General features: G+C 73.8%; 49 protein-coding genes and 1 tRNA gene (1 of these 50 cut by a window edge). 18 read left to right on the top strand and 32 right to left on the bottom strand.

The features are described from left to right. Both MNY62_RS12670 and MNY62_RS12665 read left to right on the top strand, forming a co-directional pair. Window positions 1–1393 carry the 3' portion of a lactate utilization protein B gene (locus MNY62_RS12670; RefSeq protein WP_242344561.1) on the top strand. 14 nt of this gene lie to the left of the window's left edge, so the window shows 1393 of its 1407 coding nt (coding positions 15–1407); its start codon lies off the left edge, out of view; it ends in the stop codon at window positions 1391–1393. Beyond that, complete coding sequence (locus tag MNY62_RS12665; protein ID WP_242344560.1) at window positions 1386–1976, top strand: LutC/YkgG family protein; 591 nt, start codon at window positions 1386–1388, stop codon at window positions 1974–1976. The genes MNY62_RS12670 and MNY62_RS12665 overlap by 8 nt, the downstream gene beginning before the upstream one ends. Before the next feature lie 15 nt (window positions 1977–1991). Here the strand turns inward: MNY62_RS12665 and MNY62_RS12660 are convergent, their stop codons facing one another. From MNY62_RS12660 to MNY62_RS12645, 4 genes are all read right to left on the bottom strand, one after another. Beyond that, window positions 1992–2570 (bottom strand): RNA polymerase sigma factor, encoded by a 579-nt coding sequence (locus tag MNY62_RS12660; protein ID WP_242344559.1) that lies wholly within the window; start codon window positions 2568–2570, stop codon window positions 1992–1994. A gap of 79 nt (window positions 2571–2649) precedes the next feature. Then, entirely contained in the window at window positions 2650–3924 is a 1275-nt protein-coding gene (locus tag MNY62_RS12655; RefSeq protein WP_242344558.1) for an ATP-grasp domain-containing protein, read from the bottom strand. A 540-nt stretch (window positions 3925–4464) separates the two neighbouring features. Then, window positions 4465–4830, bottom strand: coding sequence for a hypothetical protein (locus MNY62_RS12650; protein WP_242344557.1), 366 nt, complete (start codon window positions 4828–4830; stop codon window positions 4465–4467). A 210-nt stretch (window positions 4831–5040) separates the two neighbouring features. Next, on the bottom strand, window positions 5041–6453 hold the full coding sequence (locus MNY62_RS12645) for a pyridoxal phosphate-dependent decarboxylase family protein (protein ID WP_242344556.1): 1413 nt from the start codon (window positions 6451–6453) through the stop codon (window positions 5041–5043). 119 nt (window positions 6454–6572) lie between these two features. Here MNY62_RS12645 and MNY62_RS12640 point away from each other — a divergent pair, with 119 nt between their 5' ends. Continuing rightward, a complete protein-coding gene (locus MNY62_RS12640; protein WP_242344555.1) occupies window positions 6573–7574 on the top strand; it encodes an NAD-dependent epimerase/dehydratase family protein in 1002 nt (333 codons plus the stop codon). A 29-nt stretch (window positions 7575–7603) separates the two neighbouring features. Here MNY62_RS12640 and MNY62_RS12635 read toward each other — a convergent pair whose 3' ends face one another. Beyond that, the gene (locus tag MNY62_RS12635) at window positions 7604–8848 is read right to left on the bottom strand and encodes a glycosyltransferase (RefSeq protein WP_279426517.1); all 1245 of its coding nucleotides are present in this window, start codon (window positions 8846–8848) and stop codon (window positions 7604–7606) included. A gap of 130 nt (window positions 8849–8978) precedes the next feature. On the opposite strand from MNY62_RS12635, the gene MNY62_RS12630 reads away from it, so the two are divergent. The 4 genes from MNY62_RS12630 to MNY62_RS12615 all read left to right on the top strand — a co-directional run bounded on the left by MNY62_RS12630 (window position 8979) and on the right by MNY62_RS12615 (window position 13772). Then, a complete protein-coding gene (locus MNY62_RS12630) occupies window positions 8979–10202 on the top strand; it encodes a glycosyltransferase family 4 protein (protein ID WP_242344554.1) in 1224 nt (407 codons plus the stop codon). A gap of 8 nt (window positions 10203–10210) precedes the next feature. Then, entirely contained in the window at window positions 10211–11578 is a 1368-nt protein-coding gene (locus MNY62_RS12625; RefSeq protein WP_242344553.1) for a glycosyltransferase family 4 protein, read from the top strand. Window positions 11579–11729: 151 nt separating this feature from the next. Beyond that, entirely contained in the window at window positions 11730–12974 is a 1245-nt protein-coding gene (locus MNY62_RS12620) for a trans-sulfuration enzyme family protein (protein ID WP_242344552.1), read from the top strand. Between the two features lie 30 nt (window positions 12975–13004). Next, the gene (locus MNY62_RS12615; protein WP_242344551.1) at window positions 13005–13772 is read left to right on the top strand and encodes a class I SAM-dependent methyltransferase; all 768 of its coding nucleotides are present in this window, start codon (window positions 13005–13007) and stop codon (window positions 13770–13772) included. 107 nt (window positions 13773–13879) lie between these two features. Here MNY62_RS12615 and MNY62_RS12610 read toward each other — a convergent pair. Both MNY62_RS12610 and MNY62_RS12605 read right to left on the bottom strand, forming a co-directional pair. Further along, window positions 13880–13955: transfer RNA gene (locus MNY62_RS12610), tRNA-Ala, on the bottom strand. 5 nt (window positions 13956–13960) lie between these two features. Next, window positions 13961–14239, bottom strand: a complete 279-nt coding sequence (locus MNY62_RS12605; protein WP_242344550.1) for a hypothetical protein — start codon at window positions 14237–14239, stop codon at window positions 13961–13963. Window positions 14240–14799: 560 nt separating this feature from the next. On the opposite strand from MNY62_RS12605, the gene MNY62_RS12600 reads away from it, so the two are divergent. Next, window positions 14800–15576 (top strand): hypothetical protein, encoded by a 777-nt coding sequence (locus MNY62_RS12600; RefSeq protein WP_242344549.1) that lies wholly within the window; start codon window positions 14800–14802, stop codon window positions 15574–15576. 139 nt (window positions 15577–15715) lie between these two features. Here MNY62_RS12600 and MNY62_RS12595 read toward each other — a convergent pair whose 3' ends face one another. The 9 genes from MNY62_RS12595 to MNY62_RS12555 form a co-directional block, all read right to left on the bottom strand. Continuing rightward, entirely contained in the window at window positions 15716–15823 is a 108-nt protein-coding gene (locus tag MNY62_RS12595; RefSeq protein ID WP_242344548.1) for an aminopeptidase, read from the bottom strand. 97 nt (window positions 15824–15920) lie between these two features. Continuing rightward, a complete protein-coding gene (locus MNY62_RS12590; RefSeq protein WP_242344547.1) occupies window positions 15921–17312 on the bottom strand; it encodes a DmpA family aminopeptidase in 1392 nt (463 codons plus the stop codon). Between the two features lie 9 nt (window positions 17313–17321). Then, window positions 17322–19523, bottom strand: a complete 2202-nt coding sequence (locus MNY62_RS12585; RefSeq protein WP_242344546.1) for a D-alanine--D-alanine ligase family protein — start codon at window positions 19521–19523, stop codon at window positions 17322–17324. A 28-nt stretch (window positions 19524–19551) separates the two neighbouring features. Continuing rightward, window positions 19552–20091 carry an RDD family protein gene (locus tag MNY62_RS12580; protein ID WP_242344545.1) on the bottom strand — a complete coding sequence of 180 codons (540 nt, stop codon included), beginning with the start codon at window positions 20089–20091 and terminating at the stop codon, window positions 19552–19554. Window positions 20092–20095: 4 nt separating this feature from the next. Then, a complete protein-coding gene (locus tag MNY62_RS12575; RefSeq protein ID WP_242344544.1) occupies window positions 20096–20308 on the bottom strand; it encodes a DUF4177 domain-containing protein in 213 nt (70 codons plus the stop codon). Next, entirely contained in the window at window positions 20305–21330 is a 1026-nt protein-coding gene (gene hemB / locus MNY62_RS12570) for a porphobilinogen synthase (RefSeq protein ID WP_242344543.1), read from the bottom strand. The genes MNY62_RS12575 and hemB overlap by 4 nt, the downstream gene beginning before the upstream one ends. A gap of 55 nt (window positions 21331–21385) precedes the next feature. After that, window positions 21386–22729, bottom strand: a complete 1344-nt coding sequence (locus tag MNY62_RS12565; RefSeq protein WP_242344542.1) for a DUF1015 domain-containing protein — start codon at window positions 22727–22729, stop codon at window positions 21386–21388. 79 nt (window positions 22730–22808) lie between these two features. Further along, complete coding sequence (locus tag MNY62_RS12560; RefSeq protein ID WP_242344541.1) at window positions 22809–23429, bottom strand: L-threonylcarbamoyladenylate synthase; 621 nt, start codon at window positions 23427–23429, stop codon at window positions 22809–22811. Window positions 23430–23460: 31 nt separating this feature from the next. Further along, complete coding sequence (locus tag MNY62_RS12555) at window positions 23461–24849, bottom strand: sugar transferase (RefSeq protein ID WP_242344540.1); 1389 nt, start codon at window positions 24847–24849, stop codon at window positions 23461–23463. A gap of 149 nt (window positions 24850–24998) precedes the next feature. Here MNY62_RS12555 and MNY62_RS12550 point away from each other — a divergent pair, with 149 nt between their 5' ends. Continuing rightward, window positions 24999–25946, top strand: coding sequence for a glycosyltransferase family 2 protein (locus MNY62_RS12550; RefSeq protein ID WP_242344539.1), 948 nt, complete (start codon window positions 24999–25001; stop codon window positions 25944–25946). A 13-nt stretch (window positions 25947–25959) separates the two neighbouring features. Here the strand turns inward: MNY62_RS12550 and MNY62_RS12545 are convergent, their stop codons facing one another. Further along, on the bottom strand, window positions 25960–26730 hold the full coding sequence (locus MNY62_RS12545) for an ABC transporter ATP-binding protein (RefSeq protein ID WP_242344538.1): 771 nt from the start codon (window positions 26728–26730) through the stop codon (window positions 25960–25962). 2 nt (window positions 26731–26732) lie between these two features. Beyond that, the gene (locus MNY62_RS12540; RefSeq protein ID WP_242344537.1) at window positions 26733–27530 is read right to left on the bottom strand and encodes an ABC transporter permease; all 798 of its coding nucleotides are present in this window, start codon (window positions 27528–27530) and stop codon (window positions 26733–26735) included. A 505-nt stretch (window positions 27531–28035) separates the two neighbouring features. Between MNY62_RS12540 and MNY62_RS12535 the strand changes: the two genes are divergently transcribed. Further along, window positions 28036–30414, top strand: coding sequence for a methyltransferase domain-containing protein (locus tag MNY62_RS12535; protein ID WP_242344536.1), 2379 nt, complete (start codon window positions 28036–28038; stop codon window positions 30412–30414). Beyond that, on the top strand, window positions 30407–32458 hold the full coding sequence (locus MNY62_RS12530) for a glycosyltransferase family 2 protein (protein WP_279426511.1): 2052 nt from the start codon (window positions 30407–30409) through the stop codon (window positions 32456–32458). The genes MNY62_RS12535 and MNY62_RS12530 overlap by 8 nt, the downstream gene beginning before the upstream one ends. Here MNY62_RS12530 and MNY62_RS12525 read toward each other — a convergent pair. After that, window positions 32455–34176 carry a glycosyltransferase gene (locus MNY62_RS12525; RefSeq protein ID WP_242344534.1) on the bottom strand — a complete coding sequence of 574 codons (1722 nt, stop codon included), beginning with the start codon at window positions 34174–34176 and terminating at the stop codon, window positions 32455–32457. The two genes, MNY62_RS12530 and MNY62_RS12525, sit on opposite strands and share 4 nt — an antisense overlap. Window positions 34177–34275: 99 nt before the next feature. Here MNY62_RS12525 and MNY62_RS12520 point away from each other — a divergent pair, with 99 nt between their 5' ends. Beyond that, complete coding sequence (locus MNY62_RS12520) at window positions 34276–35343, top strand: glycosyltransferase family 4 protein (protein ID WP_242344533.1); 1068 nt, start codon at window positions 34276–34278, stop codon at window positions 35341–35343. 25 nt (window positions 35344–35368) lie between these two features. On the opposite strand, the gene MNY62_RS12515 is transcribed toward MNY62_RS12520, so the two are convergent. The 8 genes from MNY62_RS12515 to MNY62_RS12480 all read right to left on the bottom strand — a co-directional run bounded on the left by MNY62_RS12515 (window position 35369) and on the right by MNY62_RS12480 (window position 43812). Further along, window positions 35369–36679, bottom strand: a complete 1311-nt coding sequence (locus MNY62_RS12515) for an O-antigen ligase family protein (protein WP_242344532.1) — start codon at window positions 36677–36679, stop codon at window positions 35369–35371. A gap of 39 nt (window positions 36680–36718) precedes the next feature. Next, a complete protein-coding gene (locus tag MNY62_RS12510) occupies window positions 36719–37801 on the bottom strand; it encodes an LptF/LptG family permease (RefSeq protein WP_242344531.1) in 1083 nt (360 codons plus the stop codon). Beyond that, the gene (locus MNY62_RS12505; protein WP_242344530.1) at window positions 37798–38910 is read right to left on the bottom strand and encodes an LptF/LptG family permease; all 1113 of its coding nucleotides are present in this window, start codon (window positions 38908–38910) and stop codon (window positions 37798–37800) included. Before MNY62_RS12505 ends, MNY62_RS12510 begins: the two co-directional genes overlap by 4 nt. 4 nt (window positions 38911–38914) lie before the next feature. Further along, window positions 38915–39430, bottom strand: coding sequence for a 5-(carboxyamino)imidazole ribonucleotide mutase (purE, locus tag MNY62_RS12500; RefSeq protein ID WP_279426509.1), 516 nt, complete (start codon window positions 39428–39430; stop codon window positions 38915–38917). Further along, window positions 39427–40689, bottom strand: a complete 1263-nt coding sequence (purD, locus tag MNY62_RS12495) for a phosphoribosylamine--glycine ligase (protein WP_242344528.1) — start codon at window positions 40687–40689, stop codon at window positions 39427–39429. The genes purE and purD overlap by 4 nt, the downstream gene beginning before the upstream one ends. Window positions 40690–40916: 227 nt before the next feature. Next, window positions 40917–42491 (bottom strand): bifunctional phosphoribosylaminoimidazolecarboxamide formyltransferase/IMP cyclohydrolase, encoded by a 1575-nt coding sequence (gene purH / locus MNY62_RS12490; protein ID WP_242344527.1) that lies wholly within the window; start codon window positions 42489–42491, stop codon window positions 40917–40919. 137 nt (window positions 42492–42628) lie between these two features. After that, window positions 42629–43222 (bottom strand): sigma factor-like helix-turn-helix DNA-binding protein, encoded by a 594-nt coding sequence (locus tag MNY62_RS12485; RefSeq protein WP_242344526.1) that lies wholly within the window; start codon window positions 43220–43222, stop codon window positions 42629–42631. Window positions 43223–43302: 80 nt separating this feature from the next. Then, entirely contained in the window at window positions 43303–43812 is a 510-nt protein-coding gene (locus MNY62_RS12480; protein ID WP_242344525.1) for a MerR family transcriptional regulator, read from the bottom strand. 169 nt (window positions 43813–43981) lie between these two features. On the opposite strand from MNY62_RS12480, the gene MNY62_RS12475 reads away from it, so the two are divergent. After that, on the top strand, window positions 43982–44239 hold the full coding sequence (locus MNY62_RS12475; RefSeq protein WP_242344524.1) for a hypothetical protein: 258 nt from the start codon (window positions 43982–43984) through the stop codon (window positions 44237–44239). On the opposite strand, the gene MNY62_RS12470 is transcribed toward MNY62_RS12475, so the two are convergent. The 3 genes from MNY62_RS12470 to MNY62_RS12460 all read right to left on the bottom strand — a co-directional run bounded on the left by MNY62_RS12470 (window position 44190) and on the right by MNY62_RS12460 (window position 48843). Then, window positions 44190–45959 carry a protein kinase domain-containing protein gene (locus MNY62_RS12470; RefSeq protein ID WP_242344523.1) on the bottom strand — a complete coding sequence of 590 codons (1770 nt, stop codon included), beginning with the start codon at window positions 45957–45959 and terminating at the stop codon, window positions 44190–44192. The two genes, MNY62_RS12475 and MNY62_RS12470, sit on opposite strands and share 50 nt — an antisense overlap. A 99-nt stretch (window positions 45960–46058) precedes the next feature. Then, a complete protein-coding gene (locus MNY62_RS12465) occupies window positions 46059–47864 on the bottom strand; it encodes a DUF4091 domain-containing protein (protein WP_242344522.1) in 1806 nt (601 codons plus the stop codon). Window positions 47865–48303: 439 nt separating this feature from the next. After that, entirely contained in the window at window positions 48304–48843 is a 540-nt protein-coding gene (locus MNY62_RS12460) for a hypothetical protein (protein ID WP_242344521.1), read from the bottom strand. A gap of 379 nt (window positions 48844–49222) precedes the next feature. Between MNY62_RS12460 and MNY62_RS12455 the strand changes: the two genes are divergently transcribed. Further along, on the top strand, window positions 49223–50974 hold the full coding sequence (locus MNY62_RS12455) for a TldD/PmbA family protein (protein WP_242344520.1): 1752 nt from the start codon (window positions 49223–49225) through the stop codon (window positions 50972–50974). Further along, window positions 50971–51447, top strand: coding sequence for a hypothetical protein (locus MNY62_RS12450; RefSeq protein ID WP_242344519.1), 477 nt, complete (start codon window positions 50971–50973; stop codon window positions 51445–51447). The genes MNY62_RS12455 and MNY62_RS12450 overlap by 4 nt, the downstream gene beginning before the upstream one ends. Before the next feature lie 8 nt (window positions 51448–51455). Here MNY62_RS12450 and MNY62_RS12445 read toward each other — a convergent pair whose 3' ends face one another. Together MNY62_RS12445 and MNY62_RS12440 are read right to left on the bottom strand one after the other, a co-directional pair. Then, entirely contained in the window at window positions 51456–52310 is an 855-nt protein-coding gene (locus tag MNY62_RS12445) for a hypothetical protein (protein WP_242344518.1), read from the bottom strand. A gap of 15 nt (window positions 52311–52325) precedes the next feature. After that, window positions 52326–53270: an alkaline phosphatase family protein gene (locus MNY62_RS12440; protein WP_242344517.1), complete on the bottom strand. Its 945-nt coding sequence runs from the start codon at window positions 53268–53270 to the stop codon at window positions 52326–52328. A 115-nt stretch (window positions 53271–53385) separates the two neighbouring features. Here MNY62_RS12440 and MNY62_RS12435 point away from each other — a divergent pair, with 115 nt between their 5' ends. From MNY62_RS12435 to proC, 3 genes are read left to right on the top strand one after another with little or no spacing between them, the layout of a single operon-like run. Then, window positions 53386–54678: a 2Fe-2S iron-sulfur cluster-binding protein gene (locus tag MNY62_RS12435; protein WP_242344516.1), complete on the top strand. Its 1293-nt coding sequence runs from the start codon at window positions 53386–53388 to the stop codon at window positions 54676–54678. After that, a complete protein-coding gene (locus MNY62_RS12430) occupies window positions 54675–56153 on the top strand; it encodes an FAD-dependent oxidoreductase (RefSeq protein WP_242344515.1) in 1479 nt (492 codons plus the stop codon). The genes MNY62_RS12435 and MNY62_RS12430 overlap by 4 nt, the downstream gene beginning before the upstream one ends. Window positions 56154–56168: 15 nt before the next feature. Beyond that, entirely contained in the window at window positions 56169–56999 is an 831-nt protein-coding gene (proC, locus tag MNY62_RS12425) for a pyrroline-5-carboxylate reductase (protein ID WP_242344514.1), read from the top strand. Window positions 57000–57112: the final 113 nt, after the last annotated feature.

Genomic DNA, 57112 nt, shown 5'->3' with positions numbered 1-57112 from the left:
CCCGGTGCTCCGCTCCGACGGGCGCGGCCACGCGGACCGCGCGGCCGCGTTCCTGCGGGACGAGCCGCACGCCCACTGGCACGACCAGGCGGTCTGGTTCGTGCGGGCGAAGCGCGATCGCGCCGCCTCGGCCGTGCCGGAGTGGGAGCGGCTCCGCGAGGTGGCCTCGCGGATCAAGGCGCACACCCAGGCGCGGCTCGCCGACTACCTGGAGGAGTTCGAGCGGAAGGCCACGGCGGCGGGCGCGACCGTGCACTGGGCGCGCGACGCCGACGAGCACAACGCGATCGTCCACCGCATCCTCTCCGAGCGCGGGGTGACCCGGCTCGTGAAGTCGAAGTCGATGCTCACCGAGGAGTGCCACCTGAACCCGTACCTCGAGGCGCGCGGGATCGAGGTGACGGACACGGATCTCGGCGAGCGCATCGTGCAGCTCGCGAAGGAGCCGCCGTCGCACATCGTGATGCCGGCGATCCACAAGAAGAAGGAGGAGATCGGCGACCTCTTCCACGAGAAGCTCGGCACGCCCGAGGGGCTCTCCGATCCGACCCGGCTCACCGAGGCCGCGCGCGCGCACCTGCGCGAGCGGTTCATGGCGGCGCAGGCGGGGCTCACCGGCGTGAACTTCGCGGTCGCGGAGACCGGCGGGTTCGTCGTCTGCACGAACGAGGGCAACGCGGACATGGGCACCTCGCTCCCGCCCATCCACGTCGCGTGCATGGGCGTCGAGAAGATCATCCCCCGGCTCGAGGACCTGGCCGTGTTCCTGCGGCTCCTCGCGCGGTCCGCCACCGGCCAGCCGTGCACGAGCTACACGACCCACTTCCTCGGCCCGATGCGCGGCGGCGAGCTGCACATCGTGGTCGTCGACAACGGGCGCAGCGCGCTCCTCGCCAGGGAGCAGTACCGCCGCGCCCTCCACTGCATCCGCTGCGCGGCGTGCATGAACACCTGCCCGGTGTACCGGCGGAGCGGCGGCTACAGCTACACGTACACGATCCCGGGGCCCATCGGGATCGTCCTCGCGACCGCGCGCGGCGTCGACGGCCACGCGTCGCTGCCTTTCGCCTCGAGCCTGTGCGGCTCGTGCGACGACGTCTGCCCGGTGAAGATCCCGCTCCACGAGGAGATCCTGACCGGTCGCCGCGACCTCGCGGAGCGCGGCCTGCAGCCCATGTCGAAGCGCCTGGGCATGCGGCTCGCCGCGCTCGTGCTGCGCGTGAAGCTCCTCTACCTCGCCGCCGGCGCGACGGCGCGCTTCCTCGGGCGTAACCTGCCGCGCGGCGTCCTCTACGCGCGCTGGAACCCGTGGGGGCGCCAGCGCGAGCTGCCGCCCATGCCGAGGGAGACCTTCCGGCAGCTCTACCGGAAGGAGCGGAGGCCGCGTGTCTAGCCGGGACGAGATCCTGCGGCGCCTTCGGGCCGCGGCACCGCCGCCGGAGGCGCTCCCCGAGACGCGCGGTCTCGCCGCGCCCTACGCGGATCGCGTGGCGCAGTTCGAGACCGCGGTCGCTGCCGTGGCCGGGACCGCGGTGCGCGTCGCGGACGGCCCGGCGCTCGCGGACGGGGTGGCGGCGCTCGCGGCGCGGCTCGGCGCGAAGCGGATCGCCTCCGCCGTGCCGGACGCCGGCCCGGGGAACGTGGCGCTCGAGGCGCTCCGCGATCCGCACGAGCTCGAGGGCGTCGACCTCGCCGTGCTGCCGGGCGTCTTCGGCGTGGCCGAGAACGGCGCGGTGTGGGTGGCCGGGGCGTCGCTCCACGACCGCGCCGTGTTCGTCGTCACGCAGCACCTCGCGCTCGTCCTGCCGGCCGGCGAGCTCGTGAACGACATGCACGAGGCCTGCGCGCGGGTGGCGGCGCTGCCGCGCGGCTACGGCCTCTTCATCGCCGGCCCGTCGAAGACCGCCGACATCGAGCAGGCGCTCGTCATCGGCGCGCACGGCGCCCGGTCGTGCGCCGTGTTCCTCGTCGGGTGAGGCCGGCGCCGCCGCTCAGTCGATGAGGCCGCGCGCCCGCGCGAGCCGCCCAAGCCGGTCCTTGAGGCGCTCGAACTTCTTGCGCAGCGTCGCGACCGTCCTCGGATCCGCGGCGCCCGCCTGGATGAGCGACACCTCCTCCCACGGGAGCTGCTGGTCCACCCGGAGCACGAGGAGCGACTGCTCCTCCGGCGAGAGCGCGTCGCGCAGCGCGTCGAGCGACTGGCGCTGCCCCTCGAGGCGCGGCGCCGTCGTGTGGAGCTCGTCGGCGAGGGCGGCGGCCTCGCCGGTCTCGAGCCTCCGGCCGTGCCGGCGGAAGGTGTCGTTCCGGATGCCGAGGGCGGCGCGCCAGGCGACGCGGAACGCCCAGCTGCGCAGGGGGGCCTCCCAGCGGAAGGCGGGGAGCCCGCGCCAGAGGTCCTCCGCGAAGGCGGAGAACGCCTCGGCCGCGTCCGACTCGCTCCGCAGCACCGAGCGCAGGTACCTGAGGACGTGCGGCCCCAGCTCGCGCAGGACCACCGTGGCGGCCCCGCGCTCGTCGCCGGCGGCGAGGAGCGCGCGCGTCCTCTCCTCGAGCGGTCCCCCGGGTTCCACGCGGGGGCGAAGATAAGCCGGCCGTCCGCGGATTCCGACGACCGGCCCCCTCCGAGCCCGCGGGCGGACCGTCGAGCGGTCAGACGGTCGGCAGCGGCGCGCGGATGTCGAGCTCCAGCCGCCGGTGCGCCTCGCGCAGCGCGGTCTCCACCTCCGCCGGCGACTCCGCCTTGGCGAAGAGGAACCCGAGGTACGCCTCGCCCTCCGGCAGCGGCAGCACCTCGCGGCCCACCTCGGCCGTCACCACGAGGTCGACGACGCCCGGCACCGCCCGCGCGGCCTCGACGCCGCGCACTCCGTGGAGGATCCCCCGCCGCGGGATGGGGATCATCATGACCCCCGACGCGCGCTGCTCGCGCCGGAGCGACTCGAGCGGCATCCCCATCGCGTGCGCGACGAGCACCTCCTCGAGCGTGAGCCCCGCGCCGAAGCGGAGCGTGCGCGAGCAGAGCCCGCCGATCGAGCGCGCCGCGATCTCGAGGACCACCGGGCCGGCCGGAGAGAGCCTGAGCTCCGCGTGGACCGGCCCCTCGCGCAGCCCGAGCGCCCTCGCGCCCTCCGCCACCACGCGCTCGACCTCGCGCTGGAGCGCCGCCGGGTGGCGCGAGGGCGTGACGTAGAGCGTCTCCTCGAAGTACGGGCCGTCGAGCGGATCCGGCTTGTCGAAGAGCGCGAGCACCTCCAGCGTGCCGCCGCGCAGGAGCCCCTCGAGCGCGACCTCCGCGCCGGGCACGAACGCCTCGACGAGCACCTCGTGCCCCTCCTCCTCGCCGCGCGGACGCCGCTCCGCCTTCGTCTCCCGCAGGAGCCGCGCGATGCGCCTCCAGGCGGCGACGAACCCCGCCGGATCGTCCGCGCGGATGACGCCGCGGCTCGCCGAGAAGATGAGCGGCTTCAGGACGCACGGATACGGGCTCGCCCGCGCCGCCGCCTCGGCGTCGCCGTCGAGGTCGTGCAGCGCGAAGTCCGGCACGGGCACGCCCGCCGCCCGGAGCGCCGCTCGCATGGCGTGCTTGTTCGCCGCCCGCCTCGCCGCCGCCGGCGGGTTGTGGGGCAGCCCCAGCCGCTCCGCCGCGAGCGCGGCGATGACGGCGGTGGGATCGCTCGCCGGGACGATCCCGCGGATCGGCCGCTGCGCCGCCGCCTCCACGATCTGCTCGGCGGCCCGCTCCGGCCGGCGGTAGTCGAGCGGGAGGAGGTCCGGCCGGGCGCCGAAGGCGACCTCGATCCGGTGGCACAGGTCGCTCCCGACCACGAGCGGCACCCCGAGCCGCCGCGCGGCGGCCTGGAAGTCGTCGAGCCGGTAGCTCGTGGTGGGGACCAGGAGGAGGAGCTCGCCAGCGGGGTTCGTCATCGCGCGGAGTTATGCGACGGAGCGGGGCTCGCGGCAACCGGCCTGGGGGGCGGGGCGAGTCAGTCGGGCTTGGGGGGGCGAAGGTCGAGGTCGGGGTCGAGGTCGGGTTCGAGGTCGGGGTCGAGGTCGGGGTCGGGCGGAGCGAGTGGCTCTGGGATCGCGGCGCGTGAGGTCACCGTGGCGCGCCGCCTGGACGGGACCTCACGTCCTCGGCGGGCCACGATGGACGGGGACAAGGTACGGGGGCCGGTGCCGTCCGCCAGACCCCGCTGGCAACGCGGGGCTGCGGGCGGGGGCTGCGCACGGGCGAGGTCGCCTTGGCCAACCGCGTTGCATTGCGGTCCGCAGGTCGATCGGTACCTACCGCGTCCAGTGGCCCGCCTGCGGGCGCGAGGTCCCGCCACGTGGGGCGGCGCGCTGCGGGCGGTGCGGGTCAGGGCTCGCGCTGGCGCGAGGTCCCGCCACGTAGGGCGGCGCGCTGCGGGCGGGGTAGGGTCAGGGGTCGGAGTTGCGCCCCGGCTATCCAGGCGTTTGCCGCCGTCAGCCGTCGATGCGCTCGGTCCGGAGCGATACGCCGACCTGGAGGTCGTCCAGCTGGAAGGGCGGATTCTCGCCGAGAGTCAGATCGCGAGGCACGCCGCCTCCGGCAGTTCTGATCGTGAGGCGCCACGCCTTCTTCCCCGTGGGCTGGATCTGCAGCATCCACTCGAGCTTTCGGCGGCCATCGGCGCAGATCACTTCCTGAAACGCATTGCCCTCACCTCCGCCGAGCGGAAAAGGCACTTGCATTCGCATGGGCGGGCATCCCGCACGTTCGGCGCCGATGGCGACCACCAGCACCTCGTCTCCGCCGGCCGAATCGGCCGTCGGCTGTCCTGCGGCCCGAGGTCCGGCGGCGCAGGCCATCCATGCAACCGAACTCGGGAGGACCATCCACGCGAGCCTTCGTGTGTTCAAGCGTAGACCTCCTTCTCCTTCTTCTTGGCGAGGTTCGGGCATCATGCCTGCGAGGCGGTCGCATTGTCCACTCGCAGTCCATAGTGCCTGATAGTGCTACGCCCGCGACAGCGGTTCCCGACTGTCTTCGACTCGGGTGTCGTGCCGATGCTCTCGCCCCTACCCCGCCGCCTTCCTCAGCTCCGCCCACACCCGCTCGACGTCCGCGCGGTCGGTGGCGGTCGCTCCGATCGACACGCGGATCATCTGCTTCCCCTTCAGCACACTCGGCGTCACGTACGCGCGGCCGGTCTCGTTCACGCGGCGCGCGATGCCGAGGTTGTGCTCGGCGAGCGCCCGCTCGTCGGCGAGACCGGCGGGCACGTGGCGCAGGCACACGGTCTGGAGCGGCACGGGCGCGAGCCGCTCCCAGCCCGCCGCGGCGTCCACCTGCTCCTTCAGCCACTGCGCGTTCGCGAGATCGCGCCGGATGCGGGCCTGCATCGCCGCGACGCCCTCGTCCACGAGGTGGAACCAGCCCTTGAGCGCGCGGAAGCGCCTTCCGAGCGGGATGCCCCAGTCGCGGAAGTTGTTCACCACCGCGTCGTGCGCCGTCCGGAGATACGAGGGGTTCGTGCTCATGACGCGCACGAGGTGCTGCGGGTCGCGCACGAAGTAGGCGCTGAAGTCGAAGCCGATCCCCATCCACTTGTGCGGGTTGAACACCATCGAGTCCGCCCGCTCCACGCCCGCCCACATCCAGCGGCACTCGGGGAGCACCATGGCCGTGCCCGCCAGCGCGGCGTCCACGTGCAGCCACATCCCGTGGCGCTCCGCGAGGTCGGCCATGCCGGCCACCGGATCGAGCGCGGTCGTGCCCGTCGTGCCGGTCGCGGCCACGAGGGCGCACGGCCGGAGCCCCCTCGCGAGGTCGTCCGCGATGGCGCGCTCGAGGAGGTCGAGGCGGAGCGCGTGCGCGTCGCCGGTCCCGACGAGCCGTAGGTGCGCCTTGCCGAACCCGGCGAGCAGCGCCGCCTTCTCGATCGAGCTGTGCGCCTGCTCGGAGGCGTAGACGACGAGCGGCGCCGCCCCGCCCTGGAGCCCCGGCCCGTTCTGCGAGAAGCCGCTCGCCCGCTCCCGCGCGCAGAGGAGCGCGGTGAACGTCGAGGTGGAGGCGGTGTCCTGCACCACGCCGACGAGCTCGGGCGGGAGCCCGATCATCTGGCGGATCCAGCCCATCACGACCTCCTCCACCTCCGTCGCGGCGGGCGAGGTCTGCCAGCTCATCCCCTGCGCGCCGAGGCCGGCCGCGACGAGGTCGCCGAGGACGGAGGCGAGGCTCGTGTTCGACGGGAAGTAGGCGAAGAAGGCGGGGTGGTTCCAGTGGGTGATGCCCGGGAGGATCGCGTCGTCGAGCGCGGCGATCGCCTCGGGCAGCCGGCCGCCCTCGGCGGGCGGCTCCGCCGGGAAGCGCGCGCGGATGGCGCCGGGCGCGACGGGGCTCATGACGGGCAGCGAGGGGAGCCGATCGCGGTAGTCGGCGACCCAGTCGACGAGCGCGTGGCCGAGCTTGCGGAACTCTTCGGGGGTCATGACCCCCGAGTCTGCCCGATCGCGGCCGCCTCCGCGACGCCGGCGCGCGATCGCGACGCGCAGTTTCCTTGACGAAGGCCGGCGGGCGGGAGCAGGTACGGGGCGCGGAGGGACTCTGCGTGGACGTCCTCGTCATCGGCGGCAATCGGTTCGTCGGCTGGCTCCTCGGCTTCCGTCTCCTCGCCGCGGGCCATCAGGTCACCCTCCTCAATCGCGGCCGGCTGGCGGACCCGTTCGGCGGCCGCGTGGATCGGATCGTCGCCGATCGGACCGCGCGCGATCTCGACCGCCTCCTCCAGGGCCGCAGGTTCGACGCGGTCGTCGATCTCGCGGCGTTCACCGGCGAGGACGGCCGGCGCGCGACGCAGCTGTTCCGCGACTGCGGTCACTACGTCATGGTCTCGACGGGCCAGGTCTACCTCGTGCGCGAGGGCGCGCCGAAGCCGGCGCGCGAGGAGGACTACGACGGGCCGGTGATGGGGCGCCCGCCGGACCCGGCCGACATCGCCGACTGGGACTACGGCGTCGGCAAGCGCGCCTGCGAGGACGCGCTCGCCGCTGCGAGCGGGTTCCCGGCGACGCGCGTGCGCATCCCGATGGTCAACGGCGAGCGCGACTACCACCGCCGGATGGAGTCCTACCTGTGGCGGCTCGTGGACGGCGGCCCCGTCCTCCTGCCGGACGGCGGCGAGCACCGCGTCCGCCACGTCTACGGCGGCGAGGTGGCGCGCTTCCTCGTGGAGATCCTCGGCCGCGCCGAGACCTTCGGGAAGGCCTACAACGTGGCGCAGGAGGAGACGCCCACGCTCGCCGAGCTCGTCGCGCTCCTGCGCCACCACCTCGGCAGCGCCGCGGAGGTCGTCCCGATCTCCTCCGACAAGATCCGGGCCGCCGGCCTCGATCCGCTGCGGGTCTCGCCCTTCAGCGGCCGCTGGATGTCGTTCATCGACCCGAGCCGCGCCCGCAGCGAGCTCGGCTTCCGGCACGAGCCGCTCGAGATCTACCTCGGCAAGATCGTGGCGAGCTTCCTCTCCCATCCGCCGTCGGATCGCCCCGAGGGCTACTCCCGCCGCGACGTCGAGCGGGCGCTCGCCGCACCCGGAGTCGGGCCCACCGCCTGAGGGTGCCCTCGAGACGAACGCCGTGAGCGTCAGCCCGCGTGGCCCGCGGAGCGCGCGTCGCTCTGCGCTCGCGCGAGGGCGCGGTGCCTGAGGAAGCCCAGCCCGCCCGACGCGACCTGCCGCGCGCCGCCGCCGGCGCGCGCGACGGAGCGCGCGAGCCCGGGCCGCTCCGCCGCGACCCGCCGGTAGAGCCGCTCGTGCTCGGCCACCATCCGCGCGACGGACAGCTCCTGCTCCACGAACCGGCGCCCGGCCGCGCCGAGCTCCCGGGCGCGTCCCGGATCCGAGAGCACCTGCAACATCGCCCCCGCGAGCGCCGCGGGCGCACCCACCGGCACCACCAGCCCGCGCTCGCGATGGCGGACGAGCTCCGCGTTCCCGCCGGCGTCGGTGACCACCATCGGCAGCCCCGCCGCCATGCCCTCGATGACGGCGTTCGAGAGCCCCTCCTGCGCGGAGCACAGCACGCCGAGGGCGGCGCGGGCGAGCACCGCCGGGACGTCGGGACGCCGGCCGAGGAAGAACGCGTGGCCGGCGAGCCCGAGCTTGGTCGCGAGCGTCATGAGCCCGTCCACGCGGTCCCCCTCGCCCACGAGGAACGCCGCGAGCTCGGGGCGCTCGCGCCGGGCGATCGCGATCGCCTCGAGGAAGTCCTCCTGCCGCTTCACCTCGTGGCGCATGTTCGCCACGATCACCGCGACCGGGCGGCCGCGCACGTCCGGCAGCGGCAGCGCGAGCCTCGCGGCGCGCGCGGCGTCGAACGCGTCGAGGTCGAGCCCGTTCCGGACGAGCGACACGCGATCGGGCGGCACGCGCTCGTCGCCGATCACGAGGTCGAAGATCGCCCCGCAGTTCACGATGACGGCGTCCGCCGCGTGCGAGAGCCCGGCCAGGACCGCGCGCTGCGCGGGGCTCTGCAGGTGGCCCAGATCGAGCCGGCCGACGACCACGCCCGCGCCGGCGAGCCGCGCCGCGGGCACCGCGACGAACGCCGAGTAGAAGTCGTGCGCGTGGACGAGCTGCACCCCATCGCGCCGGAACGCCCGGGCGAGCTCGCCGATCGCCCGGAGCGCCCCCCGGCTCGCGAGCGAGCCGCCGAGCGGATGCCCCTCCGGCTCGAAGCCGAGCCCCTGCACTCGCGAGAGGAGCGGTCCGCGGAGCTCGAGGGCATGAACCGAGAGGCGATGCCTCTTCATGAGGCCGCGCAACAGCTCGAGCAGCTGCACCTCGCCGCCGCCGATGTCGAAAGAGTTGATGATCTCAGCGATTCGCAACGGCGGTTCCCCCTCGCGGATGAATTCTCGGCACGGCGTCCGCAGCCTGCCCTTCCCGAAGATGGTCCTTCCTTTCGCGGCGTCAGCAGCCGAGCGTTCATGTCGGCAGGGAGACATGCTCCGAGGACAAGTGTACGCACGCCTGGATGGGGCGACCGCTGCGAGCGCGACGGAGGCGCCTCGACCGCCGCGCGTCGCGATGCTGACGAGCCTCTACCCGCCATCCGTCGGCGGGATCCAGAGCCACACCTTCTCCCTCGCGCGCGCGCTCGCCGCGAGGGGCGCCGAGGTGCACGTCGTCACGCGGCGCTCGCCCGGCTATCCGGCGAGTTACGTCGAGGGGAGCGTGCACGTCCACCGCGTCGGAGCTCCGCCGGGGACGCCGGGACCGCTCGCGACCCTGGCGTACGTCGCCGCCGCGGCGCGCTGCGTCGCCTCCCTGCGGCCGCGCGCCGACGTCGTGCACGCGCACCAGCTCCTGTCGCCCTCCTCCGCCGCGCTCCTCGTCTCCGCCCTCGCCGGCACGCCCATCCTCCTGAACCCCCACGCGTGCGGGGCGATCGGCGACGTGGGCGTCCTCTCAGCGACCGCCCTCGGCCGGCTGCGGCTCCGCGCGACCGTCGCGCGCGCCGACGCCTTCGTCGCGATCAGCGGCCCGATCCGCGAGGAGCTCCGCGCGGCCGGCGTGCCGGAGGAGCGGATCCTCTCCGTCCCGAACGGCGTGGACCTCGAGCGCTTCCGGCCCGCGTCGGCGGACGAGCGCGCTGCGCTGCGCCGCGCGCTCGGGCTCCCCGGCGGACCGCTGGTGGTGTACGCGGGCCGGCTCTCCCCGGAGAAGGGCGTGGACGTGCTCGCCCGGGCCTGGCCGCGGGTCGTCGCGCGGCTGCCGGAGGCGCGGCTCTGGATGCTCGGCGACGGCGCCGAGCGCGCGCGGATCGAGGCGCTCGCGCTGCGCGAGGGGGTCCTGCACGCGCTCGCCCTCCCCGGCGCGGTCGCCGACGTCGCGCCGTTCGTGCGCGCGGCCGACGCGGCGGTGCTGCCCTCGCGCACCGAGGGGATGCCGGTCGCGCTCCTCGAGGCGATGGCGTGCGCGGTTCCCGTGGTGGCGACGGCGGTGGGTGGGTCCGCGGAGGTGCTGCGCGACGGGGTGACCGGCCGGCTCGTGCCGCCGGAGCGGCCCGAGGCGCTCGCGGACGCGCTCGTGGAGGCCCTCCGCGACCCGGCGGCCCAGGGCCGCGCGCGCGCCGCCCGCGAGGAGGTCGCCGCCCGCTACGGGCTCGACCACGTCGCCGAGGTCTTCCTGGAGGTCTACTCGCGGCTCCGCCGGAAGGACCCGGCGGCCATCGAGGGATGAGAGAGCGGATGCACCACACCGAGCCGAAGTCGCAGCGCCCCGGGCGCGTCGCATACTTGATGTCCTGGTTCCCGGCGCCGACCGAGACCTTCATCCTGCACGAGATGCTCGAGCTCCGGCGCCAGGGCCTCGAGATCGACGTCTACCCGCTCCTCGGCGCCGCGCCAGGGCCGCGGCACCCCGGCGCCGATGAGATGCTCGCGCGCACGCGGTACCAGCGCGCCTTCTCCCGGGAGGTGGCGGCGGCGCAGCTCCACTGGCTCCGGCGCAAGCCCCGCGCGTACCTGCGCGCCTGGGCGCGCGCGCTGCGCGGCAACCTGCGCTCGCCGGGCTTCCTCGCCCGCGCCCTCGTCGTCGTGCCCCGCGCGGCGTTCATCGCGCGAGAGGTCGAGGCCGGCGGCCACGCGCACGTGCACGCCCACTGGGCCACGCACCCCGCGCTCGCGGCGCTCGTCGTGAAGGAGCTCACCGGGACGGGCTTCAGCTTCACCGCCCACGCGCACGACCTGTACCTCGACCGCGCGATGCTGGAGGAGAAGATCCAGGAGGCGCGCTTCGTCGTCACGATCTCCGAGTACAACCGCGCCCTCCTCCGCGAGCTCTACGGCGAGGAGGCGGCGCGCAAGACGTCCGTCGTGCGCTGCGGCGTCGATCCCGCCCGCTTCCAGCCGCGCCCGCAGCCCGCCCGGCAGGGGCCGGCCGTCATCGCCTGCGTCGCGGGCCTGCGCGACTACAAGGGCCACCGGCACCTCGTGGACGCGTGCGCGCTCCTCCGCGAGCGCCGCGTCTCCTTCCGCTGCGTCCTCGTCGGCGACGGCCCCGAGCGCGCCGCCCTCGAGAAGCAGATCGCGGCGCTGAAGCTCGGCGAGGTGGAGCTCCTCGGCGGGCAGCCGCAGGACCGGGTGCGCGAGTTCCTCGCCTCGGCGGACGTGCTCGTGCACCCGAGCGTCGTCACCGCGGCCGGGATGATGGACGGGATCCCGGTGGCGCTCATGGAGGCGATGGCCACCGGCTGCCCGGTGGTCTCGACGCGGGTCTCGGGCATCCCCGAGCTCGTCCGCGACGGGAAGACCGGCCTCGTGGTCGAGCCGGGCGACGCCGCGGCGCTCGCGGACGCGATCCAGCGGCTCGTCGAGGACCCCGCCCTCGGGCGCAGGCTGGGGCTCGCCGGGCGCCGCGCGGTGCTGCGCGAGTTCACGCTCGAGCGGAACGGTGAGCGGCTCCTCGGGCTCTTCGCGCCGTTCGTCGGGGGGGGCGCTGGGCGGCGAGCGTCCAGGGGCGGCCGCCGTCGCGCGGAGCCGGTACCGCCGATCCCGCTCTCCCGCCCCGCCGCCCCGCTGGACGCGGGCCCGCGCACCGTCACTCCCGGCGCGTAGCCGGCCGCACGCGTCGCGACGCGCCAATAGACCCCCACGGGCCGTCAAGACGTCCTGACGGCCCGTCTCGAGGTTCGGCCCACGGCCCAGAACGGGGCATTCCGCAACGAGGCAACCCGGCGGAGGATGGCGGGCCCTGGGAGAGGCCACCATGTCCGAACGCCGCACGCCTTCGCCGCAGACGCTCATCTTCGAGAAGGGTTACGAGCCGCAGCGCTCCGAGGGGGCTGCCGTCCCGCCGCTCTTCCGGACCTCGACCTTCATCTTCAAGAAGGCGGTCGACGGCAAGCGGGCCTTCGAGCTCGCCTACGGGCTGCGCCAGCGCGAGCAGGGAGAGAGCCCGGCGCTCATCTACACGCGGGTCAACAACCCGAACAGCGAGATCCTCGAGGACCGCGTCACCGCCTGGGACGGGGCCGAGGCGGCCGCGCTGTTCTCCTCGGGGATGGGCGCCATCTCCTCCACCTGCCTCACGCTGCTCCGCCCCGGCGACACCCTCCTCTTCTCGGACCCGATCTACGGCGGCACGGAGTACCTCTTCCGCAAGCTGCTCCCCGAGTTCGGCATCCGGACCGTGCCGTTCCCGGCCGGCGCCACCGAGGCCGAGCTGGCGGCGCTGGCGGAGGCCCACCCCGGCACGCGGGTCATCTACCTCGAGTCGCCGGCCAACCCGACCATGGAGCTCTGCGACGTGCCGGCCGCGCGGCGGGTGGCCGACCGGCGCTCCAGGGCGGGGCGGCCCGTGACGGTGCTCATCGACAACACCTTCCTCGGCCCCATCTTCTCGCGGCCGCTCGCCCTCGGCGCCGACGTGGTGCTCTACTCCGCCACCAAGTTCTTCGGCGGCCACTCGGATCTCGTCGCCGGGCTAGCGATGGGGAAGGCCTCGTTCATCAACGCCGTACGCGCCACGCGGACCATCATGGGCTCGATGTCCGATCCGGACACCGCCTGGCTCATCACCCGCTCGCTCGGCACGCTCCAGCTGCGGATGGAGCAGCAGCAGGCCAACACCGCGCGGCTGGTGGAGCTCCTGCGGAACCACGCCCGGGTGAAGCGCGTCTACTACCCGGGGCTCGCCGAGATGGGCGCGCGCCAGGTGGCCCTCTGGAAGGAGCAGTGCAGCGGCGCCGGCAGCGTGGTCAGCTTCGACGTCCACGGCGGCGAGGCGGAGGCCTACCGGGTCCTCGACGCGGTCCGGCACATGCGGCTCGCGGTGAGCCTCGGCGGGATCGAGACGCTCATCGAGCATCCCTGGTCGATGACGCACGCCGACATGACGCCGGAGCAGAAGCTCCACGCCGGCTTCGGCCCCGCCATGATCCGGCTCTCGGTCGGGCTGGAGGATCCGGCCGACCTCGTGGACGACCTGGCGCGCGCGCTCGACGCGGCGTGAGCCCGTCCCACGTTCCCTGGAGGAGCGCCGATGGCGGACGTCGAAGCGAACCGGAGCACCTGGCGGCGGTACGACTGGACCGGAGACGGCGGCGAGGAGTGGTCCTCGGCGTGGGGCGGGTCACGCATGCTGTGGCGCGTCACGCTGTTCCCGCGCCTCGCGCCCTTCCTGCCGGCTGCTCGGATCCTGGAGATCGCCCCCGGAGGCGGAAGGGTCACGGCGTTCCTCGTCGACGAGTGCGAGCACCTCGACCTCGTGGACATCTCCGAGACGGCGCTCGACTCCTGTCGGTCGCGCTTCGGCGACCGCAGTCACGTCCGTTATCACCTCGGCGACGGCGCATCGCTGGACTTCATCGAGGACGGGTCCATCGACCTCGCGATCTCGTGGGACTCGCTCGTGCACGCGGACGCCCCGGCGGTGGAGGGCTACGTACGCGCGCTCGGCAAGAAGCTGAAGCCGGGCGGCACCGCGATCCTCCATCACTCGAACCTGGCCGCCTGCCGGCTGCCGGACGGCCGCTACGGCGCGGACATGGATCGACCGGAGAACGGGTGGCGCTCGCCGACCGTCAGCGCCGAGCTCGCTCGCCGCTTCTGCGCGGACCACGGCGTCCTGTGCCTCGGCCAGGAGATCTTCCCGTGGTCGCGACCACCGGTGCTGTCCGACTGCCTCACCGTGCTCTCGCGCCCGACGAAGCGCACCCGGGCAGCCGAGCCGGTCATCGCGCAGACGGACATGCCAGGAGAGATGGCGACGGCCTCGCGGCTCGCGAGGATCTACCGGCGGATCGAGTAGCGCGAGCCCGGCGCTCATTGCGCCGCGAGGTAACCCGCCGGCCGCATCCGCCTCGAAAGGCGACGGGCCGTCAGGATGTCCTGACGGCCCGTCTCACTTCAGGGAGTTGGTGGACCCGACCGGGATCGAACCGGTGACCTTCTGAATGCCATTCAGACGCGCTCCCAGCTGCGCCACGGGCCCGTATTCTATTTTCCTCGCGGGAACTCCTTCTCGAGCTCCGCGATCTCCTTCTCCTGCCCCGCGAGCTTCTCCTCGAGGAGTCGCACCGCGTCCAGGAACACCGTGAGCTCGCCGGGCGCCTCCACCCGGCCCATCCGGACGAGCGCCGCGAAGCGCTCGCCGAGCTCCCGAGAGGCCTGGTCCAGCGCTCGTCGGGTTGCGGAGCGATCCAGCTTCCGCTTCCCGATCTGCGAGCGGAGTACGACCCGATCCCGCAGCGTCTCGAAGAACCTGACCGGCTGCACCTCTCGACCCCCTCGGCCCTGGTGACCGCGAGGGAGCGCAGTCATTAGCGCGACGGCGCTGGCTGCGTCAAGGACGTCTTCACGCGCGCCGCTCGGAGCGCGCCGGAGGAGGCCCGGGCGCCGGATTCACTCCCGTGCCGCGGCGGCATCACCTCTCCTCGCGGGCGTCCGAGGTCGCCTCCCGGGGCGCGTGGATCCCGGGCGATCCGCGGTCCCGCACGAGCGCCGCCCCGCCTCCCCGTGGCACCCCCGTTGCTACCCTGGGATGCGAGGTTCCCATGCGCTCGCTCATCGCACTGCTCGTCGCCGGGCTGCTCTATGCACCCTCCGCTCCGAGAGCAGACGACCCGGCGCCCCCTCGCGCGCGTCCTGCTCCGAGCCGCGCCGCCCCCGCGCGCAGCGCCGGCCAGCCGCGTGCCGCGGCCCCGCGAGCCGCCCAGCCTCGCGTCGGGCCCTCGGGCGCGCCCGTCCGGGTGACGCCGTCCCCGTATTACGGCACCCGCCCCGCGCCCCCCCGCGCCAGCGCCGCGGTCAAGCCCGCTCCGCCGCGCGTCGGCACCGTGCCCCCGCCCTACCGCCCGATGCCGGGGCCGTACTCCCCTCGCTACCCATACCGACCGTACTACCCGGTCTATCCGTACTACCCGTACTACCCCTACCCCGCCTTCGCCGTGGGCATCGCGCCGTTCTGGTGGGGGCTCGGCTGGGGGTGGGGCTACTACCCGGCGTACCGGCCCTACGTGCCGTATCCGCCCGAGGTGTACGTGGCGCCGCCCGACGCGAGCCCGGACCGCACGACGACGCTCCTGTCGCTCCAGGCGGCCGGCCACACGGCGGGCGGCGCCGGGATGCTCGATATCGTCATCGAGGGGCGGCACCTCGGGTTCCAGGCCAGCATCGGCGCGGTGGGCCGCAACCGCATCCACGGCGTGGCGACGAACGACTCGGTCACGCTGGGATGGGGCACGATACACGCGACGTGGTCGTTCCTGTCCGCGCCCTCGTACCGCCTGCGGCTCGAGGTTGGCGCGTCGATGCTGTCGATGCCCGACTCGGGCGGGCTCGTCGGCGAGCCGTACGCGGGGACGATCGCGTTCGGGCCGAACGTGGGCGTGTCCGGTCATGTCGGCCTCATCGGGCCGTTCGGCGTCGAGGGCCACGCGCGCCTGACGCCGACCCCGGTGCCGGTCGCCGACACCCGGCTCGCGGCCGCGTTCCGCGGGGGCCCGCTCGCGCTCACGCTCGGCTGGCGGGCGATCGACGTCTCGGGCGATCGGAAGGACGGCCCCCAGCTCCACTTCTCGGGGCCGGAGCTCGGGCTGGCGCTGCGGTTCTGATCCGACCGCCGGCGGCGCCCCGGCGGGCTCCCTTCGCCCGCCTGCTCGCGTCCGCGGGGCCCGGAGAGCGCGACGGCGGGCACGGCCCGAAGGCCGCCCCGCCGCTCGTGAAGCGAGCGCCGTCGCGCGGCGCGGCTGCCTACTTCTTCGTCTGGGCCTGGGCGGCCTTCTGACGGCGCTTGCGGGCCTTCCACTTCCGGCGCCGCTCGCTCTTCATCCGCATGTGCTTGCTCTTCGAGTTGGCCATGGGGCCTCCGTGGGTCGGGTCGTGTCGACCGATGGGAAAGGGGTCCGTCCCGGCGACCGTGTATCGCACGCCGGGGCCGTGCGCGCCAGAGGCCGCGTCAGCGGTCAGGGGCCTCGCTGCCGTCCGGGCGAGGGGCATCCTCCCCCGCTGCCGCGCTCTCCGCCTTCGCCTCCTGCGAGTCGCTGCGCCCGTCCGTCCGCTCGATCCGCGTCGCCGGCGGCGCGCCAGGAGGCCGCGTCGGACGCGGCATCCCCTCGGCGCCCCGCGCCGCGGTCGGCCTCGCGACGGCGGCCGGGATCCGCGGCGCCGTGACCGGCTCGCCCGGCGGTCGCCGGAGGGTCGCGGCGGTCTCGGCCCCCTCGCGCGAGAGCCAGTGCTGCACGAGCTCCTTCACGTCGGCGAGCGGCAGCGCCCGGCAGACGTGGCCGTTCGCGCCGTCCATCTCGCGCGCCGTGCACAGGGAGTTGAGGATGGCCTCCTCGGTCGCCTCGATCACCGCCTCGTAGAGCGGGTCGAGCCGCTGGTCGAGGAGGATCTTCACCCGGTAGACCATCTTGCGCGACTCGCGCGGCACCTTGTTCGCGGTCGAGAACGCGAGGACGATCTCGCCCGAGCCGTGCATCGCGGTCGACCCGACGCGGCCGATGCCCAGCGCGGCCCGCTTCGCGAGCCGGTTCAGCTGGTGGGTGATGAGGGGCGCGTCGGTCGCGATGACCGTGATGATGGAGCCGTAGTTCTGGCTGCGGCGCGGCGCCGAGCGGTAGCGCGCCTCCAGCACCTCGCCCACCGGGAGCCCGCCCACCCGGAGCTGCCGCATCACGCCGAAGTTCGACATGACCAGCACGCCCACGGTGTAGCCGCCGAGCACCTCCGGGAGCTTGCGGCTCGAGGTGCCGATCCCCGCCTTGAAGTCGCAGGTGATCATCCCCGTGCCGCCGCCGACGCTCCCCTCCGCGACGGGTCCGTCGCTCGCGGTGCGGAGCGCCTCCGTGACGTGCTCCTCGTGCACGTGCCGGCCGGCGATGTCGTTCAGCCAGGAGTCGTCGCACTCTCCGACGAGCGGGATGATGACGTCGTGCTCGTGGCCGATGCCCGGGAACCGGTCGATCATCCACTTCACGGCGGCGTCCGAGACCGCGCCGACCGAGAGCGTGTTGGTGAGGAAGATCGGCGTCTCGATGAGGCCCCACTCGAGGAGCTGGGTCATCCCCGAGACCTCGCCCGCGCCGTTCAGGATGAAGCCGCCGCCGACGACGCGCTCCTCGAACACGTTCGCCGGGTTCGGGAGGATCGCGGTGACGCCGGTGCGCACCGGCCCCTTCCCCACCTTGAGCGGCCCCGCCGGCCCGCGGATGATCGTCGCGTGGCCGACCTTCACGCCGGCGACGTCGGTGATCGCGTTCCAGCGCCCGGGCTTGTAGCGCCCGAGCGGGATCCCCAGCTCACGCGCACGGCGGCGCGGCTCGTTCGTGGCGCGGTCCTCGGGCATTACCCGGGATTATACGGGCGGCGCGCCCTCGCCGGACGTCCCGGAAGGCTTCTCCGTGCCGTTCGGTCCGTTCGGCCCGTGGGCCGGGCCCGCGAGCGCCGGCGCGTTCGCCCCCCGCTCCGCCGCGGTCCGCTCCGCGAGCGCCTCGCGCTCGGCCGCCGCCTGCGCGCGCCGGGCGCGCTCCCGCTCCCGCTCGCGCTCCTGGTAGCGCCGGATCGCGAACGCGAGGATCTCGCCGATGAGCCCGCGGTAGTCGATCCCCGCGGCCTGGGAGATGAGCACGAGGTCCGACCACCCCGGCGCGAGGCCCGGCAGCGGGTTGCACTCGATGAAGTAGATCCGGCCCTCCGCGTCCATGCGGAAGTCGACGCGGGCGATGTCGCGGCAGCCGAGCGCGGTGAAGCACTCGCGCGCCGCCTTCTCGAGCCGCTCGAGCTCGCGCGGCGTGAGCTTGGCGGGGACCTCGTAGCGGATCTGCTCGTTCCAGTCCTGCTTCATCTCGAACGAGTAGATCGGCGTGGGATCGCTCGCGTCGAGGAAGACGATCTCCATCGGCGGCAGCACGCGCGGGCGGCGCTCCCCGAGGAGACCCACGGTGAACTCGCGCCCGGCGATGTACGCCTCGACGAGCGCCGGCTGGCGGTACTTCGCGATGAGCTCGCGCGCGACCTCGCGCAGCTCGACCTCGTCGCGGACGATGGACTTCTTGGTGACGCCCTTCGAGGTCCCCTCCGCCACCGGCTTCACGAGCAGCGGGAACGTGAGCTCGCGGGGGAGCCGCTCCTTGCCGGTGTGCATCACCACGTAGTCGGGCGTGAGCACGCCGTGCGTCCGGACCATGCGCTTCGCGAGCGCCTTGTCCAGGGAGACGGAGAGCGCGGCGGGATCGGACCCGGTGTACGGGATGTCGAGGAGCTCGAGCAGCGCCGGGACGGCCGACTCGCGGTTCCGGCCGCGGAAACCCTCGGCGATGTTGAACACCACGTCCACCGGGGTCGCCGCGAGGACGAAGGGCAGCTCGGTCGTCGCCTCGAGATCCACGACCTCGTGGCCGTGGCTCGCGATGGCCTCGCGGATCGCCTGGAGGGTCTTCGGCGAGTCGTACTCGGCCTCCTCGTCCCCCTCGCCCGACGGGTCCGGCGTGAGCCGCTTCACGTTGAAGGTGAAGCCGACCTTGAGCCGCTCGGTGCGCCTGGGCCGGCCGCGCCGCCCGCGCGGCTCGGCGATGTTGAAGCGGCGCGTCGCGCTCTGGATCACGGCGCCGAGCACGGCGTCGTCGTGGAGCCCCTCGAGCGCGGCGGAGGCGTAGATCCCGGCGCCGGGCTCGAGCGAGGGCAGCGCGTTGATCTCGAGGAAGTAGATCGACCCGTCGTCGCCGAGGCGCAGGTCGATCCGGCCCAGGTCGCGGATGCCGAGCTGGCGGTAGACCGTCTCGCAGAGCTGCTGGATCCGCTCGGCCTGGCTCCGCTTCACCTTGGCCGGCGCGCGGACGGAGACGTACCGGTCGAGCCTGGTCTTGAGCTCGTAGTCGTAGATGGCGTACCGGCGGGTGGCGGAGGCCGCCTCGTCGATGACGTACTCCACCGGCTGCAGGATCCCGTGGCGCTCGGGCGCGGCCGCCTCGAGGTACGGCACCGTCACGTCGCGCCCGACGATGAACTCCTCCACGAGGAGCCCCGCCGGATAGCGCCGGAGCGACTCGCGCACCACCTCGTGGAGCCGCAGCGCGTCCTCGACCACCGAGTCCTGCGTGATGCCCTTCGAGCTGCCCTCGAAGTTGGGCTTCACGATGACGGGGTAGCGCAGCGCGTTGGGCTGGAGCTGGCGCGCGTCCTCGAGGTACTGCCAGCGCGGCGTCGTGACGCCGTGCTGGGCGAGCACGAGCTTCGTGAGCTGCTTGTCGAGCGTGAGCGCGAGCGCGTAGGCGTCGGAGCCGGTGTACGGCATGCCGAGCTCGTCGAAGAGCGCCGGGAAGAACGCCTCGCGGAACCGGCCGCGCCGCCCCTCGGCGGTGTTGAAGATGAGGTCCGGCCCGAACGCCTCGAGGCGCGCGACGGTGCGGGAGGCCGGCCCGGAGACCTCGAGCCGCTCGACGCGGTGGCCGAGCCGCTCGATGGCGGCGGCGAGCGCGTCGACGGTCTCGCGGGTGTCGAACTCGGCCTCCTCCTCGGAGTCGGAGAGGCGGAGGTTGTGCGTGAGCGCGATGCGCATCGGAGGCCGGCTCCTAGGTTGATCTGGGCTAGGCCGCGGACCGCGCCGCGCCACCGCGGGTGGCGCTCGCGGAGGGGCCCGGCGGCGCGGGCGTCGCGCCGAGGTCGGGCGCGACCGCCTCGCCCTTCGCGAGCACCTTCCCGTCGACCACCTGCGTGTCGGCGAAGATGTCGCCGATCCGGACGCCGAGCCGGTCCGTGTAGATCATGTACGCCTCGAAGGCGACGATCGGCACGCCCGCGACGAAGAGCACCGGCCAGAGCAAGGGCACGGCGTAGAAGATGGCGACGAGCGCGAACGGCGCGTTGCGCAGCATCGACTCGCGGTAGCCGGCCGGCGCGCGGCGCGGCACGACGACCGTGCGCACGCCGAAGATCTTCTTGCCGATGGACTGCCCGGAGAGCAGCCCGTCGGCGACGAGCAGGTAGAGCGCCGCGAGGAGCGGCCCCACCTGCGGCGAGGTCTGGGCGAGGACGAGCGCGAGGGTGAAGTCGGCGAGCCGCGCGAGCGCGCGGAGCGACAGGTCCGCCTTGGGGTACGGGCTGCCCTCTCGTCGCGCGTCGCGCATCTCGCTAGGCGCTCCCTCGCACGAAGAGCAGGTAGGCCATCGCCGGCCGGTGCGAGCCCTCGCGCATGACGAAGTGCATCGACTCGAAGGAAAAGCCCTCCGCGGTCCAGCGGTTCAGCGCGCCCTCCAGGCTCTCCTCGCCGACGGGCGCGACCTCGACGACCTTGTACGAGGCCGCCCCGCCAGGCTCGTCGGGCCGGGAAGCCCGGCCGGTCACCGGCGTTTCCCCGTGAGGAGGCCGGCCGCCTCCTTCGCGTAGTAGGTGAGGATGAGGTCGGCGCCGGCCCGGCGGCAGCAGAGCAAGGTCTCGAGGACGACGCGCGCCTCGTCGATCCAGCCGCGCTCGGCGGCGGCCTTGATCATCGCGTACTCGCCGGAGACGTGGTACGCGGCGACCGGCAGCTCGAAGCGATCGCGGATGAGCCGGACGATGTCGAGGTACGGCACCGCGGGCTTCACCATCACCATGTCGGCGCCCTCGGCGACGTCGAGCGCGACCTCGCGCAGCGCCTCGCGCCAGTTGCCGGGGTCCATCTGGTAGCCCTTGCGGTCCTTGGGGATCCCCGGGCCCTCGCGCGGCGCGCTCTCGGCGGCGTCGCGGAACGGGCCGTAGAACGCGCCGGCGAACTTCGCCGCGTAGGAGAGCACCGGCACGTCGCCGTAGCCCTCTGCGTCGAGCGCCGCCCGGATCGCGGCGACGCGGCCGTCCATCATGTCCGACGGGGCGACGATGTCCGCGCCGGCCCTCGCGTGCGCGACCGCCTCCTTGGCGAGCAGCGGCAGCGTCGCGTCGTTGTCGACCGAGAGGTCCTGCCCGGGCCCGCCTGCCTTCGGCGCCTTGAGGATGCCGCAGTGGCCGTGATCCGTGTACTCGCACATGCACACGTCGGTCATCACGACGAGCCCGGGGACCTGCGCCTTGAGCGCGCGGATCGCCTGCGGGACGACGCCGTTCTCGTCGTAGGCGCCGCTGCCGATCTCGTCCTTGTGCTCGGGGATGCCGAACAGGATGACGGACCGGACCCCCGCCTCGTACCCGGCCTGCGCCTCGGCGACGAGCTCGTCGACCGAGAGCTGGAAGACGCCCGGCATCGACTTCACCGGGTTCCGCACGCGCTTGCCAGGGAGCACGAACAGCGGCCAGACGAGGTCGTCGGGCGCGAGGTGCGTCTCGCGGACGAGGCTGCGCAGCGCCTCGTTGCGGCGCATGCGGCGGGGGCGGTCCTGGGGGAAGGGCATGGCGCGTTTTCTATCGCAGACGGCGGGTTTGGACAAAGAAGGGCGGCCTCGCCGGCTAGGGCCGCTCCCGGGGGTTCACCTGGCGCATCACGAGGCCGCTCTGGAGGCGCGGGTAGAAGAGCGTGCTCTTCTGCGGCATCGTCTCGCCCGCGTCGCCGATCGCCTCCACCTGCCACATCGGCGTGGGGTTCAGGAGGAACCCGAGCTGATGCTCGCCGGAGAGGACCCGGTTCACCGCCTCCCCGGCGTCGCGGACGTAGGTGAGGTTCTCCTGGTTCTCCTGCGCGCGCGGCGAGAGGCCGAGCAGGTGCTGGAAGACGATGGAGTGGAGCACCGTGACGTCGAGCGCCCGCAGCATCTGGTTCGTGGGGAGCTCGGCGTCCGAGAGGTCCACGTCGTCGCGCAGCGTGACGACGCGCGCCTTCTGGTCCTCCGCGGAGAGGAGGATGAAGGTGCTCGCCTTGCCGCCGTGCTCGGCGAGCTTGGAGATGGCCCAGGCGCGCCCCGCCGGGCGGCGGATGTCCTCGGGGAGCGTCTCCACCGTGAAGTAGCGCTCGAGCCGCTCGACGAACCGCGAGAGGGAGAGGTCCTTCACGCCGAACAGGAGCCGGTGCGTCGGGAACAGGAACAGGCCCGGGTCGTTCATCGGGCACAGGAACATGAGGATGTAGTGGTGCCCGCCGTACGATGGGAGCCCGGGGTTCGCCTCCTCGAGCTGGCGCCGGTACACGAGCGCCGTCTCGTAGCGGTGGTGCCCGTCGGCGATGAAGACGCGCTGCCGCGCCACGAGATCGGTGAGCGCCGACACGAGCGCGGGGTCCTCGGTCCGCCACATGCGGTGGTGCACGCCGTCGTCGGAGTCGGTGTCCGCCACCGGCTCCGCCGCGGTCGCCGCGTCGAGCGTGCGGGCGGTGACCTGCGCCTCGTCCCGGTACAGGCCGAAGATGGGCGAGAGGTTCGCGCCCACGTGCTTCAGGATCTCGAGCCGGTCCGCCTTCGGCGCCACGAGGGTCTTCTCGTGGGGAACGATGACGCCCTCGCGGAACTCGTGCAGCCGCACCGCGGCCATGAAGCCGCGCCGCTTCAGGCGCCTCCCGTCGGGCGACCAGAAGCTCTGCTCGAGCGGGTACAGCGCCGGGGTGGGATCGCGGCGCAGCACGCCCTCCGCGAGCCAGCGGCGGAAGTACTCCGCGGCGCGCGTGTAGCGGTTCTGCGCGGGCCCGTCGCCCGGACGCTCCTCGCCGAGCGTGATGTGGATGACGTTCTCGGGGCTGCGCCGGAGCAGCTCGTCGCGCTGCTCCTGGGAGATGAGGTCGTAGGGCGGCGCGATGAGCTGGCCGAGCGCCCGTCCCCGCGAGGCGGCGTACCGGATTCCGTTGAACGGGGCGATCTCCGCCATGGGGGTGGGACGCTAGATCAGCGCCCCGCGGGGTGCAAGGCGCCCGAGGTGACCGCGCGCGCCTCTTTTCACCTCCGCGTCACCGCGCCACGCACGCGCGACGCACCGCCTCGAGCGGGATGGCGCCCTCGCGCAGGAGCCGCACACCCTCCCCGGCCACCTCGACGATGGTGCTCGGCAGCCCGCCCGGCGTGCGTCCGCCGTCGAGGACGTGGTCGATCCGCGCGACGAGGTCCGGCGACAGCTCGCTGGCGGCGGTCGGCGGCGGCTCGCCGGAGAGGTTCGCCGAGGTCGAGACGATCGCGCCGCCCGCCTGCCGGGCGAGCGACCGCGCGATCTCGCCCCCGGGGACCCGGATGGCGACGGTCCCGGAGCCGGCCGTGATGGCGGCGTCGAGATCCGGGGCCGCGGGGAGCACGAGCGTGAGCGGCCCCGGCCAGAACCGGGCGGCGAGCCTCGCCGCGAGCCCATCCAGCCGGGCGACCGTGTTCACCTGCGCGACGTCGGCCGCGAGGAGCGGCAGGGGCTTGCCCTCCGGGCGGAGCTTCGCGCGGGCGAGCCGGTCGAGGGCCTCCGCATCGCGGGCGAGCGCGCCCAGGCCGTAGAAGGTCTCGGTGGGATAGGCGACGAGGCCGCCGCGCCGGAGCACCTCCGCGGCGGCGGCGACGCGCGCGTCGAGATCGGGGGGGAGCGGCGCCACGCCGGGAGGATAGCCGCGACGCGAGGCCGCGTCAGCGCGCCCCGCGCCGGAGCAGCACGGCCGGGATCGTCTGCGCGACGATCCGCAGATCCCGCCACAGCGACCACCCGTCGATGTAGGCGAGGTCGAGCTCCATCCAGCGATCGAACTCGAGATCGGAGCGGCCCGAGATCTGCCAGGTGCAGGTGATGCCGGGCTTCATCGAGAGGCGCCTGCGCTGCCAGCGCTCGTAGCGGCGCACCTCCTCCGGCAAGGGCGGGCGCGGCCCGACGACGCTCATCTCGCCGCGGAGCACGTTCCAGAGCTGCGGGAGCTCGTCGAGCGAGGTCCGGCGGATGAAGCGGCCCACCGCCGTCACGCGCGGGTCCTCGCGCATCTTGAAGACCGGCCCGTCCGCCTCGTTGTGCTCGCGCAGGGCGTGGAGCTCGTCCTCGGCGCCGAGCCGCATCGAGCGGAGCTTGTAGAGCGTGAACTCGCGGCCGTTGAGGCCCACGCGCCGCTGCCGGAACAGCACCGGGCCGGGGGAGTCGAGCCGCACCGCGAGCGCGACGATCGCCAGGATGGGGGAGAGGACGAGGAGGCCGAGGAAGCTGAGGACGATGTCGAAGGCGCGCTTCGCGAGCAGCGGGAACAGGTCCTGCGGGCCCGAAGCGAGGGAGAGGAGCGGGATCCCCTCCAGCTCCTCGACCTCGAGGTGAGCGTTCCTGCCGGGCAGGAGATCCACGGCGAGCTTCACCGGGACTCCCTGCTCGTCGCAGACCGCGACAGCGCGCTCGAGATCCTTCATCCGCTCGGTCGCGGCGGCGATGACGACCAGGTCGATGACGTGGCGCTCGAGCACGCTGGCGAGCTCGTCGACGGACCCGAGGACGTTTCCCGGGAGCTTCCGTCCCGGGCTCGGTCCGTCGAGCACGAACCCCGCGAACTCGTAGCCCCAGTGCGCGCGGGAGAGCAGCGCCGTGCGAAGGTCGAGCGACAGCTCGTCGGTCCCGACGACGGCGAACGTCCGCGTGTTGTAGCCGCGCCGCCGCACTGCGTGAGCGACGAACCGGACGACGACCCGGCTGCTGCAGAGCAGCGCCCAGGAGATGGCGAGGTGGGTGCCGACGAGGAGCCGCGAGACGTCGTGCTGGTGCAGGAGGAAGCCCGACGCGGCGACGAGCAGCGCCTGCATGCCGACGGCGCGGGACATCCGGAGGAGCTCGCTCGAGATCGAGCGCGTCCGGTAGACGTCGTAGACGCGGGAGAGGGACGCAGCCCCGATCCAGACCAGCAGCGCCAGGACCACGAACGGCCAGTAACGGGCCATCGGGTACAGGCCCGGCAGCGTGGGCCCGGCGAGCCCCTTGCGCACCGCGTACGCGATCGGGAATGCGACCGCGAGCAGCGAGAGGTCCATCACCCGGAGCCCTGCCGCCACCGCACGTGCCTGTCTTTTCAGCATCTTTCGCCCCCCCGGCGAGGCGCCACTCTACACCAGCCCCATACTCGGTGAGAGAACAAGACCCCGGCCGCGGGGAGGCGCGGCGTCTTGACCCTCTGGTGGGGCGGTGTTACTCGCACGCGGACTTGCCCCTCCCCCTTCCACTACCCGATACGTGGGCCGTCGTCGTCAACTGGAACGGCGCCCACCTCCTCGGGGCCTGCCTCGATGCGCTCGCGCGGCAGTCGCATCCCGTGACGGTCGTGGTGGTCGACAACGGGTCCACGGACGACAGCGAGAAGGTAGTCACCCGACGGCCGGGCGTGCACTGGTGCGCCGTGGGCGAGAACCTCGGGTTCGCGAGAGGCTCGAACGTCGGGATCCGCCGGGCGCTCGACGCCGGCGCCCGCTTCGTCGCGCTCGTGAACACGGACGTGGTGGTCGAGCCGGACTGGATCGAGCGCCTCGTCGCCGGCGCGGAGGCGCACCCGGAGGCCGGCATCTTCGGCGGCCTGCTCCTGTTCGCGGACGATCCCGGTCGCGTGAACTCGACGGGCCTCGTGATGGACGCGGTCGGCCGCGTGCGGGATCGGGACTTCGGCGTGGAGCTTGCGCGGCTCGCGCGCGAGGACGGGCCGACGCTCGGCGTGACCGGAGGGGCCGTGCTCCTCCGCGCGGACACGCTCCGGCGGGTGGGCCTGCTCGATCCAGCGTACTTCGCGTACTACGAGGACGCGGACCTCTGCGCCCGTGCGCGGCGCGCTGGGATCGGTTGCCGGTACGTGGCCGCGGCGCGCGCGAGGCACGGCTTCGGGAGCACCATCGGGGCGGGGTCACCGAGGCAGCGCTACCTGCTCGCGCGGAATCACCTGCGGTTCGTGGCGACGCACTTGCCTCTGTGGAAAGCGGTGCCGGTGGTGGCCGCGCTCGTGCTCCTTCGACTCGGAGTGATGGCCCCGCGGGAGCTCGTCCTCGGGCGCACCGCGCTCGCGAGATCGCACGTCCGGGGGGCGCTCGATGGGGCCTCGCTGTCCGCCCGGCCGCTCCTCGAGCGGCTGGCGGCGCTCTGGCCGCGAGCGAGCCCCAGGGACTGAGCGAAGGGGCCGTTCAGGCGCTCCGCGGGTGGGGAGCCGCGTCCGGCCGGAAGCCTTGCAGCTCACGGTACCGCCGGATGGCCTCCTCCGCTGGCCCGTCGAACACGAGCTTCCCGTGGTGCATCACCAGCACCCGGTCGCACAGCGCGGCGACCTGCTCCATCGCGTGCGAGACGAAGAAGATGGTCGTCCCGCCCGCGCGGATGTCGCGAATCCGATCCATGCACTTCGCCTGGAAGCGCTCGTCGCCCACGGCGAGGACCTCGTCGACGATGAGGATCTCGGGCTCGACGTCCGCGGCGATCGCGAACCCGAGCCGGGCGTACATGCCGGAGCTGTAGTTCTTGACGGGCACGTCGATGAACTCGCCGAGCTCGGAGAAGTCGACGATGCGGTCGAGCTTCGACGCCATCTCCCGCCGGCTGTAGCCCATCAGCGCGCCGTTCAGGAACACGTTGTCCCGGCCGGTGAGCTCCGGATCGAAGCCCGCCGCGAGCTCGATCATCGGGGAGATGCGGCCCTCGATGCGGACGCTGCCCTCGGTCGGCTTGAGCACGCCCGCGGCCGTCTTGAGGAGCGTGCTCTTGCCCGAGCCGTTGTGGCCGATCATCCCGATCGAGTCGCCCGGCCGACACTCGAAGCTCACGCCCCTCGCCGCCCAGAACACCTCGGCGTCCCGCAGGTGCCGGAATCGCCCGAGCACCGCCTCCTTGAGCGTCGTGACCTTCTCCCGGTGCATCCGGAAGCACACGCCCACGTTCTGGAACGAGATCGCGCCGGCCATGGCTAGAAGTAGTGGATGTGCTCGTCCTCGAGCCGCTGGAACACCGCGAACCCGAGCACGAGGGTGGCCGCTGCTGAGATGGTCGCGAGCGCCGCGGTCCTGAGGTCGGGCGGCCGTCCCTCGTACACGACCATCTGGAACCAGCGGATGATCGGGGTGGCGGGGTTCAGCGAGAGGACGCTCCGCAGGAGCGGACTGCCGAGCTTCTCGAGGAACTCGTGCGGATAGATGATCGGGGTCACGTAGAACCAGATCTGGAACAGGATGTCGATGAGGTGCCGCACGTCCCGGAAGAAGACCGTCAGCGAGCTGAACAGCAGCGAGAGCCCTGCCGCGAAGCAGGTGGCGACCACGACCGCCGGGACGAGGAGGAGCCACGCGGACCCCGGAGGCCGGCCGAGCGCCGCGGCGATCACCGCGAGGGGCACGAGCGACACCGCGAGATCCACGAGCTTCGAGCCGACGATCGAGAGCGGGTAGACCGCCTGCGGGACCGCGATCTTCCGGATGAGGCCCTGGTTGTTGAGGAGCGAGAGCGCGGACGAGGTCGCGGAGACCGAGATGAGCGTCCAGGGGAGCAGGCCCGCGAGCAGGAACACGGGGAACTGCGGCACGCCGATGCGCATGATGCGCGAGAACACGAGCGTGTAGACGAGCATCTGGAGCAGCGGGTTCAGCAGCGTCCAGAGCATCCCGAGGATGCTGCGCTTGTAGCGGACCTTCAGATCCCGCGCGACGAGCAGGAACATCAGCTCCCGGAAGCGGAGCAGCGCTGCGATGCCCTTCACGGCCGCGGTCATCTCTCCGTCCTGATGTGCCACTTCACGGGGACACCGTCCAGCGCTGCATGGATGGCGCGCGCCATCGAGCCCGCCAGCACGATTCGCCCCACCACCAGGCCGCCGCGCAGCGCCTGCCAGCCGCGCCGCGCCCTCGAGCCGATGGAACGGCGCCGGTCAGGAGATGGTTCATGAGGCAGGTTTCGAAGGACAGCAGAGGACTCGGCCGTCCTTGCGCGCCCAGGCATGGACCTCGTTCGTTCCCCCGGACGAGGAACCCGATGCGAGACGGTTCGCCCGTCCAGAACGATGCCCATCCAGTCGCACCCACCCCCCCGAAAGGCTTCGTTACTAGCCCGGTGTTCCGCGCGCTGTCAACGCAGCACCCTCGCGCGACCGGCGGCACCGGCGCACGCGCAGCTCGGAGGCAATCGCAGGCGATTGCACGTCTGCACATAATGAGAGCTTCCGTGGTACATGACCACCCGCACCTTCAGTCCCAATCCGTCCGAGAGAGACCACCCGCGTGAGCACCGGATCCACGACCATATTGGCGCTGCCTCGCGGGCAAGAGACGCTCGACTTCACGGGCGAGCGGTTCACGCCGGAGCAATCTGGCCCCATAGCGCACGAGCATCTCCATCGTTACCTGTTCGCGCTCCAGTTCTGCGAGGGGAAGCGAGTGCTCGACGTCGCCTCGGGCGAGGGCTACGGCACGTACCTCCTCTCGCGAGCGGCGAGCTCGGCCGAGGGGCTGGACGTGTCGGAGGCTGCGGTCGCTCACGCGGCCGCGCGCTACCGCGCGGAAAATCTCGGGTATCGCGTCGCCGACTGCGCTGCCCTTCCGGTGCCCGACGCCTCGATCGACGTGGTGGTCAGCTTCGAGACGCTGGAGCACGTCGCCGAGCAGGACCGGTTCCTGTCCGAGGTTCGGCGGGTGCTCGGGCCGTCCGGGGTGCTCGTGCTGTCGTCACCCGACCGGACGACGTACTCGCCGCCTGGCAAGCCTCCGAACCCGTTCCATGTTCGGGAGCTCACCGCCGCGGAGTTCGAGGACCTCGTCTCGCGCTACTTCGCTCACGCGGTGTACGGAGGTCAGAGAGCCACGGCCGGGTCGTTGATGCTCCCCGCCCACGGCAGCGCCCACCCCCTGGAGTGCTTCTCCGGTTCGGACCTCGCCCGACTGGAGCGCGGCGAGACCCTCGCAAGCCCCGTCTACGTCGTGGCAGTCGCTTCCCAGTCTCCGCTGCCGGCGGTGCGCTGGAGCATCCTCGACGATCCCGGATACGTGCCGCAGCTCCTCGGAACCATCGATGCGCTCCGGCAGGACAACGCCGCCCGCGTCGCACAGCGGAGCCAGCAGGTCGCCGACCACCTCCAGACGGTCCGGGATCTCTCGGCCGAGCTGGGTCGCCTCGCCGCGCTCGAGCAGGACGGGCGCAAGGAGGTCGACCGACTCCGGGCTGACAACGAGCTCCTCCGTGTTCAGCTCGAGGGCCTCGTCCGATCACGCTCCTGGACCCTGACCCGGCCTCTGCGCGACCTCGCCGCCGTGGCGCGCGGTGCGCGCAGCGCCCCGTCGCTCCGTCACGTCATCTGGAATGCCGGGAGAGCCATCGTGGGAGCGCTGCCGCCGGCTCCACGCGAGCGCATCCGCGCCCTGAAGCGACGGGCGATGAAGCGGCTCACGGGGGGGGAGGCGCCGGGGCTCGATCGCCCCGCACTCGACGAGCCGCGCGTTTCGACTGCGCTGAAGCGCGCGCTGTCCCTGCTCTCCGAAGGTCGCGGTCCGGGCGAGCGGTACACGCACGCGCTCGTGGTGCCTCACCTCAAGAGCGGCGGGGCGGACCTGACCGCGATGAACTACCTCCGGGTGCTCTGCGAGAAGCGGGGCCCCTCGAGTTGCCTGCTCATCCTCGCCGACTCTCCCGACCTCACCGTGCCGAGCTGGATCCCCGCCGGGGTCCGCACTCTCCGCGTCGACGATCTCATCGATGCTCCGGACGCGCGCGAGCGCGTCGATGTGCTCAACGGGATCATCCGGATGGTGGGCGCCCGCGTGGTGCACAACGTGAACTCCGTCGCGGGCTGGAATCTCTTCATCCACCGCGGGGAGGAGCTCGCGGTGCACGCACGCCTGTTCGGAAGCATCTTCGCGTTTCAGTTCGGCGCGAAGGGCGAGCACATCGGTTACGCCGCGGAGTACTTCGAGCGATCGAAGCGCCACCTGACGGGGCTCATCACCGACAACCGCCGGTTCGCGCGCGACGTCGTGTCGACCTACCGGCTCGACGGGTCCTGGAGCCGCAAGATCCACGTCGTCTACAACCCGTCGCGGGCGATCGGTCGAGGCGGCGGGGTCATCGCCTCCCAGCCCGCCACGCCACGCGAGCCGCTCAGGGTGCTGTGGGCTGGCCGGCTCGACGCGGAGAAGCTCCCGGAGGTGCTCCAGTCCGTGTCGGAGCGCGCCGGGTTCGCCACCTTCGACGTGTTCGGCTCGACCATCGTCGACGGCGCGACGCCACGGCTCGCGCCGCACGAGCGCCTGAGGCTACGGGGGCCCTTCAGCGAGCTCGCGACGTTGTTCGCCGACGGCGGCTACGACGCCTTCGTGTTCACCTCGAAATGGGAAGGCATGCCGAACATCCTCCTCGAGGTCGGCGCTCACGGGATCCCGGTGGTCGCGCCCGACGTCGGGGGAGTCCCGGAGCTGGTCGGCGACGACACCGGCTATCTCGTGCGCGGCGCCCGTAACGTCGAGGGGTACGTCGAAGCGCTCGAGTCGATCCGGCGGGACCCCGCAGAGGCCGCTCGACGCGCCCGCAACCTCCTCGCGCTGGTGAACGAGCGGCACTCCTGGGCGACGTTCGCCGAGACGCTCGAGGGCATTCCCGACTATGCGTGACCCGCGGCCCAAGGTCAGCGTCGTCATCCCCTGCTTCAATCGTGGGCCTTACCTCGACGATGCCGTGTCGTCCTGCGTGGAGGCGTACGCGGGCCCGCTCGAGGTCGTCGTCGTGGACGACGGCAGCACCGATCCCCGTACGGAGGGGTACCTCCGCGCGCTGCGTTCGCTGCCGTGCGAGCTGAAGATCGTTCGCCAGGAGAACTCGGGGCCGGCGCGCGCCCGCAACGTCGGGCTGAGCCACTGCACCGGCGAGTTCATCCAGTACCTGGACTCGGACGATCTGCTCCTGAGGAACAAGATCGAGCACCAGCTGCGCCACCTCGAGGTGTCGCCCGACGTCGACGTCTCGGTCTGCGACTACTGGCTGTGCGATGACGACCGCATCGCGTTCGATCCGTCCTCGCGGAGCATCTCGCCGTTCGCGCTCACGCTCGGCGACTTCCTGTTCCGATGGGAGCGGGGCTTCACCATCCCGATCCACGCGGCGCTGTTCCGGAGGAGCGCGCTCGGGGCCGCGCCGCAGTGGCCGGAGATCGTCCGCGGAAAAGAGGACTGGCTGTTCTGGGTGCGCCTGAAGCTGCGCGGGGTCCAGCTCGCGTTCTTGCCGCTGCGCCTCTGCGTCTACCGGCTCCACCCGAACAACATGACGCGTGAGTGGCTCGCGATGGGGCTCGACTTCCTGCGCGCCGCGCGGGAGATCGACGGCTGGACGGCCGGCCAGCAGCCGGAGTTCATGCGCGAGAGCATGCGGTGGTTCGTCGAGTTCTACGCGGACGGCGCACACCGGCTCCCGCGGATGGCGCCGGCCGCGGACCCCGCCCCGGCCGCGGAGCGCCCCGTGATCCAGGCCGCCGCGATTCCAGGATCCCCTCGCGCGGATACGGATGATGCGGTCCGCTCGGCGGCGGCGTCCGTCTCCGTCGTCGTGCCCGTGTTCAACCACGCGAGCTATCTGCGCCGCTGCGTGCTGTCGGCGCATCGTCAGACGCTCGCGCCCCGGGAGATCATCTGCGTCGACGACGGGTCCACCGACCCCGCCGTCCGGCCCACGCTCGAGGCGCTCGCCGCGGAGATCCCCGAGCTGCGGCTGCACTGGTCGGATCGGAACCAAGGCATCTCTGCGATCCAGAACCTCGGGGTCGCGCTCGCGACGGGCGAGTTCGTCGCGTTCCTCGACTGTGACGACTTCCTCGCCCCGAGCGCCATCGAGGAGGTCTCGCGCGCGATCGCACGGCACTCCGACGTCGACTACTTCTTCACCGATCGCTTCGAGGTGGACCCGGAAGATCGGCTCGTGAGACGCGCGGTGTACGGCGGATACCCGCAGCACCACTCCCTGGATCGAAGGTCGCACCACGAGAACCTGCTCGACGCGATGATCGCGTCGCACCTCAAGGTGATCCGACGAGGGAAGATCGCCGAGGTCGGCGGCTTCGACGCGCGCACCTCAGGCGTCCAGGACTGGGACCTCGCGCTCAAGATCTCGGAGGTCGGGAAGCTCCACTACATCCCCGAGCCCGTGTACTTTCACCGCGTCCACGCAGGGTCCGTCACGCTCGGACGCCGCGTCATGATGTTCCGGCTCACGAACGAGGTCCGCAGGCGCCATCAGGCGTTGCGAGCCGGGAAGGCGCCTGGCTTCGACCCGCGCTGCGCGGGCATCCCGTCGCTGCGCAGGCTCGTCGAGACGCGTGCCCAGCTCGCGCAGTCGCGCGAGTGGAACGCCGGTGAGCAGCTGTGGACGGATCCCGGCGCCGGGCTGGCGATCTCGTCGGGCCCTCGCCCTGCGCGCGAAGCTTATCGGGTGTGGACGTCCTGGCCGGCGTCCGTCTTCCTGCTCTCCCCTGGCGCACCCATCGAGACGCTCGCGTTCCTGCGCGAGTTCAACAGCTACTTCGACCTCGTGGTGTGCGCCGACGAGGGTCAATGGGGCGCGCTCCACCGCTACATGTGGGATCCGCGCGCGCTGCAGCTCGGAGACGAGCTGGCCACGTCCCTGGCGGAGGACGCCGGCGCGCCCCCGCGCCGCGCGTCCGGCTAGCCGGGCGCGCTCCATCGCCGCGCACGAACGGCGCGCGCCGCGATCTCCCGGTCGAGGTTCGGGGGCAGGTGCGGATCCCCCGCGAGCGCGAGGGCCCCCCAGCGGCGGCGGACCCGGAGGTACTCGCCGCGCGGATGCTCGGCGCTGCGGCTGGCCGACTCGTGATGGACCAGCCGCGCGTGCGGCGTCCAGACCGTCCTGTGCCCACGCTCGCGGGCACGCAGGCAGAGATCGACGTCGTTGAAGGCTATCCGGAGCTCGGGATCGAACCCGCCGAGCGAGTCGAACAGCTCGCGCGAGATCATGAGGCAAGCCCCGGTGACGGCGCTGCACTCGCGCGCGACCGAGAGCACGCCGCAGGGCCCCGGTTCGCTCGCGAGCGCGCCGCGAAAGGGATGCCCCGCGAAGCCCTCCATCCCGAGGGCGATCCCGGCGTGCTGAACGGTGCCGTCGGGGTAGAGCAGCTTGGCGCCCACCGCGCCCACGCCAGGCCGCTGCGCATGCTCGAGGAGCGCCTCGATCCAGCCCGGCTCGGTCGCCTCGATGTCGTTGTTGAGGAAGAGGAGGTACTCGCCCCTGGCCTCGCGCGCGGCGTCGTTGTTGAGCGCCGCCCAGTCGAACGGTCCGGGCCGGCGGATCACGCGGTGCGGCGGCCCGATGTCCTCGAGGAAGCGGAGTGTCTCCGGGTCGGTGCTCCCGTTGTCGACCACCAGGAGCTCGAGGTTTCGCCAGCCGCTCCGCTCGAGCACGCTCGCGACGGCGACGCGGAGCAGCTCCACCCGATCGCGCGTCGGGATGACGACCGAGACGAGCGGCTCGCCCCGGACGCGATAACGCACGCGGAATCGCCCCCCGCCGAGCGCGTCGACGGCGCCTTCCTCCCCCGTGCGGGAAAGGGCGTGCGTGATCGCCCTCGCGCTCGCGCCCTCGTCGATCCCGAGATCGTCCGGGACGTGATGCAGCACGCGAGCGAGGTGCGCGATCCGGCGCGCTCGCTCCGTCAGCCGCAGCGCCACGTCGTGCGGCTCTCCCCCGTCGATCCCGCCCGCACGCGCCGCGAGCCCAGTCCTGAAGCCGAGGAGCCGGCCCGTGTAAGGCGTCGAGCGCAGGAGGTCCATCGAGAACTCGGGCTTGAACGACGGCGCGAACCGCCGCCCGCTCGCATCGATTCGGTCCTCGTCGCCGTACACCAGCTCCACGAGGGCGTCGTCGCGCATCGCCGACACCAGGGATTCCAGCGCGTCGGGCGCCAGCACGATCCCCGGGGACGCCAACACGGCGACGTCACCCGCGGCCGCGAGCGCCGCGTCCAGCGCCACCCCGGGCTCGACGACGGTCACCCGCGGGTCCACGTCCGCGAGAGCCGCCGTGGCGTCCCCGAGGCGACCCGGCGGCGATGGCAGCGCGACCCAGGCGGTCCACGGGACCTGCTCCTGCGCGCGGAGCGATCCGAGCGTTCGCTCGAGCTGCTCCGCTCCGAGACCGTCCACGCACTGCAGGAGCACGGGCACGGAGCCGCCCTGCCAGCGCTCCCGACGGCGCGAGGCCGTGCGCCGAGGCTCGTGGATCGCCCGCCAGAGCGCGTACGCCTCCTCCTCGCTCCGCGGCCGCGCGCGACCGGAGAGCGCGCGACGTGCAGCGCCGAGGATTCCGCGCTTGCGCACTGCCCACTCGAGCCGGTCCCATGCGCGGAGCACGCGATCGAGCGAGGCGGTCACGTCCGGAATCACTGGCGGAAGATCGCATGGAGCCAGCCCCCGCGAAAGGGGCTGCAGCGGCGGCACCCCGTGGTAGTTTTCGCCGGCAGCCGGAAGCCCATGCGCATCGGCATCGACGCCACCCTCATCCGACCGGACCGCATGACGGGCATCGAGCGGTACGCCCTCTCGCTCGTCCGCGCGCTCGCCGCGCTGGCGCCCGACGAGCTCGTGCTGTTCGTCCGGCCCGACGCGCCAGACGCGGTGGCGTCGCTGCCGGTGGAGCAGCACGAGGCGCCGCTCCGGTACCGGCTGCCGGTGGACCAGGCCTGGCTCCCGATCTCCGCGGCCTACGCCCGGGTCGATCTCCTGCACTCCCTCGCGTTCCCGACCCCGCCGCTCTGGCGCGGTCGCTCGGCGATGACCGTCCACGACGCCACCCCGTGGCTGCACCCCGAGACCTCGAGCGTCGGGATGCGCTGGTACTACCGGCCGCTCTTCCCGCAGGCGCTCGCGCGCGCGGCGGCGGTGTTCACGGTGTCGAACGCGGCCAAGGCGGACCTCGTCTCCGCGGCGGGCGTGCCCGCAGAGCGGATCCACGTCACGCCGAACGGCGTCGATCCCCAGTTCTTCGAGGCGCGCGCGCCCGAGGGTCCGCGCGCGCCCTACGTCCTCGCCGTCGGCACCCTCGAGCCGCGCAAGAACCTCCCCGTGCTGCTCGACGCGTTCCGGCTCCTCCGCAAGGAGGGCCGTGACCTGCAGCTCGTGATCGTCGGGCGCTCGGGCTGGGCCCAGTCGCTGCCGCTGGGCGAGCTCGCGCCGCACGTGCGGCTCACCGGCTCCGTCCCCGAGGCCGAGCTGCCCGCCCTGTACGCCGGCGCCGCGTGCTTCGTCATGCCGTCGCTCTACGAGGGCTTCGGCCTGCCGCTCGCCGAGGCCATGGCGGCCGGAGTCCCGGCCGTGGCGAGCGACATCCCCGCCCTCCACGAGGTCGGAGGCGAGGCGGTCCGCTACGCGAACCCGCTCGAGCCCGCGAGCTTCGCCGCCGCCGTCGGGGCCGCGCTCGACGACGCGGAGGGCTCGCGCCTGCGCGCAGCGGCCGGCCGCGGGCGCGCGCGGCGGTTTCGCTGGGACGCCTGCGCCGAGGCCACCCTCGAGGTGTACCGCAGGATCGCGACGGGGCGCTGACCCGGGCGAAGCGAAGCGACGAGTCTCACCCCGGCCTCGGCCGCGCGATGACGACCCCCGCTCCGAGGAGCAGGCCGAGGGCGTAGACCGGCTCGGTCGCCCAGAAGAGATCGTGGACGAGCGCGTTCACGAACAGCGCGGCGAGCGCGGCGAGCACCCCCAGCGACGCCGCACGACCGAGCGCGTCTCCCGTCCTGCGGAAGCCCAGGAACGCGCGAGCGAGCAGGATCCACCACGCGACGAACGCGAAGGCGAGCAACGGCCCGCCCTCCGCCCACGCGGTGAAGAACGTGTCGTGGCACCAGGCGCGCATTTTCCACGCCGGCGCGAACCGCTCGTAGTAGGCGTAGCTCCTATCCGGCAGCGCGCCGAAGCCGACGCCCGTGAGCGGATGATCGCGGACGACGGCGCCGCACACGCGCCAGATCGTCGCGCGATCCTGGTTCACGTTCGCCTCGAACGCGCTCGCGAGGCGGTTGCGGAGCACGGGGCTCGCGAGCGCGGCCACGATCGAGCACGCGACCGCGATCGGCACCGCCACCCGCGCGAGCCGGCGGCCCGCGAGGAGCGCCAGGGTGAGCGCGCCGACCGCCAGGCCCGCCCAGGCGGAGCGCGACGTCGTCAGCACCACCGCGGCGGCCGCGGCGACGCCGGCGGCACCCAGGAAGACCCGGGTCCGGAGCCGCAGCGGCGCGAACAGCGCGAGCGCCAGGGACAGCGCGGCGACCGGGGTCATCGCGTGCGCGAACCGCGGGTACCAGCTGAAGAACCCGATCGCCGCGAAGTGCGTCGGGTCGCCGGGCGCCGGTGCCCGGCGGGGCACGTCGCGCAGCCCGAGGGCGTGGAGCGGATCGAAGCCGGTCCGGACCTGCGCCCACGCGACGAGGGCCGGCACGATCGCGGCCGCGGACCAGAGGAGCACGAGCGCGAGCGCCCGCCGGCGCGGCGCGGCGGCGTCGTCGCCGTCGAGGGTGGCCTCGAGCGAGAACGCGACCACGAGCGGCGCGACGAGCCCGCGCCAGAACAGGGCCGCGTTGACGCTCGCGGGCGGCAGGCCCACGCCCCACGCCAGCGCGATCGAGGCGACGGCCGCGCCCACGACGAGCGCCACGGGCGCGTTCACGGGCGTCCGGACCCACACCCGCCGCCCGGCGAGGCGGAGCGCCACCAGCGCCGCGAGCGCGACGCCGAGCCCGATCTGCATCCCCGCGATCGAGATGGGCAGGCTCGCCGCATAGACCGCGAGCCCGACCCAGCCGACCCGCACCGAGAGCTCTCGGACGAGCGCCCGCCCGGACTGTCTACCGCCCTCCACCACGCCGACGTCTGCCTCCATCTCGATGAGCTTACCTCGGCCCCGAGCGCGGGCCTCGCGTTATCGACTCCGCCGCACCGCCACCGCGCCCACCACGAGGAACACGACGTTCGGCGCCCAGGCCGCGAGCCACGGCGCGACGTGGCCGGAGAGCCCCATCGCCCACGTGACGCCCTGCGCTCCCCAGAACAGGAGCGACACGCCGACGGACTCGACGAGCGCCGCCGCGATGTGGCCCTTGCGGTTGCGGCGCAGCGCGAGCGCGAGCGCGAGCATCGCGCCGGGCGCCCCGGCGAACGGGTAGGCCAGGCGGTTGTAGCGCTCGAGCTGGAACTCGGCGACCGGCAGCCCGAGCCGGCGCCGGATGGCGATCTGCGAGAGCAGCGTCTTCCAGCGCATCTGCGTGGGACGCCCCGGGACCACCGCGAACGCGTCGGGCGGCTCGGGGAACTCGTAGCGGCGCGAGGCGGCCCGCTCGAGCCGGACGTTTCCGTCCGGCAGGAACGTCCGGTCCTCGACGTCCTCGAGCAGCCAGCCGCCGCCGTCCGGCCGCATCTTGTCGGCGTCGACGCGGCGGACGAGCCGGAACGCGTCCGAGACCTCCAGCACCGTCACCCGCGCGAACCCGCCGTCCGGCAAGGTGCCCCGCAGGTGGTACACCCGCCGCCCATCCTTGCCGCGGAACCAGCGCTTCGGCTCGCGCGCCGCCTCGAAGCGGCGCCGGTCGCCGCCGCGCCCGAAGCGGAGCGCCTGGATCTCCTCGGCGCGCTCGGCGGCCTCGACGCCCCACAGGTCGTGCACGACGAGGAGCGCGCCGCCGGAGAGGATCGTCACCGCGATGACGGGCACGGCGAGCCGCCAGGGCCCGAGCCCCACCGCGCGCATCGCCGTGTACTCGCGGGTCCGCCGGAACGTCGAGACCGAGATGGCGGCGCCCAGGATCATGGCCGCGGGCGCGACCTGCCGCACGACCACCGCGGCCTTGTACACGTAGAGCTCGAGCACCGCCGGGACCCAGCCCGGCCCGGTGAACGCGGCGGCGTTGTCGACGAAGTCGACCGCGAGGAAGATCGCGACGACGCCGGCGAGCGCGCCCAGGAACGCGGCGAGCGTCCGGCGCGCGACGTAGCGGAACAGGATCACCGCACCGCCCCCGTGCCGCGGTGGACCTGGATCGCGATGAGCGCGAGCGCGAGGGCGGACAGGACGAGGGTCGGGAGCTCGAGCGCGAGCGCGGGCGGGAGCGCGCCGCGCTGGGCCATGACCTCGCCGGCGCGGAGGAGCAGGTAGTGCCCGACCACGACGAGGAAGGTCGCCCCGACCCCGAAGGCGCGGCCGGCCCGGCGCGAGGCGCCGAGCGGGACGGCGAGCAGCGCGAACGGGATCACCGCCAGCGCCGAGGCGATGCGCCGGTGCAGCGTCCCCTCCGCGCGGCGCGCGCTGATGACGTCGCCCTTGGCGCGCGCCTCGGCCGCGCGGGCGCGCAGCTCGGCCACGCCCTCGCGGCCGGTGCGGGACACCGCGTTGCGATCCGAGAGCGCCGTCCCGAGGCCCAGGACGACCCCGGCCCGCCGGAACGTGGCGAGCACGTACTCGTCCGAGTCCACCTGCTCGCGGTGGACCTCGCCGTCGTCGAGGACGAGCCGCATCTCCTCCCCGGCGCCGAGCGGCTCGAGCCGGCCGCCGCGCGCGAGCGCCAGCACCGGCGCGGAGGGATCGGAGCGGTCGCTGATGAGGACGTTCTCCCAGAGGCCGCCGTGGACGCGCTCCGCGTAGAGCGTGTACCCCGGGATCTGATCGTAGAACGTGCCCGGCCGGACGTCGTTCATGACGTTGTGCTTCACGATCTCGTTGAGGCGCACGCGCGCCGCGTCGAGGCTCGCCGGCACCGCCTCGAGCGACAGCCAGAGCCCGACCCCCGCGACGGCGACGCCGAGCGCGAGGGGGACGGGCACGAGGAAGGCCGGCGAGAACCCCGCCGCGCCGAGCGCCACCACCTCGCGGTCCTCGGCGAGCCGCCCCACCCCGAGCACCGCGCCGAGCAGGAACGCGATCGGCAGCACGTAGCCGAGGAAGTACGGCAGCAGGTAGACGATCACCGCGCCCACGTCGACGAGCGATACGCCCGAGCCGAAGAGCACGTCGGCCTGCGCGAGGAGCTGCGTCGCGAGCAGGACCTGCGTGAGGAACAGGAGCCCCGCCGCGAACGGGAGCAGGATCTCCTTCGCGAGATACCTGTGGAGGAGCCGCAAGCGGCTAGCCCTTCGGCGCCGCCAGCTTCGCCTGGAGGGCGGCGTCCTTCGCCTCGACCTCGTCGGCCATCTTGCGGCGCTGCGCCCGGACGCGCTCGGCGACCTCCGGGTCCGTGCGGGCGACGATGCGCGCCGCGAGGAGCCCCGCGTTCCGCGCGCCCGCCTTGCCGATGGCGAGCGTGCCGACGGGCACGCCCGCCGGCATCTGCGCGGTCGAGAGCAGCGCGTCGAGCCCCTTCAGATCGCTCGCCGCGAGCGGCACGCCGAGGACCGGCAGCTCGGTCTCGGCGGCGCACACGCCGGCGAGGTGCGCGGCGGAGCCGGCGCCGCAGACGAGGACCTGGACGCCGCGGCCGGCGGCCTCGCGCGCGAGCTTGCCCGTGCGCTCCGGGGTGCGGTGGGCGGAGGAGACGTGGACCTCCGCCGGGATGCCCAGCTCGTCGAGCGCCCTCTTCGCCTCCGACATGACCTCCCAGTCGGAGTCGGATCCCATGAGGATGAGTACCTTCGGGTCCATCACGCCCTCTTGCCGATGTCCCTGCGCAGCTGCATGCCGCGGAAGCGGATCCTGGCCGCCGCGTCATAAGCGCGACGCGCGGCGTCGTCGAGGCCATCACCCAGGGCGCAGACCGTGAGCACGCGGCCGCCGGCGGTGACGATCCGTCCGTCCCGGGCTCGCGCCGTCCCGGCGTGGAACACCTGCACGCCCTCCTCGAACGGTCCGGCGAGGCCGTCGATGGGATCGCCCGCGGTGGGCTTCGCCGGGTAGTGCTCCGCGGCGAGCACCACTCCCACGGCCGCGCGGCGGTCGAACTCGAGCGTCACGTCCGACAGATCCCCCTCCGCGGCGCCGAGGAGCGCGGGGACGACGTCGCTCGTCATGCGGAGCAGGATGGGCTGCGTCTCGGGATCGCCGAGGCGCGCGTTGAACTCGAGGACGCGGGGGCCGTCCGGCGTGAGCATGAGGCCGGCGTAGAGCGCGCCGCGGAACGGGCGGCCGCGCCGGGCGAGCTCGCGGACGGCGGGCAGGAGCACGTCCCGCTCCACCATCTCCGCGACCTCGGGCGTCACCGTCGGCGTCGGCGAGAAGGCGCCCATGCCGCCGGTGTTCGGCCCGCGGTCGCCGTCGAAGATGCGCTTGTGGTCCTGCGCCGCGGCGAGCATGCGCACCCGCTCGCCGTCCGTGAACGCGATGCAGCTCGCCTCGGGCCCCTCGAGCCGGTCCTCGACCACCACGCGCGCGCCGGCGCCGCCGTGGACCTTCTGGACCAGCATCGCGCGGAGGGCCTCCTCCGCCTCCGGGAGCTCGTCGCAGACGACCACGCCCTTGCCGGCGGCGAGCCCGTCCGCCTTCACGACCACGCGCCCGGCGCGCGCGCGGGCGAACGCGAGCGCAGGCTCGAGCGCGGTGAACGTGCCGTGGCCGGCGGTCGGGATCCCGGCCGCCTCCATGATCTCCTTCGCGAACGCCTTCGAGCCCTCGATCTCCGCGGCGGCCGCGCTCGGGCCGAACACCGGGATGCCCTCGCGGGCGATCCGATCGGCGAGCCCCGCGACGAGCGGGGCCTCGGGGCCGATCACGACGAGGTCGATCTGGTTCTCGCGGGACCAGTGCGCCAGGCCCTCGACGTCGGTCGCCTCGAGCGCGACGAGCGTCGCGACCTCCGCGATGCCGGGGTTGCCGGGGGCGGCGAACAGCTCGCGGACGAGGCGGCTCCGCGAGATCTTCCAGGCGAGGGCGTGCTCGCGCCCGCCCGATCCGACGACGAGTACGCGCATGGAGACCCGGGCTTATATCACGTCCCGTCGCGCTACGGCGGGGTCGACGGGCCCTCGGCCGGGCCCGGATCGGCGCCTGCTCCGAGGCGCCGCTGGCCGGGGCGACGCCCGGGTCGTCCGCCAGGATCCCCGCGAGGAGCGTCCGGGCGTTCGCGACGTCGCCCCGCCTCGCCAGGAGGCGTGCGAGCGCGAGGCGCGGGGTGGGGGCGGTCCGCCCCGTCGACCTTTCAGTGCCGGAAGTGCCGCATCCCCGTGGCGACCATCGCCACGTTGGCGGCGTTCGCCGCCTCGATCACCTCGGCGTCGCGGACCGAGCCGCCCGGCTGGATGATCGCCGTCGCGCCGGCCTTGATGATCTCCTCGACCCCGTCCTTGAACGGGAAGAAGGCGTCCGAGCCGACCGCCGAGCCGGCGAGGTCGAGCTGCGCCTTCATGCGAGCGGTCTTCACCGACTCGACCCGGCTCGTCTGGCCGCCGCCGATGCCGACCGTCCGCTGCTCCCGCGCGAACACGATCGCGTTCGACTTCACGTGCTTCACGACCTTCCACGCGAAGAGCAGATCCTGCCACTCGGCGTCGGTCGGAGCGCGCTTCGTCATCACCTTGCAGTCCTCGCGGCGGATCGCCCCGAGGTCGCGGTCCATCACGAGCAGGCCGCCCGGGATCGAGCGGAGCTCGCGGAGCTCCTCGGGGCGGCGAGTCCAGCTCGCGCGCGGCGCGGCGAGGCGCGGCGCCTCGAGCAGCCGCAGGTTCTTCTTCGCCGCGAGCGCGGCGCGCGCGGCGGCGTCGTAGCCGGGCGCGATGACGCACTCGAGGAAGAGGTCCGTGAGCTCCTTCGCGGCCGCCGCGTCCACCGGGCGGTTCAGCGCCACGATGCCGCCGAACGCGGAGACGGGATCGCAGGCCCGCGCGCGGGCGAACGCCTCGGCGGGCGTCGCCCCGAGCGACACGCCGCACGGCGTGTTGTGCTTGATGACGACGCAGGCGACCCCGTCATGCTCCTTGACCGCGGCGAGCGCGGCCTCGAGGTCGAGCAGGTTGTTGTAGCTGAGCTCCTTGCCCTGCAGCACCTTCGCGAACGCGACCGTCGGCTCGTCCGGCTCGCGGCCGGCGCGGTAGAACGCGCCCGCCTGGTGCGGGTTCTCGCCGTAGCGGAGGTCCTGCGCCTTCGTGTAGACGGCCGCGAGCGTCGCCGGGAAGTGCGCGGGCGGCGCCTCCACGCTCTCACGCGCGGTGAGGTACTCGGAGATCGCGGCGTCGTACGCGGCGGTGTGCGCGAAGGCCTTCTTCATGAGCTCGAAGCGCGTCTGCCCGGAGAGCTCGCGCGACGCCTCGAGCTCGGCCGCGACGCGCTCGTAGTCCGCGGGGTCCACGACGACGCCCACGTGCGCGGCGTTCTTCGCCGCGCTCCGCACCATCGTCGGCCCGCCGATGTCGATCTCCTCGACGCACTCCCAGAACGGCTTCCCCGCCGCGACCGCCTCGCGGAACGGATAGAGGTTCACGACGACGAGGTCGATGGGCGGGATGTCCCGCGCCTTCACGTCCGCCTCGTCCGAGGCGAGCCCGCGGCGGTAGAGGATCCCGCCGTGCACGCGCGGGTGGAGCGTCTTCACGCGGCCGCCCAGGATCTCAGGCGCCTGCGTGTAGTCGCCCACCGGGACGACGGGGATGCCCGCGTCGGCGAGGGCGCGCTGCGTGCCGCCGGTGGAGAGGATCTCGACCCCGAGCGCGGCGAGCCGCTTCGCGAACGGGACGAGGCCCGTCTTGTCGGAGACGGAGACGAGAGCGCGGCGGACCATTGTGTGCACCTCCGGGAAGGGGTGCCCTTGTAGCCCGCGCCGCACGAGGTTTCAACGGGTGAGCGGCGGGGCCGCGCGCCGCACCCCATGCCGCCGGCCAACCCCGCCGCCGCTCCGCCTGCCGTCCGACCTGCGAATCAATCCAGGAGGTCGTCTGCCTTGGCGGAGTTGGGCGAGCGCGGCTCGTCCTCCGCGATGGTCCGCAGCTTGGCGAGGCCGCGCGTCTCGACCTGGCGGATGCGCTCGCGGGTCAGGTTCATGATCGACCCGACCTCCTCGAGCGTGATCCCGCCGCGGTCCGCGACGTCGAGCGCGCACGTCTCGTCGAGCTCCCAGACCTCGCGATCCGGGAAGTTCAGCTTGATCGAGCCGGTGGCGGGGTTCACGTCGAGGTAGAGGTGGTGCTTGCAGGCGATGAACATGCACGGGCGCGGGCCGTTCGCGCACTCCGCCCGGGAGCGCGGCCGGCTGGCCTCGATCTCCCGCACCGTCGCCTCGAGCTCCTGATCGACGATCCCGAACGCCCGCTGACGCCGGAGCTCGCGCGCGATCTCCTTGCGCGACATCGTCTTCGACCGCCGCCTGCCGCGCTTGCCGTCGATGTCGCCGTCGAGGTCGAGGTCGCCGTCCTCCGGCGCGCCGGCCACCGGGCCGACCAGCAGCTCCTCCCCGTCCTCGCGCGCCTCGTCTACGGCCTGGTCCTGCGGCTCGCTCCGCTTCGCCTCGCTCATCCCCTGCCCTCCCTCTCCACCGTCCACCGCGGCCTGAGCGCCGCACCGTCCACCAGGCGCCGGGCCGGCGCCCACGATCGTCACGCCCCGGCGGCCTCCGCCGGGACGGTCGCGACCGCGCCTCCCACCTTCTCGAGCCTCTCCAGCGCGCTGCGCGCCTCGCGCTCGGCGCGGGAGAGCTCCTCCTCGAACTGCTTGCGGCGCGGGTGCGCCCGCGCCTTCTGCGACAGCTGCGCCACGAGCTCGGTGAGCCCCTTCTCGACGTCCTCGAGCTGGTTACGCACCGTGACGAAGCTGCCGCGGATGTCCTCGACCGTGTAGCCCTCCGCCATCATCCGCTTGATGAGCGCGATCCGGCGCACGACCGAGACCGGGTAGAGCCCGGTCGAGCCGGTGTGCTTGCCCTTCCGGCCGACGCGCCGGCTCCGGGGCAGGAGCCCCACCTGCACGTACTTCCGGAACGTCGACGCCGAGAGCCGGGCGCCCTTCGACTCGAACAGGCGCACCACCTCACCGCTGGTGATTCCACCCGCTCGCTCGCGCTCGACGCGGGCGATCTCATCGTTCCGGAGGTACTCGGCGGCATTCATGGGATCGAAAATCTTCTTTTGGAAACTTGATTTGGAAGGTACTCCACTGAGTGGCAGAGGGTCAACCGGGACCGGCCGCCCCTGAGGGAGGGCGTCTTGTCGCAGGCGGCAGGTGGCTCGGAGCGACCGCGCGTCACTGCGGTCGGGAGGCCGGGACGATCCACGCGGGGTGAGGGGTCACGGCGAAGCGGTGCCGCCGTCGGATGCGGTCGCGGTCGCGGTCGAGGTCGAGGTCGCGGTCGAGGTCGAGGTCGAGGTCGAGGTCGAGGTCGAGGTCGAGGTCGAGGTCGAGGTCGACGTCGAGGTCGAGGTCCAGGTCGAGGTCGAGCTCGCGGGCGGCGTTCGCGGTCGTCGCCGCGCTCGCGCCGCCGCTCTGCTCAGCGCGCGCCAGGCCGCGCGAGCACGACCGTACGGCGACCGGGCGTGATCGTGACCACTCGCACGTCCGCGCCCTTGGGATGGTCCACGCGGACCCGGTACCGGCCCGCCGGCAGGCGAACGTCGAGCGGCGTCTCGCCGAGGCGCACGCCGTTCACGTGGACCGTCCCCCAGGGCACCGCGTTCACGCCCAGCAGCCCCTGCCCCGACGACGTCGCGGGGACGGCGAGGCCGTTGAGGCTCGGCGCGATCCGAAGCGCGTCGAGGTCCGGGAGCGGCGAGAGCGGGGGCCCGCGCAGCGCGGCCGGCTCCGCCGCGGGAGCCGTGCCGGACGAGGACGGCTCCACTGCCTCGCCACGTGACGCTGCTCCGGCCGGGAGCGGTCCATCGGCGCGGGTGGCCGCCGGAGGCTCGGAGTCCGACGATCGGACCTGCACCGTGGCCGCTCGAGACGTTTCGGTGGGCACCGCCTCGGGCGAGGCGGCCGGAGGGGTGGCGCGAGACCGGATCTCCTCGGAAGCGGGCGCCACCGTCTGCCGCGTCTGCGGTGTACCCCCGCCCCACCCCGCCCTCGTCCGCAGCGCGACGCCGCCCGCGCCGAGCACGAGGACGACGGCGAGCAGGACGAGCGCGACGATCGCGCGCCGGGTCCTGCGCGGGCCAGCCGCCGGCGGCGTCGCCGTCCGGGTGGCGGACTCCTCCCGCACGGCCGCGTCCTCGCGGGCGCTCGCCTCGACCTCCGCCTCCAGCGCCGCGACCGGCGGAGCGGACACGCGGGTCGCCCCTCCCACCGGCTCCGCCGCGACGGGCACCGGCCTCACCCGCGTACGCTCGGGCGCGGGGGCGGGCCGGGGCCCCTCCGGCCAGAGGCCGTGCATGAAGGCGCGCAGATCCACGTCCGCGGGCGAGCGCGTGATCCGGAGCAGCATCCCGGCGAGCGCGTGCGCGAGGTCTTCCGCGGACGGCGTCCGGCGGGCGACGTCCCGCTCGAGCGCGCCCAGGACCACGGCGTCGAGCTCCGGCGGCACCTCCTCGTTCCACGCCGACGGCGGGGAGACCACCGCGTCGCCGAGCACCGCGCCGAGCGTCGCCGCGTCCGAGTCGCGCGCGAAGAGCCGCCGCCCCGCACAGAGCTCCCACAGCACGACGCCGAGCGCGAACACGTCGGCCCGCGCGTCCACGCGCTCGCCGCGCGCCTGCTCCGGCGCCATGTACGCGAGCTTGCCCTTGAGCGTGCCCGGGGCGGTGAGCCCCGCCTGGCCCATCGCGCGCGCGATGCCGAAGTCCGCGAGCTTCACCTCGCCCTCGAACGAGACGAGGACGTTGTGCGGGGAGACGTCGCGGTGGACGAGGCCGAGCGGGCGGCCGCCGTCGCCGAGCCGGTGAGCGTAGGCGAGCGCCTTCGCGACCTCCGCGGCGACGTGGACCGCGCGCGGGAGGCCGAGCCGGACGCCGCGCTCGCGCGCCCGCTCGACCACGCGGCCGAGGTGGTGACCGCGCACGAGCTCCATCGCGATGTAGTACCGACCGTCGATCTGGTCGAACTCGAACACCTGGACGACGTTCGCGTGCCCGAGGCGCGAGGCGAGCCGCGCCTCCTCGATGAACATGCGGACGAAGTCGCCCTCCGCCTCGTGCTCACCGCGCACGAGCTTCAGGGCGACCTCCTTCACGACGCCGGCCGCGAGGGTGACCTCCGCGCGCCACACGTCCGCCATTCCGCCGGAGGCGAGCGGCTCGACGAGCCTGTACTTGCCGAACGCGCGCACGCGCGCCGGATTCTACGGCGCCCGGAGTGTGACGAAAAGGAAAGGGCGCGACCGGTCGGACCGGCCGCGCCCTCTCGAGCGTACGCGTGACGATGGGTGCTACTTGCCCCGCCGGCGCCGCCGCCGCGCCCAGGCCACGAGCGACGGCAGCGAGAGGAGCGCGCCCGCGCCGAACCCGCCCGAGGAGCCGCAGCCGCCCTTCACGAGCGGGAACTGCGGCATGCCGGGCACGCCCGCCACCGAGGCGAGCTGCTTGCCCTGCACCGAGAGGATCTGCGCCGCGAGCGCCTCGCGCGCCGCCATGAGCCGCTGCGGATCCACCTCGGTCTGCCCGGCGGAGGGGAAGAGGTCGCGCGCGATCTGCCGCGCGGCGTCGCCCCGGCCCGAGTCGGCGAGGAGCTTCAGGTACTCGTAGTCCTCCATGCCCTCGCGGATCATCTTGAGCCGGATCGAGGCCACCGGGATCTGCGTCGATCCGCCGATGCGATCGGGCCGGCCGGGGTAGAAGAGCGTCCCGTCGCCGTTTCCGGAGAAGTCCCACTGGTTCGACCACGCGTCGTGCGTGAACGCGAACGCGGTCTCCCAGTACAGCTCGCCGGTCGCGCCCTCGAGGAACGAGATCCACTCCATGGCGCGGTTCCGCACGGCCGAGGCGTCGATCATGTAGCTCGGCCAGCCGGTGGTGTACTGGTCCCACTCCGACGGGCTGCCCATGTTCACGGTCCCGCCGCAGCCGTGGCTCATGCAGCTCTGGTAGAGCCAGAGCTCCTTCGCCTTCGACTGCGAGAGGAAGCCGTCGTACTTCGAGCGGTTGTCGCCGGGGTGCTCGCCCGTCGGCTTGTCGTCCATCCAGTTGATGACCGGGACCATGATGTCGATGTCGCTCGACACGCCGTGCGCGTCGGCGTCCCAGATCTGCGTCGTCACGAGGGTCTTGAACTCGGGGTCCGCGTCGTGAGCGGCCTTCGCGCGGGTGGGGAGCTCCTCCCAGCTGCAGGTGAGGGGCGGCTCGTCGCAGGTGTAGTCGAAGAGACGATCCATCCAGCCCTTCGCGCGGAAGTGGTCCGCCCAGCGGCGGTGCTCGTCGACCGACGTCTGGTTCCCGACGTACTTCACGGTGGTGAGCCTCGCGCCGGGCAGCCGCGTCTGCGCCGTGCCGTCGACGAGCGCCGCGTAGTACTGGTCGAAGTGATCGAAGTCGCCGTTGTGGCCGTCGTCGGCGACGCCGGAGAGGGAGATGCGGTGGTCGAGGCCGAGGGCGGCGTAGCGCGCGCGGATGGCGGCGTCGTCCTCGGGCGAGACGCCGTGGCCGCCGGGGATGAGCCCGTACGACAGGCCGAAGTGCGTCTTGAGCGACGCGGTCGACGGCAGCTCGAAGTCCCACGCCGTGAGCATCACCGGGATCTGCGCCTCGCCGGCGTCGGAGGTCACCGTCACCTTGCCGAAGTAGCTTCCCGGCTGCGAGCCCGGCGGAACGCGGACCTCGACCCATATCGCCCGGCTCTCGCCCGCGGCGACGTCGAAGGGGAACGCGTTGCGCTGCTCGCCCACCACGTCGTCGACGTCGGGCACGAGCGCGTCCGGCCAGCGGCCGGTGGCGCCGTCGAGCGCCGACGGCGTCTGAACGTCGATCGTATCCTCGCGGTAGAGCTTCACGTCGTCGATCTTCCCCGGCCCGTCGAGGCTCGTGGCGCGCGCGGACACGCCGTGCGCCGGGCCCGTCACCACCACCTGGAACGCCTCGAACTCGTTGCGGGCCGCCGCGATGCGCGCCTCCGTGCTGGGGCGCGGCTGTGCGTCGGGCCGGATCTTCTCCGTCGCAGGGGCCACCCAGACGTCCGCCGCGAAGGCGAACACCGGGGCGATCGAGAGGGCGGCGGCGAAGAGGGCTCGGCGGGAAATCATCGGGTGGGGCTCCTTCCCGTTCGGGTTTGCGAACGAGGAACGGAGGCCCAAGCGAGCGAATTTCTCGCCCCCCGGTGAGCAGAGGTGCCGAGGAGAGGGTGGACCTCGGACGCGCACCCACGCCATCCGACGCCTGGCGCCAGAGTGAGCGAAGACGTACAGCGAGCTCGCCTGCTCGCGATCGGGGCTGGGGTTGCTGAAGGATCCGCGCTGGCTCGGCGCCCCGGCGCGGGCGAGGGCTGGGCCCTGCTCGCACGGACGTCGTCCGGGCGGCACCCAGGTCGTGACGAATTTGGGGCTCAGGCGGGGCGCGGCGCGCCGCGCGAGGCGATCACGCGCGCAGCACGTGCCCCGAAACGCCTCGCGCCGCGCGGCGTGTGCCGCGCGGCGCGAAGATGGACGGAAGGGACCGCCCGATCAGGTTCTGCCGCTACCTCGGCTACTCACCGCCGTGATTCGCGGCGGGAACCGCCGGCAGCGGCGGAGGCCGGGCGGATGGCCGCGCGCGCGCCGGGGGCAGCGGAGGAGGCCGCTGCGCGGCGGGCGCCGGCCGTGCCGCCGGGGCGGCAGCCGGCGCGCGCTCCAGGAGCTCGACCCGGGCGCGAACGCGATCGAGCCGCTCGAGGGACGCCGCGAGCGCCTCATCGAGCCACTCGTCGACCGCCCGCCGCTCGTCGGCCGCGATGATCCGGCCGGCCGCGCGGAGCGTGTCCCAGACGGCGCGGTGCAGGAGCTTGAACTCCCGCGCGACGCGCGCCCCCTGGGCGCCCGAGCGGACGAGCACCGCGCAGCGCTGCAGACCGTCCTCGACGGAGCGTGCGCGGGACGGCGGAGCGTCGCCGCGGAGGGCGAGCGCCATCTCCCGCAGGAGCGGCCCCACCGCGAACCCGATCGCCGGCTCCCCGCCGAGCTCGTGCTCGACCGTTCCCCGCCACGCCGACGCGATCTCGCTCCGCTGTTCCTCGATCAGAAGACCCACGGCCACCGCTCTCACGCCCCGCCTCCCCGTCGCCTTCGAGACCCCGGGCACCGGCATCCGGACCCACCGAACGAGATAGCAACGGTCTTGCCAGCGCGCGCCTCCCCCCCGGCGACGCACCGGTCGCGAGCTCTCCGAGCGCAAGGAGAAAGCGATTTCCCAACAGGTGAAACGGGCGGGGCAACGGCGGTATCCCGGCGCGCTTCGCTCCCGCGCGGCTCCGCGCTTCGCGGGGCTCCGGACCTGTTCCACGCCAGACGATCGCACGTGGGGTGGGGAGAGGGCCGGTGGCTCGCCCGTCCGGTCGCCCGTCGGCCGTGGGCTCGCCCGAGACGATCCGGGGCCGCGCCGCCGGAGCCCCCGTGCTAAGTCACGACCGATGCTCGCCGCCGTCCTCGCCGTCACGCTCGCGGTCGCAGCCGCGCCCGCCGCCTCGAACCCGCCCGCGCAGACGATCGCCGACGAGCGGCTGGCCACCCTCGGCGCCATGCAGGCCGAGCTCTCCCGCTCGATGGAGCGGCTGCGGATCGAGGGCTACGACGCGCCGTACTTCATCGCGTACCAGGTGAGCGACGTGACGCGCCACCAGATCGGTGCGCGCTTCGGAGCGCTCTTCGAGGACGACGCGCGGCGCGATCGCAACCTGTTCGTCGACCTCCGCGTGGGCTCGTACGAGCTCGACTCGTCCGCGCCGGAGGAGGGGCCGTTCCTCGTCGTGGGCGAGGGGCCGAGCTGGTACGCGCCGAAGGAGGCGCCGCTCGAGGGCGACACCACGGCGCTCCGGAACGCGCTCTGGCTCGCGACCGACGAGAAGCTCAAGGAGGCGCTGTCGTCGTACTTCAAGAAGCGCTCCCGCCAGGTGTACCGGCAGGACGAGCCCGACCGTCCGTCGAGCTTCACCCGCGAGGCGCCGTCGCGCCACGTCGACGCCCCCCTGCCGTTCCCCCTCGATCGCGATCGCTGGAAGTCGCTCGCCCGCGAGGCCACCGCGCGGTTCCGGGCGCACCCCGCGATCTTCGACGCCTCCCTCAAGATCTCCGCCGAGAAGCAGGTCCGCTGGTTCGCGTCGAGCGAGGGGTCCGCGCTCGTCACGGAGCGGACGCTCTACGGGGTCCACCTGCAGGCCGTGACCCGCGCGCCGGACGGCCAGCTCCTCGAGGACGGGCGCGACTTCTACGCGCGCACGGAGGGCGCGCTCCCGTCGGCGACCGAGGTCCTGGAGGCCGTCGACGCGGTCGCCGCGGAGCTCGAGGCGCTGCGCAAGGCGCCGGCCATCGATCCCTACACCGGGCCCGCGATCCTCGAGCCCGAGGCGGCGGGCGTGCTCTTCCACGAGGCGGTCGGCCACAGGCTGGAGGGCGAGCGCGTCGACGACGACAAGGAAGGCCAGACGTTCAAGGGACAGGTGGGGCAGCAGATCCTGCCCGCGTTCCTGTCGATCGTGGACGACCCGACGCTCCCGAGCGTTGCCGGCACGGCGCTCAACGGCAGCTACGCGTTCGACGATCAGGGCGTCGCGGCCCAGCGCACCGTGCTCGTCAAGGACGGCCGGCTCGCGACGTACCTGCTCTCGCGCAAGCCGGTGCGCCCCTTCGAGCGCTCGAACGGCCATGGCCGCAGCCAGGGCGGCCGGAGCCCCACCGCGCGGATGGCGAACCTCGTCGTCGAGTCCAGGCGGGCGGTGTCCCGCGACGAGCTCAAGCACCTCCTCATGAAGGAGGCCCGCCGCCAGGGGAAGCCCTACGGGCTCGTCATCCGGGACGTCACCGGCGGCGACACGAACACCATGTCGTACGGCTATCAGGCATTCAAGGGGACCCCGCGGCTCGTCTATCGGGTGGACGCGAGGACCGGCAAGGAGGAGCTCGTGCGCGGAGTGGAGCTCGTGGGAACGCCGCTCACCAGCGTGAACAAGGTGATGGCGACGTCACGCGACGTGAAAGTCTTCAACGGCTACTGCGGCGCGGAGAGCGGCTACGTGCCGGTCTCGACCGTGGCCCCGGCCGCGCTCGTCGGCGAGATCGAGCTGCAGCGCGTGGCGCGCGCCAACGAGCGGAGCCCGATCCTGCCGGCGCCGTGGTCCGAGGCGCCCTCGGCCGCGCCCCCGCGCGCTCCGGGGGTCGCGCCGTGAGCCTTCCCCTCCCCGTCCCCGCGCTGGACGCGGTCCTCGTCCAGCCGCGCCGCGTCGCCCTCGACGCCTTCCTCCGCGCGGGCTGGGCACCCTACGCCACGCCCATCGGGCTCGACGCCGAGCGGCGCCGGCTCCTCAACATCGATCTCTCCGAACCCGACGTCTGCTACCGGAAGGACGGCGACCTCGCCGCGGTCGCCCACCTCGAGGTGGATCGCGAGGGGCTCGTGACGCTCGTCGAGGTGGTCGGCGCCGAGCCGGCGGACCCGGTGCGCGTGTCCCTCGCGCTGCTCGGCGCGAACGCGGGCGCGCCGCGCACCGGCGGCGGCGGCGAGGCGCGCGAGTGGGTGTGGGGCCCGGAGTCCGGCGCGGCCCTCGAGGTGGGTGGGGAGCCGGTGCGGCTCTGGCTCTGCGCGGAGCGCGCCTACGGCGACAGGCTGTGGCTGGTCGCGAGCGTCGTGCGCCGAGCGTGAAGCGCTGATCAGCGCTCGAAGCCGCGCCACGCGACGTAGCGCCGGAACTCGGCCTCGAACGCCGCGGGCTCGATGCCGATGGCGGCGCGGAAGGCCGACGGGAACGAGAGCCCTGCTCCCATCCCGTCGAGCACGGCGCGCACGCGCGCGTCGCCGTAGCGCGAGGCGAGGAACGCGAACGCGTGGTGCGCGGCGCCGTAGACCAGCTCGGCCTGGCCGAGGTAGAGCGCCTCGGACTCCGAGAGCGGATCGGCGCCGCCGGCCCCTGCCGCCGGGGACGCCGCCGCGCCGTCGTAGAAGCGCGCGAGCGCCGCGAGATCCCCGTGGCGCTCCTCCTGCCCCGCCGCGACGCTCGCGAGCCCCTCGGTGAACCAGCGCGGGATGCCTCTGTAGAGCCAGGTCTGCGCGTCGCCCGCGCGCTGCCACATCGCGCAGTGGGCGAGCTCGTGCGCGAGGAGCTCCGCGACGCGGCCCCGGCGCGCGCCGACGAGCCGGCCGAGGAGACCCCCGTCGCGCCAGGTCCGCGGGGACTGCAGCTCGATCGTCGCGTAGCGCGCCCACGCCCTGAGCCACGGGTACCCCGGACGCGCCGCGGCGTGCTCGAGCGCGGCGTGGCTCGGGTGGAGGGTGATGGTGACCGGGACCGCGAGCGGCCCGAAGCGCTGCGCTCTCGGCGCGGCGAGGGCGAGCGCGGCCGCGACGCTCCGGGCCTCGCCCTCGTCCTCCGGCCCGTACACGAGCCGGAAGCGCGCCCCGCCGGCGGCGACGTCCAGGGAGCGCGGCCCGCCGACTCCGTCGCCCGGCGCGCGCGGGGCGCACGCGGCGAGGAGCGCGAGCGCGGCGGCGAGCGCGACGCGGGGCACGCCCTCCTGTACCGTTCAGCGCGCGGCCGGCGCAAGCGCCCCGGCGAGCCCGAGGAGGAGGGGCGCGAGGCCGGTGAGGTCCTGCACGGCGTCGAGCGCTGGCGCGGCGCGGCCGAACCCGAGCACCGGGACGGGTGCGCGGGTGTGGTTGCGGATGGAGAGGTCCTCCACGTTGCCGTGATCGCTCGCGACGACGAGCGCGTCGTCGGGCCCGAGCGCCTCGACGAGCGCACGGAGGAACGCGTCGACCCGCTGCAGGGCGTCGAGCGCATCCGGCATGGACTGCGCGTGGCCGGCCTCGTCGGTCTCGAAGAACTCGACGAGCGCGAGATCCGCGTCCGCCGCCTGCGCAGAGAGGATCGCCGCGGCCTCCTCGGGCGCGCGCTCGGGCAGATCGACGCCGTGGGCCCGCGCTCGGCGTCCCGTCAGATCGTGCGTGAGCGCCCGGCCCGCTCTCGCGTCGGCCCAGGTCCGGAAGCGGAAGCCTCCGGCCGCGTAGGCGATCGTCGTCGCGGCGGCGCGCGGGCGGCGGCGCCCGAGCGCGAGCTCCGGCTCGCCGTCCGCCTCGAGGCCGAGCGCGCGGAGGTAGGCGATGGGGTACGCGTTCGCGAACACGGCGGTGCGCCCGGCGGCGGCGAGCGCGCGGAACAGCGAGCGCGCGCGGAGGAGCTCGCGGAGCGGCGCGTTCGGGAACCCGAGCACGTGCCGGCCCAGGTGCGCTGGCGCGTTCTCTCCGGTGAGGATCGTCGTCTGGCCGGTCGCCGACTGCGGGCGGCCGGGGACGCCGAGGCAGGCGTCGGCGAGGACGGCCCGCCCGCCGGCCGGTAGCGGCGCGCCGGTTCCATCGGCGAAGCGCGACAGGAGCAGGTCGGCGCGGGCGAGCGGATTCCGGTCCGGATCCGGGAGCCCGGCGCCGACGCCGTCGACGAACACGAAGAGGACCGCCACGCCCTGCGTCATAACCCGGCGGCGGCCCGCGGGCGCGACCGTGGGGGCGCGCCCAGGCCGCCGGCGCGCACCGGGCGAGACGCCGACCGGACTCGGCGCTATTCTCCGCGCGCCGAGCCCGACCCCCATGCCCCGTCTCCCGACCTTCGATCCCGACTGCACCATCTTCCTCGACGGCGAGGCCGTCCCCGCGCGGCGGGGCGAGCCCGTCGCCGCCGCGCTCCTCGCCCACGGGCGCCCGCTCGTGTCGCGCAGCGCCAAGTACCACCGCCCGCGCGGCGCGTTCTGCCTCACCGGCTCGTGCGGCTCCTGCCTCGTGCGCGCCGGAGGGCTCCCGAACCAGCGCGCCTGCCGGACACCGTGCCAGGACGGGCTCGCGGTGGAGACCCAGAACGCGCTGCCGACGGCCCAGCACGACCTGCTCGGCGCGATCGACCTCGTCTACCCGCGCGGCCTCGACCACCACCACCTCATGACCTGGAACGGGCTGGCGAACCACGCCGCGGTCGCGTTCTCGCGCCGACTCGCCGGTCTGGGCACGCTGCCCGACGTGGGTGCGCTCCCGGCCGAGGGCTCCGCGCCGGCCACCGAGGAGCGCTTCGACGCGCTCGTCGTGGGGGCCGGCCCCGCGGGGCTCGCCGCCGCCGAGGCCCTCGCGGAGGCCGGCCGCCGGGTCCTCGTCGCCGATGCAGAGCCCGCCGCCGGCGGGCGGCTCCGCTGCCGCCTCGGCCTCCCGGGCGAGCCGGACCTCGCCTGGGCGGCGCGCGCCGTCGCGAAGGTGACGGCGGCCGGAGGCGAGGTCGCCCTGCGCACCGCGGTCCTCGGGTTGTGGCGCGACGGCGGCAGCCCCCTCGCCGCGCTCGACGCCGATGGACCGCCGCGCCGGCTCCGCCTGGTGCGGCCCGAGCGCATCGTCGTCGCGGCCGGCGGTCACCCGCAGCCGCCGGCCATCGCCGACGGCGATCGGCCCGGCGTGTACGGGGGACGCGGCCTCGCCGTGGCCCTCGCGGAGCACGGGGTCGTTCCGGGACGGCGCGCGGTCGTGCTCGGCGAGGGCGCCGAGCCGGAGGCGCTCGCGGCCCGGCTCGCCGCGGCCGGGGTGGAGGTCCGCCAGCTGCCGCGCGCCGAGGGCGCGAGGGTCCTCGGCCGCGCCCGCGTGCGGGCGCTCGAGGTCGCGGGCGAGCGGATCCCGTGCGACGTCGTGGCCATCGCGACCCCGCCCGCGCCGGCGACGGAGCTCGCGCGCGAGCTCGGCGCGGAGATCCTGCTCGACGCGACCGCGGGCGTGTTCGCCCTGCGCGTCGCCGCGGACGGGCGCACCGGCGTCGACGGGCTCTTCGCGGCGGGGGAGGTGACCGGGGTGATGGACGGTGCGCGCGCGGCCGACTCGGGCCGGCGCGCGGGGGAGGCGGCGCGATGACGAAGACCTTCGTCTGCACCTGCGAGGACGTCCTCCTCGACGAGGTCCGGCGCGCATTCGAGGCCGGCAACCGCGACCTCGAGTCGGTGAAGCGTTACACGGGGCTCGGCACCGGCCCCTGCCAGGGGAAGAGCTGCGTCGCGCTCGTCGCCCGCGAGCTGCTCCGGCTCGGCGCGACGCCGGCCGAGGTGCTGCCCTTCACGGTCAGGCCGCCCTACCGGCCGGTGCCGCTCGGCGCGCTCGCGGCGATCGAGCCGGACGACCTCCCCGTCGACGACGGCGTGCCCGTCCATCCGGCCGCGGCGCGCACGCCCGCCGCCGAGCTCGCGCCGCTCCCCGCCCGCGCCGACGTCGTCATCGTCGGCGGGGGCATCATGGGCCTCGCCCTCGCCTACGAGCTCACCCGGCGCGGCACGAAGGACGTGCTCGTGCTGGAGCGCGCCTACCTGAACGCGGGCGCCTCGGGCCGGAACGGCGGCGGGGTCCGCGCGCAGTGGACGACGCCGACGATGATCCGGCTCGCCCGGCGCTCGCTCGAGCTCTGCGATCGCTTCGCCGTCGACATGGGCGTGAACGTCTGGTTCCGGCGCGGCGGATATCTCTTCCTCGCCCCTACCCGCGAGCAGGTGGAGCGCATCGAGCGGAACGCCGAGCTCCACCGCCAGGAGGGGCTGCGCACCCGCGTCATCGATCGGGCGCAGGCGCTCGAGGTGGTGCCGGAGCTCGATCCGTCGCGCTTCCTCGCCGCCTCCTACAATCCGGACGACGGGGTGGTCTTTCCCTGGCCGTTCCTGTGGGGCTACGCCGGCCAGGCCGAGGCGGCCGGCGCGCGCATAGCGACCTTCACGAAGGTCACCGGCTTCGAGACGGCCGACAAACGCGTCACCGCGGTCGTGACCGACCGCGGCCGCGTGGCTTGCGACCTCGTCGTGGTCGCCGCGGGCGCCTGGTCGAAGGAGGTCGCCGCGCTCGCAGGCGTGGCGCTCCCGAACCGGCCCACCCGCCACGAGATCCTGGTCACCGAGCCGATGAAGCCGTGGCTCGACCCGCTCGTGTCGGTCCTCGGGAACGGGCTCTACTTCTCGCAGTCCCAGCGCGGGGAGCTCGTGGGCGGCATGGGCGATCCGCTCGAGCCGGAGGGCGTCGTGCAGGGGTCGACGCTCCGGTTCCTCGCGCGGTTCGCGCGCGCCGCCGTCGACTGCATCCCGGTGCTCGCCGGGACGCGGGTCCTCCGACAGTGGGCGGGCTGCTACGACGTCACGCCCGACAACAACCCGGTGCTCGGCCCGGCCGGGTTCGAGAACTTCCACCAGCTCTCCGGCTTCGTCGGGCACGGCTTCATGATGGCCCCTGCCGTCGCGGAGCTGTACGCGGACTGGCTCACCGGGCGGGGCAAGCACGAGATCTTCGAGCAGTTCACGCTCGACCGGTTCTCGCGCGGCCCGGTGGCGAAGGAGGACTTCATCATCGGGTAGCGCTAAGCTCTGCCGATGGCACTCGGCAAGAAGATCGCGTTCCTCGGCACCGGCAACATGGCGGAGGCCTTCGTGAAGGGGCTCCTCCGCGCGGGAACGGCGACCGCCGCCGAGATCCTCTGCGCCGAGCCCCGTCCGGAGCGGCGCGACGAGGTGGCCCAGCGCTACGGCGTCACGGCCGTCTCCTCGAACCTCGAGGCGGCCGAGCAGGCGGACATCATCGTCCTCTCCGTCAAGCCGCAGACGATGGAGAGCCTGCTCGACGAGATCGCGCCGGCGGTGGATCACCGCAAGCTCGTCATCTCGATCGCGGCGGGCGTCTCGATCGCGGCGATCGGCCGCAAGCTGGGCGCCGGCGTCCGCATCGTCCGGACGATGCCCAACACGCCGGCCCTCGTGGGCGCCGGCGCGACCGCCCTCGCGCGCGGGGCGCACGCCACCGACGCGGACCTCGAGCAGGCCCGGGCGCTCTTCCAGGCGGTCGGCACGACGGTCGTCGTCGAGGAGCAGCACCTCGACGCCGTCACCGGCCTCTCCGGCTCGGGACCGGCGTTCCTCTTCCTCGTCATCGAGGCGCTCGCCGACGGCGGCGTGAAGGTCGGACTCGCCCGGCCGGTGGCGATGGCGCTCGCCGCCCAGACCGTGCTCGGCTCGGCGAAGCTCGTGCTCGAGACGGGAGAGCACCCCGGCCGGCTCAAGGACCAGGTGACGAGCCCGGGCGGCACGGCGATCGCCGGCGTGCACGCCCTCGAGCAGGGCGGCCTGCGCGCCGCGCTCATCGCGGCGGTCGAGGCCGCCACCCGCCGCTCGCGCGAGCTGGGCGAGCGCGCCGTGCGCGGGGACTAAACGACCGAGCATGATTCGGAAACAGTCGACGAGCGAAGCGAGCCCGCCGGGGCGGGCCCCCCCCCCCCCCGGCGCCGCCCCCGGGGGGGGCCCGGGCCCCCCGCGCCCGGGGG

The organism is Anaeromyxobacter terrae, from assembly GCF_022690685.1.
GTDB classification, from domain to species: Bacteria; Myxococcota; Myxococcia; order Myxococcales; family Anaeromyxobacteraceae; genus Anaeromyxobacter; species Anaeromyxobacter terrae.
The sequence above is the reverse complement of the archived record's forward strand: the minus strand, read 5'-3'. Positions and strand labels throughout refer to the sequence as shown.

Coding starts and splice junctions, on each gene's coding strand:
- hemB (WP_242344543.1), bottom strand. CDS start 21,330: ATGCCCTTCCCCCAGGACCGCCCCCGCCGCATGCGCCGCAACGAGGCG.
- proC (WP_242344514.1), top strand. CDS start 56,169: ATGGCACTCGGCAAGAAGATCGCGTTCCTCGGCACCGGCAACATGGCG.
- MNY62_RS12520 (WP_242344533.1), top strand. CDS start 34,276: ATGCGCATCGGCATCGACGCCACCCTCATCCGACCGGACCGCATGACG.
- MNY62_RS12530 (WP_279426511.1), top strand. CDS start 30,407: ATGCGTGACCCGCGGCCCAAGGTCAGCGTCGTCATCCCCTGCTTCAAT.
- MNY62_RS12435 (WP_242344516.1), top strand. CDS start 53,386: ATGCCCCGTCTCCCGACCTTCGATCCCGACTGCACCATCTTCCTCGAC.
- MNY62_RS12585 (WP_242344546.1), bottom strand. CDS start 19,523: ATGCGCATCGCGCTCACGCACAACCTCCGCCTCTCCGACTCCGAGGAG.
- purH (WP_242344527.1), bottom strand. CDS start 42,491: ATGGTCCGCCGCGCTCTCGTCTCCGTCTCCGACAAGACGGGCCTCGTC.
- MNY62_RS12430 (WP_242344515.1), top strand. CDS start 54,675: ATGACGAAGACCTTCGTCTGCACCTGCGAGGACGTCCTCCTCGACGAG.
- MNY62_RS12595 (WP_242344548.1), bottom strand. CDS start 15,823: ATGGCCAACTCGAAGAGCAAGCACATGCGGATGAAGAGCGAGCGGCGC.
- MNY62_RS12625 (WP_242344553.1), top strand. CDS start 10,211: ATGCACCACACCGAGCCGAAGTCGCAGCGCCCCGGGCGCGTCGCATAC.
- MNY62_RS12515 (WP_242344532.1), bottom strand. CDS start 36,679: ATGGAGGCAGACGTCGGCGTGGTGGAGGGCGGTAGACAGTCCGGGCGG.
- MNY62_RS12650 (WP_242344557.1), bottom strand. CDS start 4,830: ATGGCCTGCGCCGCCGGACCTCGGGCCGCAGGACAGCCGACGGCCGAT.
- MNY62_RS12620 (WP_242344552.1), top strand. CDS start 11,730: ATGTCCGAACGCCGCACGCCTTCGCCGCAGACGCTCATCTTCGAGAAG.
- MNY62_RS12485 (WP_242344526.1), bottom strand. CDS start 43,222: ATGAGCGAGGCGAAGCGGAGCGAGCCGCAGGACCAGGCCGTAGACGAG.
- MNY62_RS12440 (WP_242344517.1), bottom strand. CDS start 53,270: ATGACGCAGGGCGTGGCGGTCCTCTTCGTGTTCGTCGACGGCGTCGGC.
- MNY62_RS12545 (WP_242344538.1), bottom strand. CDS start 26,730: ATGGCCGGCGCGATCTCGTTCCAGAACGTGGGCGTGTGCTTCCGGATG.
- MNY62_RS12565 (WP_242344542.1), bottom strand. CDS start 22,729: ATGGCGGAGATCGCCCCGTTCAACGGAATCCGGTACGCCGCCTCGCGG.
- MNY62_RS12615 (WP_242344551.1), top strand. CDS start 13,005: ATGGCGGACGTCGAAGCGAACCGGAGCACCTGGCGGCGGTACGACTGG.
- MNY62_RS12465 (WP_242344522.1), bottom strand. CDS start 47,864: ATGATTTCCCGCCGAGCCCTCTTCGCCGCCGCCCTCTCGATCGCCCCG.
- MNY62_RS12540 (WP_242344537.1), bottom strand. CDS start 27,530: ATGACCGCGGCCGTGAAGGGCATCGCAGCGCTGCTCCGCTTCCGGGAG.
- MNY62_RS12590 (WP_242344547.1), bottom strand. CDS start 17,312: ATGCCCGAGGACCGCGCCACGAACGAGCCGCGCCGCCGTGCGCGTGAG.
- MNY62_RS12580 (WP_242344545.1), bottom strand. CDS start 20,091: ATGCGCGACGCGCGACGAGAGGGCAGCCCGTACCCCAAGGCGGACCTG.
- MNY62_RS12480 (WP_242344525.1), bottom strand. CDS start 43,812: ATGAATGCCGCCGAGTACCTCCGGAACGATGAGATCGCCCGCGTCGAG.
- purD (WP_242344528.1), bottom strand. CDS start 40,689: ATGCGCGTACTCGTCGTCGGATCGGGCGGGCGCGAGCACGCCCTCGCC.
- MNY62_RS12645 (WP_242344556.1), bottom strand. CDS start 6,453: ATGACCCCCGAAGAGTTCCGCAAGCTCGGCCACGCGCTCGTCGACTGG.
- MNY62_RS12455 (WP_242344520.1), top strand. CDS start 49,223: ATGCTCGCCGCCGTCCTCGCCGTCACGCTCGCGGTCGCAGCCGCGCCC.
- MNY62_RS12655 (WP_242344558.1), bottom strand. CDS start 3,924: ATGACGAACCCCGCTGGCGAGCTCCTCCTCCTGGTCCCCACCACGAGC.